This is a genomic window from Mesorhizobium sp. WSM4841 (assembly GCF_055811515.1).
The window spans coordinates 85,917-136,329 of record NZ_JBVVQC010000015.1; the positions used below are offsets into that span (position 1 = coordinate 85,917).

General features: G+C 61.4%; 55 protein-coding genes and 2 pseudogenes. 36 read left to right on the forward strand and 21 right to left on the reverse strand.

What is annotated here, in order from left to right; genetic code table 11:
- Positions 1-314: 314 nt before the first annotated feature.
- Complete coding sequence (locus AC0L14_RS19045; protein WP_006202521.1) at positions 315-527, forward strand: cold-shock protein; 213 nt, start codon at positions 315-317, stop codon at positions 525-527.
- Between the two features lie 215 nt (positions 528-742).
- On the forward strand, positions 743-1,159 hold the full coding sequence (locus AC0L14_RS19050; RefSeq protein ID WP_123148558.1) for a BA14K family protein: 417 nt from the start codon (positions 743-745) through the stop codon (positions 1,157-1,159).
- A 116-nt stretch (positions 1,160-1,275) separates the two neighbouring features.
- Here AC0L14_RS19050 and AC0L14_RS19055 read toward each other — a convergent pair whose 3' ends face one another.
- The 3 genes from AC0L14_RS19055 to AC0L14_RS19065 all read right to left on the reverse strand — a co-directional run bounded on the left by AC0L14_RS19055 (position 1,276) and on the right by AC0L14_RS19065 (position 3,395).
- Positions 1,276-1,917: an MBL fold metallo-hydrolase gene (locus AC0L14_RS19055; protein WP_473551508.1), complete on the reverse strand. Its 642-nt coding sequence runs from the start codon at positions 1,915-1,917 to the stop codon at positions 1,276-1,278.
- 121 nt (positions 1,918-2,038) lie between these two features.
- Entirely contained in the window at positions 2,039-2,356 is a 318-nt protein-coding gene (locus tag AC0L14_RS19060; RefSeq protein ID WP_473750385.1) for a hypothetical protein, read from the reverse strand.
- Positions 2,357-2,501: 145 nt separating this feature from the next.
- The gene (locus AC0L14_RS19065) at positions 2,502-3,395 is read right to left on the reverse strand and encodes a branched-chain amino acid aminotransferase (RefSeq protein WP_029349987.1); all 894 of its coding nucleotides are present in this window, start codon (positions 3,393-3,395) and stop codon (positions 2,502-2,504) included.
- Between the two features lie 248 nt (positions 3,396-3,643).
- Between AC0L14_RS19065 and AC0L14_RS19070 the strand changes: the two genes are divergently transcribed.
- The 4 genes from AC0L14_RS19070 (at position 3,644) to AC0L14_RS19085 (ending at position 7,702) form a co-directional block, all read left to right on the forward strand.
- Positions 3,644-4,177, forward strand: a complete 534-nt coding sequence (locus AC0L14_RS19070) for a MarR family winged helix-turn-helix transcriptional regulator (RefSeq protein WP_031255243.1) — start codon at positions 3,644-3,646, stop codon at positions 4,175-4,177.
- Positions 4,164-4,883: a response regulator gene (locus tag AC0L14_RS19075; RefSeq protein WP_095491594.1), complete on the forward strand. Its 720-nt coding sequence runs from the start codon at positions 4,164-4,166 to the stop codon at positions 4,881-4,883. Before AC0L14_RS19070 ends, AC0L14_RS19075 begins: the two co-directional genes overlap by 14 nt.
- Before the next feature lie 51 nt (positions 4,884-4,934).
- On the forward strand, positions 4,935-6,347 hold the full coding sequence (locus AC0L14_RS19080) for an ATP-binding protein (protein ID WP_473750386.1): 1,413 nt from the start codon (positions 4,935-4,937) through the stop codon (positions 6,345-6,347).
- A 269-nt stretch (positions 6,348-6,616) separates the two neighbouring features.
- Positions 6,617-7,702 carry a glycosyltransferase family 4 protein gene (locus AC0L14_RS19085; RefSeq protein ID WP_473750388.1) on the forward strand — a complete coding sequence of 362 codons (1,086 nt, stop codon included), beginning with the start codon at positions 6,617-6,619 and terminating at the stop codon, positions 7,700-7,702.
- A 188-nt stretch (positions 7,703-7,890) separates the two neighbouring features.
- Here the strand turns inward: AC0L14_RS19085 and AC0L14_RS19090 are convergent, their stop codons facing one another.
- From AC0L14_RS19090 to AC0L14_RS19100, 3 genes are all read right to left on the reverse strand, one after another.
- Positions 7,891-8,250 (reverse strand): tRNA-binding protein, encoded by a 360-nt coding sequence (locus AC0L14_RS19090; RefSeq protein ID WP_473551500.1) that lies wholly within the window; start codon positions 8,248-8,250, stop codon positions 7,891-7,893.
- Between the two features lie 12 nt (positions 8,251-8,262).
- Positions 8,263-8,763, reverse strand: coding sequence for a type III secretion system chaperone family protein (locus AC0L14_RS19095; protein ID WP_006202532.1), 501 nt, complete (start codon positions 8,761-8,763; stop codon positions 8,263-8,265).
- 419 nt (positions 8,764-9,182) lie between these two features.
- Positions 9,183-9,485 carry an accessory factor UbiK family protein gene (locus tag AC0L14_RS19100; protein WP_287057281.1) on the reverse strand — a complete coding sequence of 101 codons (303 nt, stop codon included), beginning with the start codon at positions 9,483-9,485 and terminating at the stop codon, positions 9,183-9,185.
- Positions 9,486-9,616: 131 nt separating this feature from the next.
- Between AC0L14_RS19100 and lgt the strand changes: the two genes are divergently transcribed.
- The 6 genes from lgt (at position 9,617) to AC0L14_RS19130 (ending at position 15,506) form a co-directional block, all read left to right on the forward strand.
- On the forward strand, positions 9,617-10,492 hold the full coding sequence (gene lgt, locus AC0L14_RS19105) for a prolipoprotein diacylglyceryl transferase (RefSeq protein ID WP_473750389.1): 876 nt from the start codon (positions 9,617-9,619) through the stop codon (positions 10,490-10,492).
- A 72-nt stretch (positions 10,493-10,564) separates the two neighbouring features.
- A complete protein-coding gene (locus tag AC0L14_RS19110; RefSeq protein WP_473750390.1) occupies positions 10,565-11,653 on the forward strand; it encodes a class I SAM-dependent methyltransferase in 1,089 nt (362 codons plus the stop codon).
- A gap of 133 nt (positions 11,654-11,786) precedes the next feature.
- Positions 11,787-12,581 (forward strand): peptidoglycan editing factor PgeF, encoded by a 795-nt coding sequence (pgeF, locus tag AC0L14_RS19115; protein WP_473750391.1) that lies wholly within the window; start codon positions 11,787-11,789, stop codon positions 12,579-12,581.
- Positions 12,581-13,732 carry a M24 family metallopeptidase gene (locus AC0L14_RS19120; protein ID WP_473750392.1) on the forward strand — a complete coding sequence of 384 codons (1,152 nt, stop codon included), beginning with the start codon at positions 12,581-12,583 and terminating at the stop codon, positions 13,730-13,732. Before pgeF ends, AC0L14_RS19120 begins: the two co-directional genes overlap by 1 nt.
- 53 nt (positions 13,733-13,785) lie before the next feature.
- Positions 13,786-14,403, forward strand: coding sequence for a hypothetical protein (locus AC0L14_RS19125; protein ID WP_473750393.1), 618 nt, complete (start codon positions 13,786-13,788; stop codon positions 14,401-14,403).
- 167 nt (positions 14,404-14,570) lie between these two features.
- The gene (locus AC0L14_RS19130) at positions 14,571-15,506 is read left to right on the forward strand and encodes a ribose-phosphate pyrophosphokinase (protein WP_123148470.1); all 936 of its coding nucleotides are present in this window, start codon (positions 14,571-14,573) and stop codon (positions 15,504-15,506) included.
- A 41-nt stretch (positions 15,507-15,547) separates the two neighbouring features.
- Here the strand turns inward: AC0L14_RS19130 and AC0L14_RS19135 are convergent, their stop codons facing one another.
- Both AC0L14_RS19135 and AC0L14_RS19140 read right to left on the reverse strand, forming a co-directional pair.
- Positions 15,548-16,249, reverse strand: a complete 702-nt coding sequence (locus AC0L14_RS19135) for a COG3904 family protein (RefSeq protein ID WP_473750394.1) — start codon at positions 16,247-16,249, stop codon at positions 15,548-15,550.
- A 397-nt stretch (positions 16,250-16,646) separates the two neighbouring features.
- On the reverse strand, positions 16,647-17,537 hold the full coding sequence (locus AC0L14_RS19140; RefSeq protein WP_473750395.1) for an AraC family transcriptional regulator: 891 nt from the start codon (positions 17,535-17,537) through the stop codon (positions 16,647-16,649).
- A gap of 132 nt (positions 17,538-17,669) precedes the next feature.
- On the opposite strand from AC0L14_RS19140, the gene AC0L14_RS19145 reads away from it, so the two are divergent.
- The 8 genes from AC0L14_RS19145 to AC0L14_RS19180 all read left to right on the forward strand — a co-directional run bounded on the left by AC0L14_RS19145 (position 17,670) and on the right by AC0L14_RS19180 (position 25,150).
- Entirely contained in the window at positions 17,670-18,926 is a 1,257-nt protein-coding gene (locus AC0L14_RS19145; protein WP_473750396.1) for an MFS transporter, read from the forward strand.
- A gap of 599 nt (positions 18,927-19,525) precedes the next feature.
- Positions 19,526-20,167 carry a 50S ribosomal protein L25/general stress protein Ctc gene (locus AC0L14_RS19150; protein ID WP_473750397.1) on the forward strand — a complete coding sequence of 214 codons (642 nt, stop codon included), beginning with the start codon at positions 19,526-19,528 and terminating at the stop codon, positions 20,165-20,167.
- 23 nt (positions 20,168-20,190) lie between these two features.
- On the forward strand, positions 20,191-20,922 hold the full coding sequence (gene pth / locus AC0L14_RS19155; RefSeq protein ID WP_473750399.1) for an aminoacyl-tRNA hydrolase: 732 nt from the start codon (positions 20,191-20,193) through the stop codon (positions 20,920-20,922).
- A 3-nt stretch (positions 20,923-20,925) separates the two neighbouring features.
- Complete coding sequence (locus tag AC0L14_RS19160) at positions 20,926-21,489, forward strand: hypothetical protein (RefSeq protein WP_473750400.1); 564 nt, start codon at positions 20,926-20,928, stop codon at positions 21,487-21,489.
- A 77-nt stretch (positions 21,490-21,566) separates the two neighbouring features.
- Positions 21,567-22,670, forward strand: coding sequence for a redox-regulated ATPase YchF (gene ychF, locus AC0L14_RS19165; RefSeq protein ID WP_473750401.1), 1,104 nt, complete (start codon positions 21,567-21,569; stop codon positions 22,668-22,670).
- A 400-nt stretch (positions 22,671-23,070) separates the two neighbouring features.
- Positions 23,071-24,045, forward strand: a complete 975-nt coding sequence (gene corA, locus AC0L14_RS19170; protein ID WP_473750402.1) for a magnesium/cobalt transporter CorA — start codon at positions 23,071-23,073, stop codon at positions 24,043-24,045.
- A gap of 167 nt (positions 24,046-24,212) precedes the next feature.
- Positions 24,213-24,683: a MaoC family dehydratase gene (locus AC0L14_RS19175; protein WP_473641434.1), complete on the forward strand. Its 471-nt coding sequence runs from the start codon at positions 24,213-24,215 to the stop codon at positions 24,681-24,683.
- On the forward strand, positions 24,680-25,150 hold the full coding sequence (locus tag AC0L14_RS19180) for a MaoC family dehydratase (protein ID WP_473750403.1): 471 nt from the start codon (positions 24,680-24,682) through the stop codon (positions 25,148-25,150). The genes AC0L14_RS19175 and AC0L14_RS19180 overlap by 4 nt, the downstream gene beginning before the upstream one ends.
- Positions 25,151-25,192: 42 nt before the next feature.
- Here AC0L14_RS19180 and AC0L14_RS19185 read toward each other — a convergent pair whose 3' ends face one another.
- The 4 genes from AC0L14_RS19185 to petA all read right to left on the reverse strand — a co-directional run bounded on the left by AC0L14_RS19185 (position 25,193) and on the right by petA (position 28,792).
- Positions 25,193-25,738 (reverse strand): adenine phosphoribosyltransferase, encoded by a 546-nt coding sequence (locus tag AC0L14_RS19185; RefSeq protein ID WP_095491616.1) that lies wholly within the window; start codon positions 25,736-25,738, stop codon positions 25,193-25,195.
- A gap of 215 nt (positions 25,739-25,953) precedes the next feature.
- A complete protein-coding gene (locus AC0L14_RS19190) occupies positions 25,954-26,826 on the reverse strand; it encodes a cytochrome c1 (protein WP_473527706.1) in 873 nt (290 codons plus the stop codon).
- Between the two features lie 89 nt (positions 26,827-26,915).
- Positions 26,916-28,214, reverse strand: a complete 1,299-nt coding sequence (locus AC0L14_RS19195) for a cytochrome b (RefSeq protein WP_473490013.1) — start codon at positions 28,212-28,214, stop codon at positions 26,916-26,918.
- Positions 28,215-28,231: 17 nt separating this feature from the next.
- Positions 28,232-28,792, reverse strand: coding sequence for a ubiquinol-cytochrome c reductase iron-sulfur subunit (gene petA, locus AC0L14_RS19200; protein WP_473750404.1), 561 nt, complete (start codon positions 28,790-28,792; stop codon positions 28,232-28,234).
- A gap of 302 nt (positions 28,793-29,094) precedes the next feature.
- Here petA and AC0L14_RS19205 point away from each other — a divergent pair, with 302 nt between their 5' ends.
- A complete protein-coding gene (locus AC0L14_RS19205) occupies positions 29,095-29,451 on the forward strand; it encodes a cupin domain-containing protein (protein WP_473750420.1) in 357 nt (118 codons plus the stop codon).
- 640 nt (positions 29,452-30,091) lie between these two features.
- On the opposite strand, the gene AC0L14_RS19210 is transcribed toward AC0L14_RS19205, so the two are convergent.
- From AC0L14_RS19210 to AC0L14_RS19220, 3 genes and pseudogenes are all read right to left on the reverse strand, one after another.
- Positions 30,092-30,406 (reverse strand): DUF6665 family protein, encoded by a 315-nt coding sequence (locus AC0L14_RS19210; protein ID WP_473750405.1) that lies wholly within the window; start codon positions 30,404-30,406, stop codon positions 30,092-30,094.
- 32 nt (positions 30,407-30,438) lie between these two features.
- Positions 30,439-30,900 (reverse strand): annotated as a pseudogene (locus tag AC0L14_RS19215) (ATP-binding cassette domain-containing protein); the annotation flags it as partial.
- Positions 30,901-31,103: 203 nt separating this feature from the next.
- Positions 31,104-31,280, reverse strand: a pseudogene (locus AC0L14_RS19220) (IS5/IS1182 family transposase); the annotation flags it as partial.
- Between the two features lie 440 nt (positions 31,281-31,720).
- Between AC0L14_RS19220 and ccoN the strand changes: the two are divergent.
- The 10 genes from ccoN to AC0L14_RS19270 all read left to right on the forward strand — a co-directional run bounded on the left by ccoN (position 31,721) and on the right by AC0L14_RS19270 (position 40,797).
- Entirely contained in the window at positions 31,721-33,358 is a 1,638-nt protein-coding gene (ccoN, locus tag AC0L14_RS19225) for a cytochrome-c oxidase, cbb3-type subunit I (RefSeq protein WP_208867719.1), read from the forward strand.
- Between the two features lie 3 nt (positions 33,359-33,361).
- Entirely contained in the window at positions 33,362-34,114 is a 753-nt protein-coding gene (gene ccoO, locus AC0L14_RS19230; protein WP_287233156.1) for a cytochrome-c oxidase, cbb3-type subunit II, read from the forward strand.
- Between the two features lie 16 nt (positions 34,115-34,130).
- Positions 34,131-34,301 (forward strand): cbb3-type cytochrome c oxidase subunit 3, encoded by a 171-nt coding sequence (locus AC0L14_RS19235; RefSeq protein WP_123148490.1) that lies wholly within the window; start codon positions 34,131-34,133, stop codon positions 34,299-34,301.
- Positions 34,292-35,173 carry a cytochrome-c oxidase, cbb3-type subunit III gene (gene ccoP / locus AC0L14_RS19240; RefSeq protein ID WP_473750407.1) on the forward strand — a complete coding sequence of 294 codons (882 nt, stop codon included), beginning with the start codon at positions 34,292-34,294 and terminating at the stop codon, positions 35,171-35,173. Before AC0L14_RS19235 ends, ccoP begins: the two co-directional genes overlap by 10 nt.
- Complete coding sequence (locus AC0L14_RS19245) at positions 35,170-35,358, forward strand: hypothetical protein (RefSeq protein WP_123148492.1); 189 nt, start codon at positions 35,170-35,172, stop codon at positions 35,356-35,358. Before ccoP ends, AC0L14_RS19245 begins: the two co-directional genes overlap by 4 nt.
- Positions 35,359-35,369: 11 nt before the next feature.
- Complete coding sequence (locus AC0L14_RS19250; RefSeq protein ID WP_473750409.1) at positions 35,370-36,188, forward strand: DUF2189 domain-containing protein; 819 nt, start codon at positions 35,370-35,372, stop codon at positions 36,186-36,188.
- A 4-nt stretch (positions 36,189-36,192) separates the two neighbouring features.
- Entirely contained in the window at positions 36,193-38,439 is a 2,247-nt protein-coding gene (locus AC0L14_RS19255) for a heavy metal translocating P-type ATPase (RefSeq protein ID WP_473750411.1), read from the forward strand.
- Complete coding sequence (gene ccoS / locus AC0L14_RS19260; RefSeq protein ID WP_258117722.1) at positions 38,436-38,702, forward strand: cbb3-type cytochrome oxidase assembly protein CcoS; 267 nt, start codon at positions 38,436-38,438, stop codon at positions 38,700-38,702. Before AC0L14_RS19255 ends, ccoS begins: the two co-directional genes overlap by 4 nt.
- 308 nt (positions 38,703-39,010) lie before the next feature.
- Positions 39,011-39,565, forward strand: a complete 555-nt coding sequence (locus AC0L14_RS19265) for a hypothetical protein (protein WP_473527701.1) — start codon at positions 39,011-39,013, stop codon at positions 39,563-39,565.
- The gene (locus AC0L14_RS19270) at positions 39,562-40,797 is read left to right on the forward strand and encodes an HlyD family secretion protein (RefSeq protein WP_473527700.1); all 1,236 of its coding nucleotides are present in this window, start codon (positions 39,562-39,564) and stop codon (positions 40,795-40,797) included. The genes AC0L14_RS19265 and AC0L14_RS19270 overlap by 4 nt, the downstream gene beginning before the upstream one ends.
- Before the next feature lie 146 nt (positions 40,798-40,943).
- Here the strand turns inward: AC0L14_RS19270 and AC0L14_RS19275 are convergent, their stop codons facing one another.
- The 5 genes from AC0L14_RS19275 to AC0L14_RS19295 all read right to left on the reverse strand — a co-directional run bounded on the left by AC0L14_RS19275 (position 40,944) and on the right by AC0L14_RS19295 (position 45,238).
- Positions 40,944-41,282, reverse strand: a complete 339-nt coding sequence (locus tag AC0L14_RS19275; RefSeq protein WP_473527699.1) for a hypothetical protein — start codon at positions 41,280-41,282, stop codon at positions 40,944-40,946.
- A 103-nt stretch (positions 41,283-41,385) separates the two neighbouring features.
- A complete protein-coding gene (locus tag AC0L14_RS19280; RefSeq protein ID WP_473527698.1) occupies positions 41,386-42,222 on the reverse strand; it encodes a universal stress protein in 837 nt (278 codons plus the stop codon).
- 79 nt (positions 42,223-42,301) lie between these two features.
- On the reverse strand, positions 42,302-43,252 hold the full coding sequence (locus AC0L14_RS19285; protein WP_473750413.1) for a DUF2950 domain-containing protein: 951 nt from the start codon (positions 43,250-43,252) through the stop codon (positions 42,302-42,304).
- A 48-nt stretch (positions 43,253-43,300) separates the two neighbouring features.
- The gene (locus AC0L14_RS19290) at positions 43,301-44,698 is read right to left on the reverse strand and encodes a DUF3300 domain-containing protein (protein WP_473750414.1); all 1,398 of its coding nucleotides are present in this window, start codon (positions 44,696-44,698) and stop codon (positions 43,301-43,303) included.
- Positions 44,699-44,728: 30 nt separating this feature from the next.
- Entirely contained in the window at positions 44,729-45,238 is a 510-nt protein-coding gene (locus AC0L14_RS19295) for a hypothetical protein (protein WP_473527695.1), read from the reverse strand.
- A 616-nt stretch (positions 45,239-45,854) separates the two neighbouring features.
- On the opposite strand from AC0L14_RS19295, the gene AC0L14_RS19300 reads away from it, so the two are divergent.
- From AC0L14_RS19300 to ydiK, 4 genes are all read left to right on the forward strand, one after another.
- Positions 45,855-46,076, forward strand: a complete 222-nt coding sequence (locus tag AC0L14_RS19300; RefSeq protein ID WP_287064241.1) for an aspartate-alanine antiporter-like transporter — start codon at positions 45,855-45,857, stop codon at positions 46,074-46,076.
- Between the two features lie 64 nt (positions 46,077-46,140).
- The gene (locus AC0L14_RS19305) at positions 46,141-46,488 is read left to right on the forward strand and encodes a potassium channel family protein (RefSeq protein ID WP_473527694.1); all 348 of its coding nucleotides are present in this window, start codon (positions 46,141-46,143) and stop codon (positions 46,486-46,488) included.
- A complete protein-coding gene (cax, locus tag AC0L14_RS19310; RefSeq protein WP_473527693.1) occupies positions 46,460-47,548 on the forward strand; it encodes a calcium/proton exchanger in 1,089 nt (362 codons plus the stop codon). The genes AC0L14_RS19305 and cax overlap by 29 nt, the downstream gene beginning before the upstream one ends.
- A gap of 33 nt (positions 47,549-47,581) precedes the next feature.
- The gene (ydiK, locus tag AC0L14_RS19315) at positions 47,582-48,682 is read left to right on the forward strand and encodes an AI-2E family transporter YdiK (protein ID WP_473527692.1); all 1,101 of its coding nucleotides are present in this window, start codon (positions 47,582-47,584) and stop codon (positions 48,680-48,682) included.
- 90 nt (positions 48,683-48,772) lie between these two features.
- On the opposite strand, the gene AC0L14_RS19320 is transcribed toward ydiK, so the two are convergent.
- On the reverse strand, positions 48,773-49,426 hold the full coding sequence (locus AC0L14_RS19320; RefSeq protein ID WP_123149732.1) for a VIT1/CCC1 transporter family protein: 654 nt from the start codon (positions 49,424-49,426) through the stop codon (positions 48,773-48,775).
- Positions 49,427-49,851: 425 nt separating this feature from the next.
- Between AC0L14_RS19320 and AC0L14_RS19325 the strand changes: the two genes are divergently transcribed.
- Positions 49,852-50,413, forward strand: a 562-nt coding sequence (locus AC0L14_RS19325) for a transposase (RefSeq protein WP_473750416.1), incomplete at its 3' end; no start/stop codon positions are given.

The following is a 50,413-nucleotide window of genomic DNA, read 5'->3' on the forward strand; positions in this document are numbered from 1 at the left end:
CGCCGGCGCGCCCGACCGCTGGGGCACGGCACCTATGGCGGTCAAGCGGCGCGCGGACTGAAGCGGCGGCGCGCACGTCCGCGCGGACGTGCCAGGAATGTGCCCGAGGCCCTTCAGAGGCCTTGAACCGGCTTTCAGGGCCGGACCCGAGTTTTCGAAGGCGCGGCGGTTTTCGTCGCGCCTTTTTCGTGGCGTGGCGGCAAGCCAGGGCTCGCAAAACTTTCTCTTGCCGATGACGCTAAAATAAACGACAAATTTCCACTCGGGCATTTGCCGGCCCGAGACTGGACTTGATGGGATCAAAGGAGCTTCCCATGCCGCAGACCGGCACCGTCAAATTCTTCAATCATGCCAAAGGCTTCGGCTTCATCACGCCGGATGATGGGGCGAAGGATGTCTTCGTCCATATTTCGGCCGTGCAGGCGTCGGGCCTTCCCGGTCTTGAGGATGGGCAGAAGGTAACATTCGACACCGAGCCGGACAAGCGCGGCAAGGGTCCGAAAGCCGTCAACCTGTCGATCGGCTGAGCCGAGTTCGAGACAGCGTCGGACGGTCCCGTGGCGCAGGTCCACTCCTTGTTGAGCGTACGATATCTGTGCCTTGCGCCATGCCGTCGATGAATATCGGCTGGCCCCAGCCCGTCAATTTCGTTCAGCCCCCGTTCAGCCACGGTCGCCTAATTGCTTCGGTAAAGCCGGACCGCATCCCCCAAATTACCCGGGCCGGCATGAAGGAGACCGACATGAACCGAATTTTCAAGACCGCCGTCCTGTCCGCCGCGATTGCTGCGACCATGCTCGCGACCTTGCCAGCGGCCAGCGCTGGTGACTGGCGCCACCGGCACCATCATCGTGGCAATGGCGATGCGATCGCGGCAGGCGTCCTTGGCCTCGCGGCCGGCGCCCTGATCGTTGGTGCGCTCAACAACCCGCAGCCCAGCTATTACGACCCCGGCTACGACGATTATGGTCGTTATCCACGCCCCGCCCCGGTGCGCCGCTACTACGCGGAACCGCGGGTCGTCTACAATGACGGCTACGCAGAGCCATGGACCCGTGGCTGGTATGAATATTGTTCGGATCGCTATCGCTCTTTCAACGCCCGCACCGGCACGTTCATCGGCTATGACGGCGAACAGCATTTCTGCACCGCGAACTGAGGCTTTCCTGCCCCCAAAAAAAGCGCTGTCCGCAAGGCCAGCGCTTTTTTTGTTGTCCGTATGCAAAGGGAAGAGATTGAAGCGCGTCGCTTGAGGCACCCCAGACGCGACGCGCTTTAAATCAGGAATGGATTGCTCCGGCGCTCCTCGCCGAAGCGGCCGCCGGGACCATGGCCGCAGATGAAGCCGATGTCGTCGCCGAGCGGCAAAAGCTTGTCCTTGATCGAGGCGATCAGCGCGGCATGGTCGCCGCCCGGCAGGTCGGTGCGCCCGACCGAGCCGCGGAACAACACGTCGCCGACATGGGCGAACTTCGCAGCACGATTGTAGTATACGACATGGCCGGGCGCGTGGCCCGGGCAATGAAAGACCTCGAACGCGTGCTGGCCGAACGAGACGGTATCGCCTTCGCTGAGAAAGCGGTCGGGCACGCAGTTGCGCACCGGATCGGCGATGCCGTAGTGTTTCGCCTGGTTCTCGAGATTGGCAAGCAACGGACGGTCGGCCTCATGCGGGCCGATGATCTCGATGCCGAGCGCCTCCTTCAGTTCCATGGCGCCGCCGGCATGGTCGATATGACCATGCGTGATCCAGATCGCGCCCGCGTTGATCGCATTATCCTTGAGCACTGCCAGCACCTTGTCGATGTCGCCGCCCGGATCGACGACAACGCCTTGTCTGTCGTCCATATCGAAGAGGATGGTGCAGTTTTGCTGGAACGCCGTGACCGGCACGATACCGGCATTGAGCTGACCCATGATCGTCCTTTCGCTGTGTCGGCCCCTGATGTAGAGACACATGTAAACGGCGTCCACCGCTGCCACGACACAAAAATGGGCGGCCGAAGCCGCCCATGCGAAAAGCCCGAAACCGCCAGGCTTACTTCTTCATCGCATTCATGACCGCGCCGATGATGGCCGTCAGAATGGCGCCACCACCGGCACCGCCGACGATGTTCTGCACATTCAGCGCGCTGCCCAATCCGCTCGTTGCGCCTGCGGCTGCAGCCGGATCGATCGTACCACCGCCGAGCAGGCTGCCGAGGATGGCCGCACCGCCGACGCCGCCAAGCGCGCCGCCCAGGATTTTGGTAAGCTGCCCCATTGCCGCTGTCTTGAGCGCCGCGCCCACCGCCTGGCCACCGATGATACCCGTAATCACCTGAACAATGATCGGAAGAAGCGTGTTCATGTCCATATTACCAGTCCCTCCATAGCTGCCAGCCTCCCGGGCCGACAGCATCATGAGACGCCGAATTGGACGAAAGTCAAATGCAGAAGTGCTTAAATAAAAAGGGCGGCCCGAAAACCGCCCCTACTTATTAAAAAAGCTGTGACTTTCGTTATTCTGCGGCGATCGCATGCTTGGGTTGAACGGCCGCAGAATAGTCGTTCATCAGAGTCTTGGCGATTTCACCCACCTCGAATCGGTATGGACCGATCTCTGAAACGGGCGTCACCTCGGCCGCCGTTCCGGTGAGGAAGCACTGCTGGAAGCCTTCGAGCTCTTCCGGCATGATGGTGCGCTCGATCACCTCGAAGCCGCGATCCTTGGCAAGGCCGATCACCGTACGGCGGGTGATCCCGTCGAGGAAGCAATCGGGGGTGGGTGTGTGGATCTTGCCATCCTTGACGAAGAAGATATTGGCGCCGGTCGCTTCCGCAACCTGGCCGCGCCAGTCGAGCATCATGGCGTCGGCATAGCCTTTGGCTTCGGCGGCATGCTTGGACATGGTGCAGATCATGTAGAGGCCGGCAGCCTTCGATTTCGACGGCGCGGTGCGCGGATCGGGGCGGCGCCATTCGGCCAGATCGAGACGGATGCCCTTCAGCTTCTGTGCCGGATCGAAATAGCTCGGCCACTGCCAGATGGCGATGGCGCAGTTGATCCTGCTGTTTTGCGCCGAAACGCCCATTTGTTCGCTGCCGCGCCAGGCGATCGGCCGGACATAGGCATCCTGGAAACCCTGCTTTTTCAACAGCGTGCGGCAGGCGTCGTCGATCTCGGCAACCGAATAGGGAATCTTGAAGCCGAGGAGGCGTGCCGATTCGTGCAGGCGCTCGCTGTGGTCAGTCAGCTTGAAAATCTCGCCGCCATAGGCGCGCTCGCCCTCGAACACCGCGCTGGCGTAGTGCAGGCCATGGGTCAGCACGTGGATCTTGGCGTCGGCCCATTTGACGAACTCGCCGTTCATCCAGATAAAGCCGTCCATTTGGTCAAAGGGAACGGATGCCATGGTAACCTCCCGCGGGCGGCCGCCCGCACATTATTGTGTCGTTGCGTGTTTCATGTCAGCCGCACCGGGCGGCCGGTATCTCGAAGCGTAGGCGGATATATAAGGTCTGGCAAACACAGGAAGTTCCGGAAAAACGGCTTTCCCTTGCCTTTTCGTTCGCAATCCGCCGAAAAGCTTGTCAAAAATTACCATTGCCGGGAAATTACGTCAATAGTACTGACATAATTTCCCTTTCGCACGGAGAAAAGATGACGGATCGCAGCCACCCAGCCGGAAAACCGATCAGGACGGCGATCACCGACGAGGACGGCATCGACTTTGCCATCATCGAATTGTTCTTCTTCGCCTATCGCGATTTTACCTCCGATCCGGACCAGATCCTGTCCGACTACGGCTTCGGCCGCGCCCATCACCGGGTTCTGCATTTCGTCAATCGCAGGCCGGGCCTGACGGTCGCCGAACTCCTCGACGTGCTGAAGATCACCAAGCAGAGCCTGGCGCGCGTGCTCAAGCAACTGATCGACACCGACCACATCGTCCAGTTGCAGGGTCCGCGCGACCGCCGCCAGCGCGAGCTCTATCCGACAGCCAAGGGCCGCGCCCTGGCACTGGCGCTGGCACGGCCACAGTCACGCCGCATCCATGCTGCATTGGAAGATTCCGGAGCCACCGAACGCGCCTTGATCGAGCGCTTCCTGGAAGCGATGGTCAATCCGGAACTAAGGGCGCAGATCGACATTGTGCCCGCAAAAACGTCAGGGAAAAGCCATGGAGACCATTGAAAGGGTTGATCGACCGGCAGCACCGGACGACGACGCGCCGCATCTGCTGGTGATTGATGACGATACCCGTATCCGCAATCTTCTCAAACAATATCTGACCGAAAACGGCTTTCGCGTCACCGTTGCCGGAAATTCCGGCGAAGCGCGGCGCAAGCTCGCCGGCCTCGATTTCGACCTGCTCGTGCTCGATATCATGATGCCGGGCGAAACCGGCGTCGATCTCGCCAAGGCGCTGCGGGCAAGCAAGAACGTGCCGATCCTGATGCTTACCGCGCTCTCCGAGACCGACAGCCGGATTACCGGGCTCGAGGCCGGCGCCGACGACTATCTGCCGAAGCCTTTCGATCCCCGCGAATTGATTCTGCGCATCAACAACATCCTGCGCCGCGGCGGTCCGGCGACGACGCCCAAGGTCGAGCAACTGGTCTTCGGCCCCTACACGTTCCAGATCGCCAGGCGGGAGCTCAAGCGCGGCGGCGAGGCTCTGAAGCTGACCGACCGCGAGCAGGAGATCCTGGCGATCTTCGCGGCGCGGGCCGGCGAAACGATACCGCGCCATGAACTTGTCGGCGACGAGTCCGAAGTCGGCGAGCGCACCATCGACGTCCAGATCAACAGGCTGCGCCGCAAGATCGAGCGCGATCCGTCCAATCCGGTCTGGCTGCAGACCGTGCGCGGTATTGGGTATCGGCTCAGCGTGGAATAGACTGACGCCCACAGCCCGTGTTGAGTGGCTGAAGATGAGCAAAAAGGGCGAATGGCGACCACACAACTGGAACGGCCGGGAGATCGCGGCTTGAGCGCTCGCGCCACGCGGGCGCTCAAGGCGGTGCCGCTTGCCTGGAAACGGTTCTGGCGCCTCGTTTCGCTTTACATGCCGAAGCGGCTCTATGCCCGCTCGCTGATCATCGTCATCGCGCCGATGATCCTGCTGCAATCGGTCCTCGCCTTTGTCTTCATGGAACGCCACTGGCAGACCGTGACGCAGCGCCTGTCGCAGGCCACAGTCCGTGACATTGCCGCCATCGTCGACCTGGTCGAAACCTATCCGAACGACGCCGACTACGCCAACATCATCCGCATCGCACAGGACCGCATGCAGCTGAAGATCGACTTGCTTCCGCCCGATCCGCTGCCGGCGCCCGGTCCAAAGCCGTTCTTCTCGATCCTCGACGAAATTCTCTCGTCCGAGATCACCCATCAGATCAACCGTCCGTTCTGGATCGATACGGTCGGCAATTCCAATATCATCGAGGTCCGCGTCCAGCTCGAAGGCAAGGTGCTGCGCGCCTTCGTGCGCCGCAGCCAGGCCTATGCCTCGAACACGCATATTTTCCTGATCTGGATGGTCGGCACCTCGCTGGTGCTGCTGATGATCGCCATCCCGTTCCTGCGCAACCAGATCCGGCCGATCCTGACGCTGGCCGAGGCCGCCGAAAGTTTCGGAAAGGGCCGGCCGATGCCGCTCGATTTTCGTCCGCGCGGTGCCGAGGAGGTTCGCCGCGCCGGCTTTGCTTTCATCCAGATGCGCGAACGCATCGAACGCCAACTCGAACAGCGCACCGCCATGCTGAGCGGCGTCAGTCACGATTTGAGGACCATTCTCACCCGCTTCAAGCTGCAGCTTGCGCTGACCGGAACCAAGGCCGACACCGAGGCGCTTGGCCAGGACATCGATGACATGCAGTCCATGCTGGAAGGCTATCTTGCCTTTGCCCGCGGCGAGGCAACGGAAGACGCCGGCCGTTTCAATCTTGAAGCCTATTTCGACAAGCTCGGCGAGGAGGCCACGCTGCGCAAGCGCAAACTGTCGACCGCGCTCGCCGGTGATCCAAATGTGCATGTGCGGCCCCACGCTTTTGCCCGGCTGTTATCCAATGTCGTAGGCAACGCCTTCCGTTATGCCAAGACGGTTGAGATCATCGCCAACCACGGCCGCGGCTCGCTGCTCGTCACCATCGACGACGACGGTCCGGGCATTCCACCCGAAAAGCGCGAGGAGGTGTTCAAGCCTTTCGTGCGGCTTGACGAGGCCCGCAACCTCGACGCCAGCGGCACCGGCCTTGGCCTTGCCATCGCACGCGACATTGCCCGCAGCCATGGCGGCGACATCATGCTGGACAAGAGCCCGCTCGGCGGCTTGCGCGCCGTCATCAAGGTTCCGGCCTGATTAGAGCGACGTGCGTCCAATTGGACGCACAAAGTACGCTCTAAACACTCTAAACACTTTGAACCTACGCATCGTGCTTTCCGAAAATCGAATTCGATTTTCGGGCCGATGGGCTGCTTTCCGGTGGTTGTAGACGGCCATCGGCTATGCCTTCATCGGCCCGTCATGAAACCATGCTGAAGAGCGCGCATGAAGCGCGTGATCCTGATTGATTCGGCCTCGCGGCCTCGCATCAAGGAAACCGACGACCTTTCAAGCAAAGGGCTGCTATGCGCATCCTGATGGTCACCGACGCCTGGCGCCCGCAAGTCAACGGCGTCGTCCACACGCTGGAACGGCTTTCGGAAACCCTGAAATCCCTCGACGTCGAGACGGACTTCCTGACCCCGAACATCTTTCGCACCTTGCCCCTGCCGACCTATCCGGACATCCGGCTGGCGCTGACGACGCCAGGCCACATCGCGCGCCTGATCGAAGTGCGCAACGCCGATCATATCCATATCGTCACCGAAGGCCCGCTCGGCATCATGGCGCGGCGGTATTGCCGCAAGGCAGGCCGGCCGTTCACGACAAGCTATCACACGCGCTTTCCGGAATATCTGAGCGCGCGGCTGCCTATACCTGAAGCCTGGGCCTATCGCTGGCTTCGCGATTTCCACAATTCCGGACAAGGCACGCTGGTTGCCACCCAGTCGCTGGCGGACGATCTGTCGGCGCGCGGCTTCACCAAGCTGAGACCATGGACGCGCGGCGTCGACACCGACCATTTCCGGCCGGACAAGAAGAAGGATCTGGGACTCCAGCGACCGATCTTCCTCTGTGCCGGCCGCGTCGCGATCGAAAAGAACCTGGCCGCCTTCCTCGATCTGGATTTGCCCGGCAGCAAGGTGATCGTCGGCGAGGGGCCGGAGTTGGCCAGGCTCAAGGCCAGATACCCCGATGCCCATTTCCTTGGCCACCGCCCGAACGACGAACTGGCCGAAATCTACGCCTCGGCCGATGTCTTCGTCTTCCCCAGCCGCACCGACACGTTCGGCAATGTCATCATTGAGGCGCTGGCCAGCGGCACGCCGGTCGCAGCCTATCCGGTGACCGGACCGATCGACATTGTCGGCGACGGCGTTGGCGGAGCGGTGTCGAACGATTTGCGTGAGGCCGCGCTCGCCGCGCTCCAAGTCGATCGCGCCGAGGCGCGCCAACGGGCGATGCGCTATAGCTGGAAAGCCTGCGCGGAAATGTTTCTGGAAACGGTTGGAGAGGCGCTGGGCACCCAGCGAAAACTGACACCAACTTTCGTCATCCACGGGCGAAGCGGCGGCGAAGCCGACGCGCAGACCCGAGGATCCATTCCGTGACCTGCGAGCGGCCCCTTCGGTGAAGAACTTGTTGGGTTGAGGCGGCGGCGAGCCGCACTTGCTCCACAGGAGCGGCCAAGGAAAGAACAACGCGATTCTGGACCGTCCTATTCTTCGACCACTGCTACGGCATGGATCCTCGGGTCTGCGCGTCCGCTTCGCTCCCGCTCCGCCCGTGAATGACGAAGCTAGAACAACCTGCCGCCGTCAGGCACCTTGCGTTCGATGGCGCCGAGGACGACAGCACCCTCCTCGTCGGGAAAGCCAAGCGTCAGCACTTCCGACATAAAGGGTCCGATCTGCCGCGGCGGAAAATTGACCACCGCGAACACCTGCCGGCCGATCAGCGTTTCCGGCGCATAATATTTGGTGATCTGCGCCGATGATTTCTTCACCCCGATGTCAGGGCCGAAATCGATCTTCAGCTTGATCGACGGCTTGCGCGCCTCGGGAAACGGTTCGGCCTCGACGATGGTGCCGGCGCGGATATCGACACGGTCGAAATCGGCGAAGCTGATCTCGGGCTTGCGCTGGCTGCTCGAACTCATTGAGGATCTGGCTCAGGCGTTTCCGTAGGTCTCGAACAGGACGCCGGCCAGCGCATCCTTGGCCGAGGTTCCCGACCAGACGACGAACTGGAACGCCTGGAAATAGCATTCACAGGCTTCCAGCGCAGACGACAACAGCACCTCGACCTGCTGGCTCGACGGCTCGACCCCGCCGGCTAGCAGCAGCGACTGGCGGAACATGATCGCGCCCTCCTGCTCCCAGAGGTCGAAATGGCCGAACAGCATCTGCTCGTTGATCAGCGAAAGCAGCCGCATCACTTCGAGCGCGCGCGCCTCCGGCACCTTGATATCGAAAGCGCAGGCCAGATGCAGCGCCTCGAAATCCTCCATCCAGGAAAATGAGACGTGGTAGTCGGTCCAGCTTCCGGCAACCGAAATCGAAATCTCGTCGTCGCCGGCCCGTTCGAAGGACCAGTCGTTGTTGTGCGCCACTTGCTCGATAACATCCACCGGATGGATTTCGCGCGAGAATTCGAGTTCGAGAAGTTCCATGGAATGCTTCCTGTCGTTCCTTCGCATCGGCCCGAAAATCCGTTCGATTTTCGGAAAGCACGATGCGAACGTTCAAAGTTCTAGAGCGTACTTTGTGCGTCCAAGTGGACGCACGTCGCTCTAGTGAGCGCCACACGCGCCGCGGGGCACACACAACGAACAATCGTGTCTAGAACTCGGACGGCCGGGACTTCGTCAACGCAAAGACCCCAGACCGGACCCCACCGCCCGGCGCATGACCCTGCTCCGAATCATGCAACAAATTCAGTCTATTGATCGGGAGTCGCGTGACCAGCCCAATTTTTCGCACTGCGTCATTCGCATGTGGAAAGCCGCTGTCACAAAGATTCACGCAATGCCGGTAAGCGATTCACGACAAAGCGCTTTTTGCGATTGTGCTTTGTGGAAAAGTTTAACGATTATTTTTTTGGTCTCGGCTTTGCCGCAGCGGCAGGTGCGGCCTGTCCGGTCAATTCGGCGAGCTTTGCCTCAAGCGTCTCGATGCGGGCAGCAAGACGGGTGTTTTCTTCCCTGGCCTTGACAGCCATATCGCGGGCGGCTTCGAATTCTTCGCGCTGCACCAGGTCCATCGAGTTGAGAACGCGCTCGGCCTGCCCCTTGAAGGCGGTTTCCACCTCGCGGCGCACGCCTTGCGCGGCACCCGCAGCATCGGTCATCAGCTTGGCGAATTCATCGAGAATGCGGTTCGGTCCGGTCGACATGGCAAATCCTCGCTTGCTCGATTTGACGTAGTGGCGCGCGACGCGGAATGCAAGCATCCAGGTCGCCTTGACCCCGTCAAAACCCTGCCGCATGGTCCGCGCCCGAACGTGATCGCAACCGGGAGATCCTGTTGAGCGAGTATCTTATGCTGCCGCTGGCCGCCCTGCCCTTCCCTAACATCGACCCGGTCATCGTCCAGATCGGGCCGCTGGCGGTGCACTGGTATGGCGTCGGCTACATCGTCGGCATTCTCTTTGCCTGGTGGTATGCCAAGCGGCTCGTCACCAACGCGAGGCTCTGGCCCGACGGCACCGTGCCAATGAAGCCCGAGGGTCTCGACGACTTCATCGTCTGGGCGGCCATCGGTGTGGTGCTTGGCGGGCGCACCGGCTACGTGCTGTTCTACGACCTGCCGCGCTACATCGCCCATCCGCTCGATATCCTTGCCGTCTGGCAGGGCGGCATGTCGTTCCATGGCGGGCTGCTCGGCGTCATTCTCGCCATGACGCTGTTTTCCTGGTCGCGCGGCATCCGCACATGGTCGCTGTTCGATGTGGTGGCGGCCGGCGTGCCGGTCGGCCTTGGCCTCGTCCGCATGGCGAATTTCATCAACTCCGAACTCTGGGGCAGGCCGACCGACGTGCCATGGGCGGTCGAATTCCCCAATGGCGGGCCCTTTGCGCGCCATCCGAGCCAGATCTACGAGGCGCTGCTCGAAGGCCTGGTGCTGTTCCTGGTCCTGCGCTTCCTCACCCATTCCAGGCTCAAGCTGAAGACGCCGCGCTTCGTCGGCGGCGCCTTCATCGCCGGCTACGGTCTCTCGCGCATCTTTGTCGAATTCTTCCGCGAGCCCGATCAGCAGCTCGGCTACCTCCTCGGCACCGGCTGGCTGACGATGGGCATGGTGCTGTCACTGCCGATGCTGCTGGCCGGCATCTGGGCGATGGCGACGGCCACCAAATCGGTCCAAAAACCGGCATCGATTTTGGGAAAGCACGATGCGTAGAATCAAAACGCCAGGGCGTACTTTCCAGATGGACGCACGTCGCTCTAGACCAGTGACGCAATCGCAGCCGGTATGACACGGCTGAAAACCCGCATCGTCGAGCTGATCGGTGCGGCGGGGCCGATTCCCGTCAACCACTATATGGCGCTTTGCCTGTTCGATCCGCGGGACGGCTACTATACGACGCGCGAGCCGTTCGGGGCTGCCGGCGACTTCGTCACCGCACCGGAGATCAGCCAGATGTTCGGCGAGCTGATCGCCGTCTGGCTCTACGAAGCCTGGCTGGCGACCGGCCGGCCGATGCCGGTTACCATCGCCGAGATCGGCCCTGGCCGCGGCACGCTGATGAAGGACATGCTGCGCACGCTTTCGCGGCTCGATCCGGCGCTGACCGCCGGGGCGTCATTCGCCATGATCGAGACCAGCCCGCGACTGGCCGATGTCCAGAAGCAAACGCTTGCCGCCACGCCGGCCACAATCGGCTGGCACGAAAGCATCGACACCTTGCCGCAGACTCCGCTTTTCGTCGTCGGCAACGAATTGTTCGACGCGGTGCCGATCCGCCAGTTCGTCCGCGCCGGAACAGGCTGGCGCGAACGGATGATCGGCCTCGATAGCGCCGACGAATTGCGCTTCTTCGCCGGCGCCAGCTCGGTCGATCCAACGTTGTTGCCGAACGATGCCGAAAACGCCCCACAGGGCGCGATCGTCGAGGTCGCGCCGGCCCGAGCCGCGCTGATGGCGACCATCGCCGAGCGATTGGCCGGGCTCGGTGGCGCCGGCCTGTTCCTCGACTATGGCTATCTCCGACCAGGGATCGGCGACACGTTGCAGGCCTTGCGCAAGCACCATCACGAAGATGTGCTGGCCAATCCGGGCGAAGCCGATCTCACTGCCCATGTCGATTTCGCCGCCCTTGCCGCAATTGTGCGGGCACACGGCCTCGATGCCCATCTCTCCACGCAAGGCGAATTCCTGGTGGAAATGGGCCTTCTCGAACGCGCCGGCCAGCTCGGCGCCAATGCCGATGAGGCGGCTCGTGAAAGGATTGCAGGCGAGGTCGAACGCCTCGCCGGCCCGCAAGCCATGGGCGACCTCTTCAAGGTGCTTGCCGTCCTGCCTGCCGGCATCGCCGTTCCACCCTTTGCAACAGCGGATTGACTTTTCGCTGCCGCCTCTCCCACTCTCCCAATTTCAGACCGTCGCCGATCTTTGGACTGTAGCCCATCTTGGACTGTCGCCGAATTTTGGACTGTCGCTTGACGAAATCGCCCACACGGACAACAACGCCGCCATGCTGAATCAGACCAAACCGGATCCCGTTCGGTCGCCCTTGCTGGAAAAGGCGCGGGCGCAAGGCATTCGCCACGGCTATTTCACCCGAGTCGGCGGCGTCTCCAGCGGCATCTATCGGGGCCTCAACATCGGCACCGGCTCAAGCGACGACCAGACGCAGGTAGCCGAGAACCGCCGCCGCGTCGCCGATTGGATGGGCGTGCCGTCAAGCCATCTCTTGACCGCCCATCAAATCCATTCGCCCGACGTCGTCATCGCCAGGGAGCCTTTTCCCGGCGAGCGGCCGAAGGCCGACGCCGTCGTCACCGACCGGCCGGGCATCGCCGTCGGCGCCTCGACCGCCGATTGCGGACCGGTGCTGTTCGCCGATGCCGAGGCGCGTATCATCGGCGCAGCCCATGCCGGTTGGAAGGGCGCCTTGTCAGGCGTGCTGGAAAACACCATTGCGGCGATGGAAGGCCTCGGCGCCCGGCGCGAGCGCATCGTTGCGGTTCTCGGTCCTTCCATCGGCCCAGAAAACTACGAAGTAGGACCGGAATTCGTCGCCCGCTTCGTCGAGGCCGACGCCGGCAACATCCGCTATTTCGCGCCTTCCGCGAAAACAGGGCACGCGATGTTCGACCTCAACCTCTATACGGTCGATCGGCTGACCCGGGCCGGCGTGATCGCCGACGGACTCGGCCGCTGCACCTACGCCGAGGAGGATCTGTTCTATTCCTACCGGCGCACCACGCATCGCAAGGAGCCGGATTACGGGCGGCAGATTTCGGCAATCGTTTTGGAGACAGAATAATGGCGCTGCATTTCGAACGGTCGGAATTTGACGCGCGGCGCGATCGGCTGATGATCGAGATCGCCGAGAAGAAGCTCGATGCCGTCCTGCTGTTTGCGCAGGAGAGCATGTACTGGCTGACCGGCTACGATACGTTCGGCTTCTGCTTCTTCCAGTGCCTGGTGGTGAAGGCAGACGGTTCGATGATCCTGGTCACCCGCTCGGCCGATCTGCGCCAGGCGCGCCACACCTCGATCATCGACAACATCGTGCTGTGGACCGATCGCGACGGCGCCAATCCGGCGATCGACCTGCGCAATTTGCTCAACGACCTCGACCTGCTCGGCGCCCGCATCGGCGTCGAATACGACACCCACGGCCTGACCGCCTACAATGGCCGGCGCCTGGACGAGCAATTGCAGACCTTTGGCCAGATCGCCGATGCTTCCGGCATCATCAACCGGCTGCGCCTGTTCAAGAGCCCGGCCGAAATCGCCAAGGCGGAAAAGGCCGCTGCCCTCGCCGACGACGCGCTGGACGCGGCCCTGCCGCTGATCAAGCAGGGTGGCGACGAAGCCTTGATCCTTGCCGCCATGCAGGGCGCGATCTTTGCCGGCGGCGGCGATTATCCGGCCAACGAGTTCATCATCGGCTCTGGCGTGGACGCGCTGCTTTGCCGTTACAAGGCCGGCCGTCGCAAGCTGAGCAAGAACGACCAGCTGACGCTCGAATGGGCCGGCGTCTTCCACCACTACCATGCGGCGATGATGCGCACGGTGCTGACCGGCAAGGTGTCGAAACGTCACCAGGAACTGTTCGATGCAGCGCGCGCCGCACTTCTGGCGGTTGAAAAGGCGATGACGCCCGGAAATACCTTCGGCGATGTGTTCGACGCGCATGCCCGCACGCTCGAAGCGCACAACTTGACCAAACACCGGCTCAACGCCTGCGGCTATTCGCTCGGCGCCCGCTTCACCCCATCATGGATGGACATGCCGATGTTCTATCAGGGCAATCCGGAACCCATTGCGCCAAACATGACGCTGTTCGCCCACATGATCATCATGGACTCCGAAACCGAGACGGCAATGACGCTCGGCCGCACCTATCTGACGACTGAATCGCAGCCGAAACCGCTGTCCCGCCATGATCTCGACTTGATTGTGCAATGAATCCATAATGGTACGGATGCAAAGGGCGTTCTTCGCCAGGGAGTTTTGAGGGAATGAGGCGATCGCACGTGACGACCGTGTCATTGCTCGCGGCGCTGACGCTGGCCGCCTGCACTAACGCGAAGGACGTTCTCGAACCCTCGGCCATCGCCCCGCAGTCGCCAACGGCCGGAACCGGCACGGCTGCAACGCCCACCACACCTGCAACGACCGCGCAGTCTTCCGCAGCAACAGAGTATTCCGCCCCTGCGCAGCCTGCAACCACGACCGCGCCGCCCGCAAAGAGCGCCGCCGTCATCGCACGAGCCCGACTGCAGGTAGCGCCGATCGTCGGCGCCTCGGTGGAAGCCGCGACACCGCTGACCGCGGCGCTTCAAACGCGAGCCAAGCAGCGCGGCATCACCTTGGCAGGCAGCGCCGGCCAGACCCCGACGCATGTGCTGAAAGGCTATTTCTCAACGATGTCGGAAGGCAAGGATACCACCGTCATCTATGTCTGGGACGTCTATGACCCTGCAGGCAACCGGCTGCATCGCATCAACGGTCAGCAGAAGGCGCCCTCGGTCAATGATGGCGAAGGCTGGGCTGCTGTCGCGCCGGAGACCATGCAGGCAATCGCCGACCAGACGATCGACCAGTTCGCCACATGGCTTGGCGGCCAAGCGGGCTGATAGGCGGGCTGACATATTGCCGGCTTCCCTCGTCGTCGACGTTTATTGAGACTAGCCGGCGGATTCCCGATCACGACGCTTGCAATACCGGCACAGGCCGCTAAAAGCCCCGACTAAGGGGCTCAAGAGAGTCTGCCAGAGTCTCCATCCTTCACCAGGAACGGTGCATGAAGCTTTTCGCGGGCAATTCCAACAGGGTGCTGGCCGAAGCGGTCGCCCGCTATCTCAACATCCCGCTGGGCAAAGCCAGCGTCAGGCGCTTCGCCGATCAGGAAATCTTCGTCGAGATCCAGGAGAATGTGCGCGGCGAGGATGTCTTCGTCCTGCAGTCCACCTCGTTCCCGACCAACGATCACCTGATGGAACTGCTCATCATGATCGATGCCTTCATGCGCTCGTCGGCCAAGCGCATCACCGCGGTCATTCCCTATTTCGGCTATGCCAGGCAGGACCGCCGCGCCTCGGGCCGCACGCCGATCTCGGCCAAGCTGGTCGCCAACATGATCACGCGCGCGGGCGTCGATCGTGTCTTGACGCTGGATCTCCATGCCGGCCAGATCCAGGGCTTTTTCGACATCCCGACCGACAATCTCTTCTCGGTGCCGGTCATGGCCCGCGACGTGAAGGCGAAATACAAGAAGCTTGCCAATGTCATGGTCGTGTCGCCGGATGTCGGGGGCGTGGTCCGCGCGCGCGCGCTCGCCAAGCGCATCGATGCCCAGCTTGCCATCGTCGACAAGCGTCGCGAGCGCCCCGGTGAATCGGAAGTCATGAACGTCATCGGCGACGTGCGCGGCAAGGATTGCCTGCTGATCGACGACATCATCGATTCGGGCGGTACCTTGTGCAATGCGGCCGATGCGCTGCTTGCCGCCGGCGCCACCAGCGTCACCGCCTACACCACCCATGGCGTTTTGTCGGGCGGCGCCATTGCCCGCATCGGCGCCTCGAAACTGCAGGAACTGGTCATCACCGATTCCATCCAGCCGACCCAGGCGGTGCTCGACGCCAGCAACATCCGCGTCATCTCCATCGCCGACCTGATGGGTGAGGCGATCTCGCGCACGGCGACCGAAGAATCGGTGTCGAGCCTGTTCGACTAGCTGGCAGGCCGACGGTTTATGGCGAAGCGAGCCATCCTACTTTACTTTAAGACGCAGTTCTCGGGGAGCGGCTGGCTTTTGCAGTATTGAGGCTGGGTGAAATCCAGATCTTCCACTGAGCCCGTTATCAGACCCCAAGCACGCTGCTTGTCGATAGGGACCTCATAAAAATCGTCGCCGCTGTGCTTGAAAGCCTCGTCCTCCAAAGCCACGGCGACACCCATCTCTTTGAGATATCGCTTCTTTTCCTGGTGAGCATTGGCCATAACCTCAGCGGTTCTCTTGGCAGACTTTATCTCGGTAAAGCTCTTGTCGCCGTTTGTGTACAAGACGGCTTGCCCTTTGTGGACGGCAACGAAGTTGCGGTCGCTGTTAAGCCTTACGACACCACCGGCAAGGAACAAGGGGCAGGCGGAGAGGCAGTTGGCATCTCTGAATCGAGCTGTGCCGTCAAACTTTCGCATCTTGCGACACACCGAGGGCTTGTGTTTGCAAACGATAGGTGAAGTGCCAATGATGATCGTTAGCTTGTTCTTTCTGGCGATCCGACCGAGCTCCTGAGCAGACTGCCGGTCGCCGCCATTCGATGTCAGAACAATCGGCAGGTGAATTGCACCGAGGCTCTTGAGCACCTTGCGCAGAGCCGGCGGCGACGAGGTTTCGATCGAGCCTGTAGCGTAGATCCACGCCGGGCAGGTTGGTTCGCATGCCGGGTCCGAGTTTCGAATGATTTGAAAGGTCATGACAGTGTCCGGGGCCCAAGCCAGAGCTGTAGACACCGTTGCGGCCGAAACCATTAGCCAGAGATGGAAAAACACAAACGCAGCGCGCCGAAGACGCCCAAGTCCAAGCAAGTTACAGCCCCCAAGATTTAGTACTTCTGTAAAATAGCTCGCCCGTTTTAACTGACTTGTCAATAGTTCGCGATTACATTGAAAGCAAGTTAACTAATCCCGTATTCGCCGATTTTTAGAGCCGTTCCCGGTCCACAATAAGATTGAGCTGGCGGTTATCGCTCGCTGTTCATTGAGGGAGGCAAATTTGCGTCCACGATGCGGGTAAATGGGCCGAAAGCGATCAATCAAAGGGCTGTTGTGCGGCCTTCGAATTTGATCAGCATTAGCTAAACCCTGACGGCAGCTATCTGGTTCGCGTTTTGGACGCTGTCCGCCGCACTCCTTCGCCGTCATCCCGCCCGCCGCGCATATAATCGCGCGGCGATGCCCCCAGCATGCGCTTGAACATGGTGATAAAGGCCGGCACGCTGTCATAGCCGAGGTCGAGCGCCACCCTTGTGATCGGCTCGCCGTCGGCCAGCCTCGGCAAGGCCGCGAACAGGCAGGCCTGCTGGCGCCATGTCGACAACGACAATCCGGTCTGGCGATGAAAGGCGCGGGTGAAGGAACGGCGGCTCATGCCGACGATATCGGCCCATTCGTCGATCGTCGCATGCGGCGAGGGTGCTGCGACGAAGCGCCGGCAGAGTGCCGCAAGCCTTGGATCTGAAGGAAAAGGCAGGCCGAGCGGCCGTTCCGGCAGGTTCGGGATTTCATACAGCAGGAGGCTCATGATCAGCCCGCCGCGCCCCTCCAACTCGGCGCCCTGCGGCAGCTTTTCCGATTCCACGATCAGGCTGTGCATCAGATCTGTGATGCCGACGACGCGCAGCCCTTCAGGCAGCCCCGCAATGGCGTCCGGCATCACATAGACCGAGCGCATGCTGACGTCGCCAAGCATCTCGACGGAATGCTCGGTGCCGGCGGGAATCCACATGGCATGATCGGGAGGCACCATCCAGCGCCCATGCCGCGTCGTCACCAGCACGACGCCGACAAGCGCATGCAGCAATTGACTGCGACTGTGACGGTGCTGCGGCACGTGGTAGCCGTCGGGATATTCGGTCGGCAGCGCCACCGCCGGCCCAACGGCCTGCTCCAGCCACTGCCAGCGGCGCTGATGCAACTGCCCGAGATCGGTGAACTGGCCGAGATCGGTGTCGCCCGGTTTGAAGATTTCGTTGTCATGCGGCATTGGGTATTGGCCCACTCGCGAAACTATTGGACCAAACCACGAAAGAAGTCGCCCGACAAGTGACTTATATAAAGCAATCGGGCTATGGGGCCGCCTGCTGCAGCGCCCGCCAAAAAGACCACGGAGCATGCCTTGACCGACACGACAGCCACCACCGTCGCTACGCCTGCGGCGGCCAGCCACACTTCGGCGCAAGCGACGGCCTTCACCGTCATTCTTGCGGTGAGCTTCTGCCATTGTGTCAACGACATCATGCAGTCGCTGCTGTCGGCAATTTATCCGCTGCTGAAGGACAATTACGGTCTCGATTTCTGGCAGATCGGCCTTTTGACCTTCACCTTCCAGGTGACGGCCTCTTTGCTGCAGCCGCTGATCGGCATGGTCACCGACAAGCGGCCGATGCCCTATTCGCTGCCCTACGGCATGGCGTCCTCGCTGATCGGCCTGATCGTGCTGGCCTATGCCGGACACTATTGGCTGCTGCTGATCGGCGCGTCGCTGATCGGCATCGGCTCGGCGATCTTCCACCCGGAATCCTCGCGCATCGCCCGCTTCGCCTCGGGCGGCAGGTTCGGCCTGGCGCAATCGTTGTTCCAGGTCGGCGGCAATTTCGGCCAGGCCATCGGGCCGCTGCTGGCTGCCTTCATCGTCGTACCCTTCGGCCAGACCAGCATAGCGTGGTTTGCCGTCGGCTCGCTGATCGGCATCATCGTGCTGTGGCGGGTCGGCGGCTGGTATAGCCGCCTGCGCGCCTCGCTCGCCAGCCGCAAGGCGGCAGGCTTCGTCTCGCCCTTCCCGCGCCGCAAGGTGATGGGCGCGCTGGCGGTGCTGACCTTGCTGGTGCTGACCAAGAACGCCTACATGGCCAGCCTCGCAAGCTACTACACCTTCTACGCCATCGATAAATTCGGCGTTTCGGTGCAGATGTCGCAAGTCATGCTGTTCCTGTTCCTCGGCGCCTCGGCGCTGGGCATCCTGCTCGGCGGCCCGTTCGGCGACCGCTACGGACAGAAGGCGATGATCTGGTTCTCAATCGTCGGCGTGCTGCCTTTTACGCTGGCCCTGCCCTACGCCAATTTCGAATGGACGATGATTCTGACCGTGCTGATCGGCCTGATCCTGTCCTCGGCCTTCTCGAACATCGTCGTCTTCGCCCAGGAGCTGGTGCCGGGCCGCGTCGGCATGATCGCCGGTATCTTCTTCGGCTTCGCCTTCGGCATGGGCGGCATCGCCGCCGCCGTGCTCGGCATCGTCGCCGACATGAAAGGCATCGACTTCGTCTTTCAGGTCTGTTCCTACCTGCCGTTGCTCGGGCTGCTGACGGTTTTCCTTCCCAACATGAGGCAAGCCAGGAAGATCGATGAAGAGACCACGATCGGTGAAGCTTGAGTTGGACTTCGGCCTCGCGCAGGTTCATCATATCGTCGGTCATCGATGGTTCCTTCGAATCAGGTTGGTGTCAGCAACGCGACCTTACCGGCGAACGTCGATGACCACCGCAAAGCCGCTCGCCCGCCACAGCGCTATCGAGGGCGCGCTTCGTGAGCGGCTTCGCTATCGCCGAGCTACACCACCTGTAGGGACGCGACCCTCGCCAGCTTCCATCATCGAAAGGTCACCGCCCTCCCAGCGGCGCAAAACACCAACAAACTTCTGCATTCTCCGGTCCTGTAGCCATGCTGTCCGTTTCATCCCCAGCCTCCATGCGCTGGCGATAAACCGGACAACTCACGTGCTACCTAATCCGGACAACTCATCTGCTTACGACACCCACCCGCCTTCCGCTTGCACCCCGCCTCACCTTCCGCTATAGAGCCGCCACCCGCGTAGACACCCTTGGAGGCAACGCGGCGGAAGGCTGTCCGGCCTCACGTGATCCCAAAAAAGATTTTGGACCAGATCATGTAAGGCCATGACGGCTTTCGACGTTTACGGCCCAGGCATCTCGCCGGCCGCGAACGCTCCAGAACAACGCGAAAGGAAATGCCATGAGCGATACTTACGAGCTCAAGGCCGAAGCGCGCGAACAGGTCGGTAAGGGGTCCGCCCGTGCAGTTCGCCGCAACGGTAAAGTGCCTGCAGTAATCTACGGTGACAAGCAGCCTCCCCTGGCGATTGCCCTCACCTACAAGGACATCTACTACAAGATCCATGGCGGCGGGTTCCTGACCACAATCGCCACGATCGATGTCGACGGCAAGAAGATCCAGGTCCTGCCCAAGGATTACCAGCTCGACCCGGTCAAGGACTTTCCGGTCCATGTCGACTTCCTGCGCATCGGCAAGGACACAGAAGTCAATGTCGACGTGCCGGTCCACTTCATCAACGAGGACAAGTCGCCCGGCATCAAGCGCGGCGGCGTGCTCAACATCGTGCGTCACGAAGTCGAGTTCCACTGCCCGGCCAATGCGATCCCGGAATTCATCACCGTCGATCTCACCGGCACCGATATCGGCGATTCGATCCACATCTCGGCGGTCAAGCTGCCTGCCGGCGTCAAGCCGGTGATCTCCGACCGCGACTTCACCGTCGCAACCATTGCCGGCTCCGCGGCGATGAAGCCGGAGGCGGAGGAAGAGGCGGTCGAAACGGCTGAGCCCGAAGTGGCTCCTGCCGCCGAAGAGAAGTAATCCCTTTCCGCCCGGAGGTGACGATGCTGCTGTTTGCAGGCCTCGGCAATCCGGGCGCGAAATACGCCAACAGCCGGCACAATGTCGGCTTCATGGCGGCGGACGCAATCGCCCGCCGCCATTCCTTTTCGCCCTGGTCGAAAAAGTTTCAGGGCCTGATCGCCGAAGGCACGCTTGCCGGCGAAAAAATCATCCTGATCAAGCCGCAGACCTTCATGAACAATTCCGGCCAGTCGATCGGCGAAGCGCTGCGCTTCTATAAGCTCGCCCCCTCGGCGCTCACCGTCTTCTACGACGAGATCGACCTCGCCGACGGTAAGGTCCGCGTCAAGACCGGCGGCGGCGCCGGCGGTCACAACGGCATCCGCTCGATCGACGGCCATGTCGGCAACGCCTACCGCCGCGTGCGCATCGGCGTCGGCCACCCCGGCGTCAAGGAATTCGTCCAGCATCATGTGCTTGGCGATTTCGCCAAGGCCGATCGCGAGTGGCTGGAGCCGCTGCTCGAAGCCATCGGTGCTCATGCCGACTTGATCGTGAGGGGTGATGAGCCCGGCTTCATGAACAAGGTCAGCGTTGCCGTTCAGCGCAAGACCGGTGCTGCGCCCGAGCCGGAAAAGCCCGGGCAAAAACAACAGGGTGCAAAACAGAAGAGCCACGTCCGTCAGGCGCGGCCGCAGCAGCCGGCGGCCAAACTGCCCGAAACCGGCCCGATGGCCGCCATGCTGAAGAAGCTGTTCGGCGGCAAGGATTAGGCCATGGACATGGACGACGTTCAGGAATTGATCCGCCGCGTCAGGCAGAAATATGTCGATCAGTTCGTCTCAGCTGTCGGCGAACTTGCTGCCAACAGCCAAGGATCGCATACGACCGAGGTCAAGTTCTCGAACGTCGATTCCTTCTATCGAAATTTCATAGCAGTCGACTTCGTTTCCAACGACGGACAGCCCAACCCGCAATTCATCAGTAGCGATACCTATCTGAAATTCTCTCCGGATATTCGCGCCGAGATCGGCGGAATGGACGCCTTAATATCGCCGTTCAAGTGGGACGAGGTCCATTTCAAGTTCGACACAAAGGACCTTGACGACGATCTCTTCGACGAATGGTTTCGCACCTGGTTCGATATCGATGGCGAGCGCGAGACGATGGAGATCGTCGGAAACATCATTCACAGCACGCAATTGCTCGATGGGCAGTTGACGGTTGATTTCGGAACCGCCGACGTCGACGCGTTCTGGCACCTCCTACAGATATTGAGCAGGTCCGGCGTTCGCTCGCTGGCCATAGGCACCGACGACATTGCGCAACCCCTGAACTGAATTGCGCCTTGACGATCGTCGGCGCTTTCGCCCATAGCCCTCACCAAATTTCGATTTCCCGATAGGACCGGATAAAAATGGGTTTCAAATGCGGCATCGTTGGCTTGCCCAACGTCGGCAAGTCGACGCTTTTCAACGCGCTAACCAGGACGGCGGCGGCGCAGGCCGCCAACTATCCGTTCTGCACCATCGAACCGAACACCGGCGAAGTGGCGGTGCCCGACCCGCGCCTGCAAAAGATCGCGGCGATCGGCAAGTCGAAGGAGATCATTCCGACCCGCATCTCGTTCGTCGACATTGCCGGCCTGGTGCGCGGCGCCTCGAAAGGCGAAGGTCTGGGCAACCAGTTCCTGGCCAACATCCGCGAGGTCGACGCCATCGTCCATGTACTGCGCTGCTTCGAGGATGACGACATTACTCATGTCGAGGGCCGCATCGATCCCGTCGCCGACGCCGAGACCGTCGAAACCGAGCTGATGCTCGCCGACCTCGACAGCCTCGAGCGCCGCATCGTGCAGTTCCGCAAGCGCGCTTCCGGCAAGGACAAGGAGGCGCTGACCGTGCTTCCGATGATGGAAGCAGCTCTTGAACTCCTGCAGGCCGGCAAGCCGGCTCGCATCCTGCTCAAAAATATCTCCGCGGAGGATCTGCGCATCCTGCAGGGGTTGAACCTGCTGACGTCGCACCCCGTGCTCTATGTCTGCAATGTCGCCGAGGCCGACGCCGCTACCGGCAACGCGCACACCAAAGCGGTCGAACAGATGGCTGCCGCACAAGGCGCCCGCACCGTGGTAATTTCCGCGGCGATCGAAGCAGAGGTCGCGCAGCTCAGCGACGAAGAGGAAATGGAATTTTTGGCAACGCTGGGCCTTGAGGAACCTGGCCTGAACAAGGTGATCCGCGCCGGCTACGAGTTGCTGCAGCTCATCACCTATTTCACCGTCGGGCCGAAGGAGACACGCGCCTGGACCGTGCACAAGGGCGCCAAAGCGCCGCAGGCGGCAGGCGTCATCCACACCGATTTCGAGCGCGGCTTCATCCGCGCCCAGACCATCGCCTACAACGACTTCATCACGCTGGGCGGCGAAGTGGCGGCCAAGGAAGCCGGCAAGGCGCGCGACGAAGGCAAGGAGTATGTCGTCCAGGACGGCGACATCATGCTGTTCAAGTTCAACACCTGAGCTGACCGACGGCGCCTTCTTCCTTCTCCCCTTGTGGGGCCCGAAGGGCGGGCGAGGCCGATGACTCGCCCCGGGCGGTGGATTGGCGCGTAATGCCAAGACGGTTGAGGGGTGTTGGCCGGAGCGCTGTTGGTGCCAAGCTGAAACACCCCCTCATCCGACCCGAGCGGAGCCTGTCCTCGGGCTTGCCGGAGGCAAGACCCGTGGGCTCGGCCACCTTCTCCCACAAGGGGAGAAGGAAGAGACTGCACAGGCCGTTTCCGCGCGGCTTGACTGCCCGCAATGCCCGGTCTAAGGGGCGTCTGCGCCCGGCCCCACGCTTTCGTCAAAGCGCCCGTCCGGTGCAATCCGAAACGACGCTCGAACCCATCCTTTTGGCCTCAGCAAGGGAGACCCGGCGATGATCAAGGCATTCGTCGTGGACAATGATCGCCTGCGCCTTGCCGACGATCTCTTGACAAGCAGGGACCAGGTCGTCTGGGCCGACCTCGTGAGCCCGACAAAGGAAGAGGAAGCCGCCATCGAGGCCTGGCTCGGTGTTGCCATTCCGACGCGCGAGGAGATGGAGGAGATCGAGATTTCGAGCCGCCTCTATGTCGAGGACGGCGCCTATTTCATGACCGCCATTCTGCCAGCACAGACCGAGGCCGACGATCCCTTGATGTCGCCGGTCACCTTCGTGCTGGCCGGCAACAGGCTGATCACCGTGCGTTACCACGAACCGAAGGCTTTCAAGACTTTTCCGCAGCGTGCCGAGAAAGTGGCGACCGGCTGCACCAGCGGCGACACCATCCTGATCGGCTTGCTGGAGGCGATCGTCGACCGCCTCGCCGACATTCTGGAGCGCGCCGGCCGCGACATCGAGGCGATCTCGCGCGACATCTTCCAGGCAAGCTCGACCAAGGCGTCCAAGCGCAACCGCGATTTTCAGGAATTGCTGAAGGCCATCGGCCGCAAGGAGGACATCGCCTCCTCGATCCGCGACAGCCTGATCTCGCTGCAGCGGCTCGCCGGCTTCCTCACCCACGCCTCGACCCAGACCAAGATGAGCAAGGACATTCGCGCCCGTATCAAGACCTTGTCGCGCGATGTGCTGTCGCTCGCCGACCACGCCACCTTCCTGTCGCAGAAGATCAACTTCCTGCTCGACGCGACGCTCGGCATGATCTCGATCGAGCAGAACGCCATCATCAAGATCTTCTCTGTCGCCGCGGTCATCTTCCTGCCGCCGACGCTGGTCGCCTCAATCTACGGCATGAATTTCAATGTCATGCCCGAACTGACCTGGAACTTCGGCTATCCTTTCGCCATTGGCTTGATGATCCTCTCGGCGATCCTGCCCTTCTGGTATTTCCGCCGCCGCGGCTGGTTGTAGAGGCTTCGGAGCTTCTATCGCGTTGGCTGTTGCGTTGGGCGCGATAGCCTGGCGCATCAGAAATGACTTGACCAAATCCCGCCCCGCCTGCATCCGGGAACCCTATCCGTGGCGATCGTACAAACTTGAACCGGATTCCAGACCATGACCGGAAAGAACTCCATACCATGACCGGAAAGACTTGGGCCTATGAGGATTTCGTCGAGGGCGCCTCGCTCGACCTCGGCACGAAGCTGGTGAGCGCGGCCGAGATCATCGAATTCGCGCAGGAGTTCGATGCGCAGCCGATGCATCTCGACGAGGCGGCGGGCAAGGCCAGCATCCTTGGCGGGCTGGCGGCCTCCGGCTGGCACACCTGCGCGATGTTCATGCGCATGCTGTGCGAGGCCTTCCTACTGGACTCGACCTCGCAAGGCGCCCCCGGCGTTGACCAGGTCCGGTGGAAGAGGCCGGTGCTGGCCGGCGACATCTTGAGCGGCAACACCACCGTCCTTGCCAAGCGCCTGTCCAGGTCCAAGCCCCAGCTCGGCCTCGTCACCATGCGCAGCGAGCTTTTCAACCAGCGTGGCGAAGGCGTCTTCGAACTCGAGAACACCGTCATGTTCCTCGCCCGTGATGCCGCACAGGGCCCCTCATGACATTGGACGAGTTCTTCTGCATCGGCATCACCGTCACACTCGGTTCGCATACATTCGAACCCGAGTCGATCAAGGCGTTCGCCAGGAAATACGATCCGCAGATATTCCATCTCGACGAAGAGGCGGCGAAAAACAGCGTGTTCGGCGGCCTGTGCGCGTCGGGCTGGCACACAGCAGCAACCTGGATGAAATTGAACCTTGAGACCGGCGTGGAGGCCGAGGGCGCCCGCTGGGTCGGCGCTGAGCCCGCGCCCGAATTCGGCCCCTCGCCCGGCTTCAAGAACCTCAAATGGCTGAAGCCCGTCTATGCCGGAGAAACCGTGACCTTCACCCGCACCGCGCTTGCCCACCGCCCCATCATGTCACGGCCAGGCTGGCGGCTGCTGACGCTGCGCTCGGAAGCCTTCGATTCGACCGGCGACAAGGTCATCGAGTTCGAAAGCGCCGTGCTGGTGAAGATGGGGTAGTTTCTTCCTTCTCCCACAACAAGGGGAGAAGGAAAAAGCGTATCAATGCCCTTCAAACCCGATCAGCGTCCTGACCGGCACGCCGAGCGCTTCGAGCTTGTCGCGGCCGCCGAGGTCCGGCAGGTCGATGACGAAGCAGGCGGCGAGAATGTCGGCGCCGATCTGCCGCAACAGCTGGACCGCCGCCGCCGCCGTGCCGCCGGTGGCGATCAGGTCGTCGACCAGGATCACCTTTTCACCCGGAGACACGCCATCCCTGTGCATCTCCATCTCGTCCAGCCCGTATTCGAGGCTGTAGGCGACGCGCACCGTCTCGTAAGGCAGCTTGCCCTTCTTGCGGATCGGCACGAAGCCGGCCGAGAGCTGGTGGGCGACGGCGCCGCCAAGGATGAAGCCGCGTGCCTCGATGCCGGCGATCTTGTCGACTTTCTGGCCGGCATAGGGATGCACCAGCTCGTCGATGGCGCGGCGGAAGGCGCGCGCATTGCTTAGCAGCGTGGTGATGTCGCGAAACAGGATGCCCGGCTTGGGATAATCCGGAATGGTGCGGATCGCGGCAAGCAGCGTGTCTTCGAGCGAAGGTTTCATGGGCGGCTCTCCGGGCATTCGTCCGATTCGACTTGAAGACGTGAAAAGGAACTCCGGCCGATCGTAACCCGGCGCGGCCGGCGACGGCTACCGCGATGTGGCGCCTGGAAGAAAATTATCCGGCAAAGGACCGAACCGGCGCTCTTCGGAGGCGGTCTTCCGAAATGCAAAAGGGCGCCTTTCAGCGCCCTTTCGATGTCGTGGCTTTGCGTAACTCAGTGCGCCACGCCGGCCCACACCTTGCGCTTTGTCAGATAGACCAACGCACCGAACAGCAACAGGAAGACCAGCACGCGAAAGCCGGTCTTCTTGCGGGCTTCCAGATGCGGCTCGGCTGCCCACATCAGGAAGGCCGACACGTCGCGGGAATACTGGTCGACCGTCTGCGGCGAGCCGTCATCATAGGTCACCTGATCGTCGGAGAGCGGGTTGGGCATCTTCAGCGACACGCCGGCTATGAAGTACGGATTGTAGTGCGTGCCTTCCGGTATCTCCATGCCCGCCGGCGGCTGCTCGTCATAGCCGGTCAGCAGCGAGTGGATATAGTCGGGACCGCCCTGGGCGTATTGCGTGAAGATGTCGAAGACGAAGCGCGGAAAACCGCGCGTGACGCCGCGCGCCTTGGCCAGCAGCGACATGTCGGGCGGGGCAGCCCCGCCATTGGCGGCCGCTGCTGCCTGATCGTTGGGGAACGGCGCCGGGAAATGGTCGGACGGTATGCCGGGACGATCGAACATGTCGCCGGCATCGTTGGGACCATCATTGATCGTGTACTCGGCGGCCAGCGCCTTGACCTGCGCTTCCGAATAGCCAAGGTCTTCCAGTGTGCGGAACGCCACCAATTTCATCGAATGGCAGGCCGCGCAGACTTCCTTGTAGACCTTCAGCCCGCGCTGCAACTGCGCCTTGTCGTAGGTGCCGAACGGCCCGGCGAAGCTCCAGTCCATCTCCTTCGGCTCGTGTATCGGGAAATGCGTCGGCTGGGCTTCGTTATGCGCCTCCTCCTGGGCGATCGCCCCGGTGGTCGCGGCCGCAGTGCCTGCCAACACAAGGCTGAGCAGCGCCAGCGAGGTGAGAATCTTCTTCATGCCAAATCCCCTTGAGATTCTCTGCCGCGCCGTCGTCGTCTCGAGCATGATCTTTTCCGAAAACCGGTCTCCACTTTTCGGGATCATGCTCAGCCCTTGGTTTCCGCTGCGGCTGTCGCGCGAGCCGGATGCCCGCCACCCTTGTTCTTCTCGAGCACCGCCTCGGTGATCGAATTCGGCAACCGCCGCGGGGTCTCGATCAGGCCAAGCACGGGCAGCGCGACCAGGAAGAAGGCGAAGTAGAACAATGTCGCCATCTGCGCCATGAAGACATAGCTGCCTTCGGCCGGCTGCGAACCCAGCCAGCCAAGCAGGACGGCATCGATCACGAACAGCCAGAAGAACAGCTTGTACCAAGGCCGGTAGACCGCCGAGCGCACCTTCGAGGTGTCGAGCCACGGCACCAGGAACAGCATGGCGATGGAGCCGAACATCGCGAGCACGCCACCGAGCTTGGAGTTGATCGGCCCGATATTGAAGGTGATGGCACGCAGGATCGCGTAGAACGGCAGGAAGTACCATTCCGGCACGATATGGGCAGGCGTCTTCAGCGGGTCGGCGACTGTGTAGTTGTCCGGGTGGCCGAGAAAGTTCGGCAGGTAGAAGACGAAGTAGGCGAAGATGAACAGGAAAACGAGCATCCCGAACGCGTCCTTGATGGTCGCGTAAGGGGTGAAGGCGACGGTGTCGGTCTTCGACTTGACCTCGATGCCGGTCGGGTTCGACTGGCCGACCACATGCAGCGCCCATATATGCAGGACGACGACGCCGGCGATCATGAACGGCAGAAGATAGTGCAATGAAAAGAATCGGTTAAGCGTCGGGTTGTCGACAGCGAAGCCGCCGAGCAGAAGCTGCTGGATCCATTCGCCGACCAGCGGAATGGCGCTGAAGAAGCCGGTGATGACGGTCGCGCCCCAGAACGACATCTGCCCCCAGGGCAGCACATAGCCCATGAAACCTGTCGCCATCATCAGGAGGTAGATGATGCAGCCGAGGATCCACAGAAGCTCGCGCGGCGCCTTGTAGGAACCGTAGTAGAGGCCGCGGAAGATGTGGATGTAGACGGCGACGAAGAAGAACGACGCGCCGTTCGAATGCAGGTAGCGCAACAGCCAGCCCGAATTCACGTCGCGCATGATCTTCTCGACCGAATCGAAGGCGAGAGTGCTGTCCGCCGCATAGTGCATGGCCAGCACGATGCCGGTCAGAATCTGCGCCGCCAGCATGGTCGCCAGGATGCCGCCGAAGGTCCACGCATAATTGAGGTTGCGCGGCACCGGATAGGCGACGAAGCTGTCATAGACCAGCCGCGGCAGCGGCATGCGGGCGTCGAACCAGCGTCCGATACCGGTCTTGGGCGTGTAGGTCGAGTGTCCCTCGCTCATCGAAATATCCCTTAGCCTCAGCCGATACGGATCTTGGTGTCGGAAATGAACTGGAACACCGGCACCGACATGTTCTCCGGCGCCGGCCCGCCGCGGACGCGGCCGGCGGTGTCGTATACCGAACCGTGGCACGGGCAGAACCAGCCGCCGAACTCGCCTTCCTGGCCGAGCGGTATGCAGCCGAGATGGGTGCAGACCTGGACCATCACCATCCAGGCCTCCTTGCCCGGCATGGTGCGGTTGGCGTCCGTCGCCGGCGCATCGGCCGGCAGATTGGCGTTGCGGGCGAGCGGATCCTTGAGTTCGGCCAGATTGACCCCCTCGCCGTCCTTCATCTCTTGTTCAGTGCGGTTGCGCACCACCACCGGCTTGCCGCGCCATTTCACGACAAGCGACATTCCCGGCGTCAGCGAGGAGACGTCGACCTCGACCGAGGCCAGCGCCAGCGTCGAGGCGTCCGGGCGCATCTGGTCGATGAACGGCCAGGCGACGGCACCCGCGCCGACCACCGCGGCCATGCCCGTGGCGACATAGAGAAAATCACGACGGTTGGGATCCTGGATGTCGGTTGCGCTCACGGGTGCCTGATCCTTTCGCCTCTTCCGTGCCGGTGGCCGAGGCTTGTTCCCCGCTCTTTCACGCCAACCCGACAGCGCATGGCGAACAGGCTAGCGAATTCCTCCGGCAATTGGCCTTCGGTTTATGCGTGAAGCCCGTTTTTGTCCAGACGGGTGAAGGCACAAGGGCAGATTGTCGCGGGGACGCAATTCGGCGTCGGGCGGCATGGCGACGAAGACGGCGAAACCACAGGAAAACAATGGCAAAACCGGCGCCGGTGTTTGCCTCGACAGGAGACCCAGCCTCGGTCTATCCTCGGCTCATGGCGCATGTCATCGACCGCGACAAATGGGCCAGGATGCCCGACCGCTGCCCCGACCATTGGCAGGGCGAACTGCAGTGCGGCGCCTACGGCTCCAGAAGCTGCCTGATCTTCAACTATCTGCCGGAGATCGGCGGCGGCCCGCGGCTGCACATGCATCCCTATTGCGAGATTTTCATCATCCGCACTGGCACCGGCCTGTTCACCGTCGGCGATCGGCAGATCGAGGCGTCGGCTGGCCAGATCCTGATCGTGCCGCCGAACACGCCGCACAAATTCACCAATCTCGGCCCAGGTCCGCTGGAGACCACCGACATCCACGAAAACGGCAGCTTCATCACCGAATGGCTGGAGTAGGCCATGATCCCGAACAGAAGGTCCGCGTCAGCGAAAAGTGGAACCGGTTTTCGGAATAGATCTTGGTCAAACTGGTGGTGAAATCTGACGCTTGGTACCCGAGGTTAGACAACCGCTTTGGGTGGAAAGCGGTCAGCCGATTGCAGGCAATGCGGTTCAGCCGACGCTCCTTATCGGCTGAACTTGGCAGCCAAGGCCACCAGAAAAACGAGGGTCAAGACGGCAAGTGCCGCTCCCCCGCTTAATTCGCTGATACCGAACATATGCCGCATAAGTCCGGCAGCGACAGCAAAAAGGCTAAGTATACACAAAGTAACTGCAAATGCGGTCACGCCAACTAGGCGTCGGAAAGTCACAACATCTGAGCTTCGGAGAACGAGTCCAGTTTTTGACTGAATAGAGCCCGCTCTCCACGCAGACAAGAGTTCGCGCATGCAGTAGAAAGTGGCCGAGGCGAGAAAAACAAAAGCGATACTGCTAGCCACCGTGGCGCTTAGGATTGGGGTGTCTGATATCACTGGCATGATGCGAACTGCTTGGCGCTAGAATTTCGTGGAATATAACTACTGTCTGCTGGGATGTCTGCAAGGGTCGAAATCGGTATTTCGTCTTCGGTACCAAGCGTCGGATTCAATACCCTCTATTTCGCGCCGAGCCTGGCCAGCACGGCCTTGGGGATGTTGTATTCCCGGATGACCGCGTCGTGCTTGCGCAAGCCGCACAATTCGCGCTGGATGAAATAGCCGTGGACCGCCTCCGCCGCGTCCTTGAGCAGCCGGGCACGTTGTTCGCCATCGTCGCCATGTTCACGCAACTTCGCCAGCGTTTCATCCACGCGCCGGCCGGCGCGGCCGAGCGCCGCCGCCTTTTCGCCGAGGATTTCATGGCCGAGCAGGTCGAGCGCGCTCTCCCGCGCTCCCGACCGTCCGAAATTCGATGGCATTCTCACCGACATGGTCCACTCCGGTTTTTTGCTGAAATCTGGCCCTACTCCGCCGGCCGCGTCTCCTCCAGCACGCTCTCCTCGTTGTATAGGAAGCCGCCGGACTGCCGCTTCCACAGCCGCGCATAGAGCCCGTCGAGCGCCACCAGTTCGTCATGCGTGCCTTGTTCGACGATCCGGCCGCCGTCGAGCACCACCAGGCGATTGAGTGCCGCGATGGTCGACAGCCGGTGCGCGATGGCGATGACCGTCTTGTTCTCCATCAGCCTCGCCAGGTTTTCCTGGATGGCTGCCTCGATGTCGGAATCGAGCGCCGACGTCGCCTCGTCGAGTATCAGGATCGGCGCGTCCTTGAGGAAGACGCGGGCGATCGCCACGCGCTGGCGCTGGCCGCCAGACAATTTCACGCCGCGCTCGCCGACAAAGGCCTCGTAGCCCTGGCGATCGCGATTGTCGCGCAGGTCGAGTATAAAATCGTGCGCCTCGGCCTTCTTCGCTTTTTCGATCGAGAGCGCGATGGCGCGTTCAACCTTATTCATGGCCAGGCTGTGCCCCTTGACCGCACCACCGGGCTTCAAGGCTAAAAAAACCAGGAGAGGACATTCCTCGAGCAACTCTCGATTGCCGCTAGCCGCCAAAAATGACTGGCCGTGGGCGCCTTTCTTCTTCCAAGCATGGCGTCGACCTGCTCCATCCGCTTGCGGACTTAGGCCACGGTGAAGTTCTTGTCGCGGTTGTTCACCGCTTTGAACTTGCTGCCGTCGATCGCTACAATGGCACGCGTGAAGAGCTTCAACCGGCGGCACAGTTCGACGAACTGCCCGCACACCGCTCTGATCGCGGCTCCGTTGTCACGCCGGAAGTTAGCGATCGTCTCAAAGTCCGGCTCTCCTCCAACCGACCTAAACCTATCATAAAAAAGCGTTTTACACAGCCTGGACCCAGAGCGGCCCTCATCAGCCGGTCGATTGAAAACCGCCAATTGAGCATCGAAAGCACCCTTGAGCCATGATCACTGGCGGATAACTGCGCGATGACTTTCCCAATCGTAGCCCAAAACGACAAAGCGCGAGCAAGAACCGAAGACGTGAAACGCGGTGGCAAGGCAAAAGAAGACAAATTTCTGTTGCACGCTGAACGATGAGCACACATCAAGTTCCCCGCGGCCACAAGCGAAAGATTTGGCAAGAAGCGCTAAAGGCATTTCCATCTTCGTTGAACGGCTGTACCTTAGCCGATGCCGTAGGGCCGTACTCATGAAACTGCTCCCCATATGCAGTTTTGGTCCGTGATGGTCCTGTGCGTGAAGGCAGAGGAGCGGACATGATCCGGCAGCTTACGTCCTCGGAACGCCAGCGCGGCGCAGCTATCGCGCTCGCCGTGGTGATCACTGGAGCGGCGATGGCAGCCCTGGGACGTTCGGACACGCTTGGTGTCCAGGGCGTTATCGTAATGCTGTTCGCAGGCGGATTGCTCTACGGAGTGCTGTCCTCGTTCTACGAGCCGGAGCCGACGGAGGACCGGGAGGCGTCGTATTACGACGATCCGATCAAAGTCGGCATTGTGCTTTCGATGGCCTGGGCTGTATTCGGCATGTTCATGGGCGTTTGGGTGGCCGCACAGCTCGCGTGGCCCGACCTTGCCTTCGATGCGGCGTGGTCCAGCTTCGGGCGGCTGAGGCCTGCGCACACCTCCGGCGTCATCTTCGGGTTCGGCGGAAATGCCTTAATCGCGACCTCGTTCCACGTCGTCCAGCGCACGTCTCGTGCACGGCTTGCTGGGCAGATCAGCCCGTGGTTCGTGCTTCTCGGCTTCAATCTGTTCTGCGTTCTGGCCATTTCCGGCTATCTGCTAGGCGTCACCCAGTCGAAGGAATACGCGGAAGCCGAGTGGTATGCCGACTTGTGGCTGGTGATCGTGTGGGTGACCTACTTCATCCTCTACATCGCTACGATCGCGCGACGGAAGGAGCCGCACATCTACGTCGCCAACTGGTACTTCATGGCGTTCATCCTGGTCGTCGCGATCCTCCACATTGTGAACAACCTCGCCGTTCCCGTCTCATGGGGGCACGCCAAGAGCTACACGATCTGGCCGGGCGTCCAGGATGCGATGGTCCAGTGGTGGTATGGCCACAACGCGGTCGCCTTCTTCCTGACTGCGGGCTTCCTCGGCATGCTCTACTACTACCTGCCCGTCAGGGCGCAGCGACCGATCTTCTCCTATCGCCTGTCGATCCTGAGCTTCTGGGGCATCACCTTCTTCTACATGTGGGCGGGTTCGCACCACCTGCACTACACCGCGCTTCCGCACTGGGTGCAGACGCTCGGCATGACGTTCTCGGTGATGCTGCTCGTGCCGTCCTGGGCTTCAGCAGGCAACGCGCTTCTGACCCTCAATGGCGCATGGCACAAGGTGCGCGACGACGCTACGCTGCGCTTCATGATGGCCGCCGTGGTATTCTATGGCCTTTCGACCTTCGAAGGCTCGTTCCTCGCCATCCGGCCGGTGAACTCGCTGTCTCACTATACCGACTGGACCGTCGGGCACGTTCACGCAGGCGCCCTTGGCTGGGTCGCGCTGATCACCTTCGGCTCGCTTTATACGCTCGTGCCCAGCCTCTGGAAGCGCGAGCGCATGTACTCGGCGACCCTCGTCGAGGTGCACTTCTGGCTGGCGATTGCCGGAACGCTGATTTACGCCTTCGCGATGTGGAATTCAGGCATCATCCAGGGGCTGATGTGGCGGACCTACACGGAAGACGGCGCGCTCGCCTATTCCTTCGTCGACTCGCTGGTGGCGATGTACCCCTATTACATCGCCCGCGCCTTCGGTGGGCTGCTCTTCCTGCTGGGCGCGGTAGTGGGCTGCTATAATATGTGGATGACGGTCCAATCCGCGCCGCTCGCTGCGCCGCGCGAAGCAGACGTGCCCGTAGTCCCGGCGACCATTCCGGGGGAATGACGGATGCCTGAACTCTTCCACCGCAAGCTCGAGCGTTCTGCCATCTGGTTCGTTATCGCAATCATCGCGGCGGCGAGTGTCGGCGGCATCGTCGAGATCGCGCCCCTGTTCACCATCGATGAGACGGTGGAACAAGCTCCGGACATGCGGATGTACACCCCGCTGGAGCTCGCCGGGCGCAACATCTATATCCGCGAGGGCTGCTACGCCTGCCATAGCCAGATGATCCGGACACTCCGGGACGAGGTGGAGCGCTATGGGCCCTACTCGCTCGCCGTAGAGTCCCGGTATGACCGCCCGATGCTCTGGGGGTCCAAGCGGACGGGACCGGATCTCGCCCGTGTCGGCGGCAAGTATTCCGACTTCTGGCACGTCGCGCACCTGACGAACCCTCGTGACGTGGTCCCGGAGTCGAACATGCCCGCCTACCGCTGGTTGGCCCGTACGTCTCTGAAGATTGAAGACCTGCCCTTGCACCTGGCGGCGCAGCGGGCGCTCGGCGTACCCTACACGGACGAGATGCTGGAGAACGCGGCGCGCGACGCCTATGGCCAGGCGACTCCGGACACGGACTTCGCCGCAGGCGTCACTGAGCGTTACGGCGAGGAGACCCAGGTAAGCGCGTTCGACGGAGTGACGACCGACGTCACCGAGATGGACGCACTGGTGGCCTATCTCCAGGTCCTGGGGCGACTGACGGCAGCAGCGTACGGGAATACCGCGGCCCCTGAAGAAGAGCCGGACCCGGAAGGCTAATGGCGGAGGCTATCGGATGGACCTGGATTATAACGCCGTTGTCGCATTCTCGAAGAGCTGGGGCCTTTTTTACCTGATCGCGTTCGCACTCGGCGTGCTCGTCTATACCTTCTGGCCTTCGAACAGGAAGCGTTTCGACAGGGCCAAGCACAGCATCCTCGACGAGGACGACAAGCCATGGAAGTGAATGAACGCGACCCCGTCACCGGCCGCGAGACCACCGGTCACGAGTGGAACGGCATCAAGGAGTTGGATACGCCGGTCCCGCGCGGCGTGCTCATGTTCCTGATCGTAACCCACGTCTGGGCGATCGCCTGGTGGTTTCTCGTTCCATCCTGGCCGCTGGGAACGACCTATACGAGGGGCCTTCTCGGAATTGACCAAAGACAGACGGTCGAGGCGCGCCTCGTCGAGGCGCGGCGCGATCGGGTGAACTGGATGAATCGCATCGAGACGGAAGGCTACGATGTGATCCTCGCCGACGAGGCGCTGATGCAAACGGTTCGCAGCACCGGACGGCAGCTGTTCGGCGACAACTGCGCGGCATGCCACGGCAGGGACGGCAAAGGCGGAACGAACTATCCCGACCTTACGGACGACGATTGGCTGTGGGGCGGCGGCCCCGAACTCATCGAGCAGACGATGCGCGTGGGCATCAACACGCGGCACCCGGAAAGCCGGATCGGACAGATGCCGGCTTTCGGGCGCGATGAGATGCTCGACCGCGAACAGGTCCGGACCGTGGCCGCCTACGTCTATTCGCTGACGCACCCCGACTACTCTACCCATGAAAACATCAAGCAGATAGAAGCAGGGCGGGAGGTATTCGTCACGACCTGCGCGACCTGCCACGAGGAGAATGCCAAGGGGAAGCGGGATGTCGGCGCTCCAAATCTCACGGACTCGCACTGGATTTATGGTGAAGATCTGGACACGATCATCGCGTCCGTGCACGGCGGACGGCAGGGTCACATGCCGACCTGGGACGAGAGGCTGACGACGGCCGAGATCAAGACGCTCGCGCTCTATGTCCACGATCTTGGAACGCAGCAGCCATGACCACAAAGATATCCCACAGCAAAGCATGGATAGCCTGGGTGCTGGTTCCAGCCGGGTTGCTGATTTTTGCCGGGGCGAACGCGCACCTTGTCTATGTGGCGGTTCAGTCGCAACCGGACTGCGTGGAGCACTTGAAGGCCGGGGGCGAAGGCGAAGGCTACCGCGCGGCGAAGTCAGCGTGCTGAGGAGGAGTGAGATGAGCGAGACCGACAAGTCGTATTGGCTGCTCAGCGAGACCTCGGGCATTGGCGAAACGCGCGACCGGCGCCTCGACCGGGGACTGCCGCTTTTCGAGGGACTCCGCTGGCTCTCTGCGGGCTGGCGGGATTTCTGGATCCGGCCCGCGTCGAGCCTGGCCTATGGGATTGTCGTCTTTCTCCTGTCCGTCGCCTTCGTTTGGACGCTTGTCGGATTCGGTCGTGACTACATTCTGTTTCCGGCGCTTGCCGGGTTCATGATCGTGGCCCCCTTTTTGGCGCTAGGCCTGTATGAAAAGAGCCGGGCAATAGAGGAAGGACGCGCCATTGGCCTCGCCTCGATGCTCCTGGTGCGCCCCACCGGCGGCGCACAGATCTTCTTCACGGGCCTACTACTGTGTTTGCTCCTGCTTCTGTGGACGCGTGCGGCGGTGCTCCTCTGGGCGCTCTTCTTCGGCGTGACGCCCTTTCCCGGATTCGACCGCATAGTCGGAGTGCTCTTCGGCACCGCATATGGGTGGGCGATGATTGCGATCGGGACGGCGATAGGAGGCCTCTTCGCGGCCTTCGCTTTCGCCATCAGCGTCTTTGCAGTGCCGATGCTGCTCGACCGGCGCGTGGACGCGCTGACGGCTATGGCTGTCAGCGCGAAACTGGTGTGGAACAACCTTCCGCCGATGCTGGCCTGGGGCGCCTTGGTGCTCCTGCTCTTCGCAGTCTGCGTGGTCACAGGGCTTATCGGGATGATCGTCATCTTTCCTCTGCTGGGGCACGCAACCTGGCATGCGTACAGGGCGGTCGCACGTCCAGAGGGGTGAGACCATGAGTTGTTGCGCGCCGGGAGCCGAAGCCGCATTGCTGCTGGCGCCAAGGCGGGAGATTGCCGAGCGCGAAATCGTGCTCGCCAGCCGCGACATGGGGGATGGCGCTTTCCAGACCCAGTTTTCGGTACCGCAAGCGCATTGCGCTGCCTGCATAGCTGCGATCGAAGGCGCGCTGCAAAGTCTCGACGGAATCATCGCGGCACGAGTGAATCTCACGTCCCGACGTGTCGCCGTGAAGTGGAGGAATGAAGGTCGTGTCCCTCCGATGTTCGACGCCCTGAAGGCTGTCGGATACGATGCCTGCCTCGCGGAGACGGAAGACGGCGCATGCGATGCCGAGTTGTCGCGGCTGCTGCGGGCCACAGCCGTGGCGGGATTCGCCGCCATGAACATCATGTTGCTGTCGGTGTCCGTCTGGTCTGGCGCAGATCAGGGAACTCGAAATGCATTTCACTTGATCTCGGCGCTGCTGGCCGTCCCCACCGTCGCCTATTCCGGACGGATATTCTTCGTTTCGGCGTGGAATTTGGCGATGAAGCGCACCGCCAGCATGGACTTTCCCATCTCAGTCGGAATCCTGCTGGCTCTGGGCTTGAGCCTCTACGACACGTCTGTCGGAGGACCTCACGCCTATTTCGATGCGGTAACGTCGTTGATCTTCTTTCTGCTTGTCGGGCGCACGCTTGACCATGCGATGAGGCGGAAGGCGCGGAACGCCGTCATCGGTCTTGCCCGCTTGATGCCGAGGGGGGCGGCGGTGGTCGGGGCGGACGGAAGCCGCGAATTCCGCGACCTGACAGAAATCGAGCCGGGCGACATGATATTGGTAGCCCCCGGAGAACGCATTCCGGTGGACGGGACGGTTGTCATGGGCGCGGGCAGCCTCGACGTTTCGGTGGTGAGCGGTGAGTCCAAGCCCGAACGCGCGCAGCCGGGCAGCGCCGTTCTTTCGGGAGCGCTAAGTCTTGATGGCGCGCTCACTGTCCGTGCCGAGCGGCGTGCACGGGATTCCTTCCTCGCCGACGTGGTCAGGCTGATGGAGGCGGCTGAGCACGGCCGCGCCCGCTATCGCCGCATCGCCGACCGCGCGGCCGCGCTCTATTCCCCTGTCATCCATCTGCTGGCGCTTGCGACTTGCGCCGCCTGGATACTGCTTACAGGCGACTGGCATCGATCGGTTACGATTGCGATTTCCGTCCTCATCATCACCTGCCCGTGCGCGCTCGGCCTTGCCGTGCCGATGGTCCAGGTCGTGGCGGCGCGCCGGCTGTTCGATCTCGGCGTCACCCTCAAGGATGGCAGCGCGCTAGAGCGCCTTGCCGAGACCGACACCGTGGTCTTCGACAAGACGGGCACGCTCACGACGGGCGCCGCCCGCGTCGAACGGCACACGGTAGCTCCGCAAGATGTTGTGGCCGCCGCAGCACTCGCCTCCTTTTCCAGGCACCCGGTGGGGCGCGCGGTGGCCGCGATGACAGTCGCAAGAGTGGCTATCGAAGGGTTCCGCGAAGTTGCCGGGTACGGGATCGAAGGGCGCGTTGGCGAAGCGTTTTACAGGCTAGGAAGGAAGGATTGGGTCTCCGCAAGCGTGGCCAACGTCCCGAGTGAAGCCTCCACGTGGCTTTCGAAAGACGGAAAGCTTGCGGGTTCATTTGCGATTGCCGACGAAATCCGTCCTGGCGCGAGGCGTGCCATCCGAAAGCTAGCTGACCTCGGGTTGGCGACAGAGGTGCTGTCCGGCGATCGAGTGGAGGAGGCTTGCAGGGTGGCGGCTGCGTTGGGAATCCCGGAAATCCGCCACGGTGCGCTTCCCGAGGACAAGGTCGAGCGTCTGGAGGAGCTGGCGCGGTCCGGCCGCCGCATCCTTATGGTTGGAGACGGGCTGAACGATGCCCCCGCGCTCGCCACCGCGCATGTCTCAATGGCGCCCTCGTCGGCGGCAGACATCGGGCGGAATGCTGCCGACCTTGTCTTCCTGGGCACGAGCCTGGAGGCCGTACCACATGCCATAAGAGTCGCCCGGAACGCATCCCGGCTGGTGCGGCAGAACCTCGCCCTTGCCATCGCCTACAACGTTCTGGTCGTGCCCCTCGCTGTGATGGGCCATGTTACGCCCCTTATGGCCGCTGTCGCCATGTCGACGTCATCGATTCTCGTGGTCGGCAACGGATTGCGCCTTCCGGGCGAGCCTCCGCCCGCAGGATCTCCGGCTCTTCGCAGGCTCGACTTGGCGGAGGCGGCATGAACTATCTCGTCTGGCTTGTTCCAATTGCCTTGGGCATGGGCGTCGCGGGTCTCGCGGCGTTCCTGTGGTCGATGCGCAGCGGCCAATATGAAGATCTCGACGGAGCCGCCGAAAGGGTGCTGCTTTCAGACGCCGCGGACGTTCCCCTTCGTCAGTATGGGTGGAAAAGCGAGGCGGCCGCTCATGAGGCTCGCCCCAAGGGCGGGAAGGCGCCGACCGCCGACGGCGTTTTTTCAAGGAGCAGAACGGACGGAAGGGTTTGACAATGTCTCAAGCTGGTGACAGGCCGTACGACTGGGTGGCGGCGTTGGCTTTCTACTCGGGAGCCGCCGTGCTTGTCCCAAGCCTCGCCGCCTTGGTCGTTAGCCTTTTGGCGGTCGCCTTGGCATTGCTATAGCAACGAGATGGCTGTCCTGCGTAGGGCCGCGGCTCCGCGACTGCTGGCCTCTTCAACTGCTGGCCTCTTCAGTTGCATTCGGATGCGGACGGAGTATCCTTAAGTTTGGGCGCTGGACGTTGCTGCGCCTAGTGCTCGGGCGTCTCGCACGAGCGAAATTGGGGAGTGGCAGGCATGTCCGAGGCAATGCATCCGGCGGCGCCTCATTATCTTCCGCCCTTCATAACGGCCCCTGGCGAGACCGATGTGTTGCTCACAGGGACTGTCATCTTCCTTGTATTGGCCGTTATGGGGATCGGAAGTTTGTACTTCTGGCTCCATTCCTTGCCGGAGCGCATGTCCCACGGCGGCAGTCAGATCCAGTTCCAGCTGGTGGCGGTGCTGTCGCTGCTGGCGTTGTTCACCCACGTCCATGCGTTCTGGATTGCCGCGCTGTTTCTGGCGCTCGTCCCCGTGCCCGACTTCTGGACGCCCCTGGCCAGCATGGCCGACTCGCTCGCCAGGATGGCGACGGGGCGGTTTCGATCCCCCGCCGCGGAGGCGCCGTCTGAGCCGGCTCCCGAGGTGCTTGCCAACTATACGCCGGTCAAGGTGGAGGCCGTACCTCCTCCGACCCCCTTGGAGAAAGCCCGAAGCGACCCCCGCGACGAAATCGCCAAGACGCATGCGCCGGAGCCGTCCGACCGCCATCAGCGCCAGCCGGTGTCAGTGGGAGGTCATGAACGATGATCGAAGTTCTGCTTTGTTCGGTCCTGACCGTCCTGCCCGATTTTCTCGTCCGCCGCTTCGTACAGGGAAAGAGGATTGGTCACGAGATCACGCTCTATTCTGTATGGTATGAGCTGCGATACGGAATAACGGCGTGCATAGCTCTGACAGTGATTCTGCTGACGCTCATTCTCTACTATCATCCGTCGACGTCGAGTGCGATTTCGTTCTTTCGCACCATTCCCATCCTCCCCGAAGGCTCCGGCCGCGTCGAGGAAGTCTATGTGGGCATAAGGGACAAGGTCGAGGCTGGCCAGCGCATCTTCAGGCTTGACAGCTCGGAGCAGGAAGCGGCGCTCGAGACCGCGCGACGGCGCATATCGGAGATAGACGCTGGTTTCGAATTGGCCAAGACCGAACTGGTTGGGGCCGACGCCCGCATCCAGGAAGCGCAAAGCTCGTACAAGCAGGCCTTGGACGAACTTGAAACCAAGACCGAACTTCAACGGCGAAACGCCAGCACTGTCGCGCAGCGCGAGATCGAGAAACTCGCCAACATCGTGGAAGGGCGGCAGGCCGCCATTTCCGCCGTCATGGCAAGCAAGCAGTCAGTCGAATCACAGATTTCGTCCGTGCTGCCGGCGCAGAAAAAAAGCGCCGAGGCGTCGCTAGCCCAGGCCCAGGTCGAACTGGACAAGACCGTCGTCTATGCCGGGGTCTCCGGCACGCTGGAGCAATTCACCCTGCGCAAGGGAGACATCGTCAATCCCTTTATGCGGCCCGCCGGCGTTCTCATACCGGCGGAAGCCGGACGGAAGGCTCTTATAGGGGGCTTCAGCCAGCTCGAAGCCCAGGTGATGAAGGTCGGCATGGTTGCCGAAGCGACTTGTATTTCGATGCCTCTGACGATCATTCCGATGGTGGTCACCGAGGTTCAGGATCTCATCGCGACCGGTCAGGTTAGGGCGTCGGATCAGTTGATCGACGCCCAGCAGGTGGTCCGGCCCGGAACGATCACCGTCTATCTGGAGCCGCTGTTCGCGGGAGGGTTCGATGGCGTGCCTCCAGGCAGCAGCTGCATCGCCAACGCCTACACGAACAATCACGACCGACTTGCCGAGGAAGATTTGGGCACAGCGCACTGGCTGTTCCTGCACGTCATAGATACGGTCGGGCTGGTGCATGCGATCGTATTGAGATTCCAGGCGCTCCTTCTTCCGGTGCAAACACTCGTCTTTTCGGGCGGGCATTGAGGAACCGACGCGCCGTCGAACATGCGGCCAAAGGAAATACCGTCATGTGCACCAAAGTGCGATCTAAGCTCGCTATGGCCGTTCGTGCTTAAATGGAACGGGATTTGAACCGACATAACGCGGAGCAACAACGACGTCTCAAGGGATCAATGCGGCAAGTCATACGCTTGGCCTGCCGACCTTAGTTGCTCAAGTGTTTTTCCGGCGCAACTTCCCGACCAATCTCCGCCAACTGGCTCGGCCTTGCCTCGCATGGTGATTGTGCCGGCCTGATTGTCGGGGGTTATATAAACGGCAACCCCGTCTGGACCAATTTTGGACAAGTAGTAAGCACGAACGATGCCGCTTAAATCACAACGCACCAAGAAAGGAAAGTCCTCGAACGATCCCTCTTGGGCATGTGCTTCAGGGCTATACATGCAGGCAAGCGACGATTGCGCAATGACAGCGAAAACTGTTCCTGTAAATAGCCAACGAGCCTTCATGCGAATATCCTTCCTAGGCCAAATATACACCATTGATTGCCGTTCCTTGACCATCCGGTTCCGAATAAGCTCGATGGCGCTTCGCCACTCGTCACCGACACGATCAATGCGAAAGCATTATCGGCAGCCGGACGTCCGACAGGATGCCTTTCGTAGCCCCACCGAGCACGAAATCCCTCAGTCTGGTGTGACCGAACGCTCCCATGATCATCAGATCGGCGCCGATTTCGATCGCTCGCTCCTGAAGCGACACCTCGACCGGGCAATCCTCGGATACGAATGGCATGGCCTCGGCTGACAGCCCGCGTAGGTTCAGCCCTTGAGCCAAGCGTTGGGCGGCGTCCGTCTCCTGCAGGGACTTCTCGCCCGTCACGGTGAGCACCGTAATCTTGGAAGCGCGGCGCAACACCTGATGTGCATCCGCCACGGCGCGAGCCGCAACACGGCTGCCGTCCCAGGCAATAGCAACGCTGTGCAGCTTCGTGACAGGCTCGACCTCTGGCAGAAGGATCGTCGGCCTTCCCGACCCGAAGATAATGGCCTGCGCGGTCGTCCTGCTCGTGGGGTTGTTCGCCTCCCAGGCGCAGAGAACGAGATCATAGTAACGCGCTTGAATTGCAGCGGTGTCATTCAGCAAGGGAGCGTTCGACGCGACCGCGTCTGTGGTTGAGTCCACGCCTGCCCGTTTCGCTTCCAGCACAACCTTTGCTAGAAACGCTTCGCCGCGATCCCGGCACAGCGCTTCGGCCTCCCGCGTCATTTTGGGGACGTCGACCAGCCTCCACGACAGCGCATTCGAGATGTTTCGGATCTCTACGTTGATGGCCAACGCATGCAGTTGCGCGCCGAGGGCCGCCGCCATCGCGACCGCCCTGGGCACTACCATTTCAGGGTTGGGTTCGGGATAGGTGATAACAGGAAGCAGGGCTATCGTTTTCACTAGGTGCCTCCTTCTGAATGCAGGGTACGCGACAGCCATCTAGTCCCAAGGCACTCATCCGGGATGTGCATGGGTCCGCTCACTCGCCCGGATCGTTGACCACGGCCCAACCGTCATCGGGATCGAACGCCGTGATCTTTTCGGCGAGCGCCGCCGTATCGGGCCCGAGATCCTTTTCGTAGACTGTGCCGTACTGGTTTACGACGAAGGTCATGATGCCTGTGCGGTCGTATTCGGCAGGCATCGCGATCAGCCCAAAGCCGGCGATCATGTTGCCGTTGATGACGTAGTCGTACTGGCCGCCGGCGACGTTAGCGCCTTGACCGTTCAATATGCGGTAGCGGTATCCGAAATAGCCGTCCTCGGCGGCCGTCGCCAACTCGGCCTGGCTGATCAGCGAACCGAACGGGCTTTCCGGCACGCCGTCGCCGGGTTCCCAATAGAGCCCGTCATATTTCCCGGGCGTGCTGATCAGCTTCTGAGCATATTCGCCGACGCCATCCTCGTCCCAGTCGGTTTCCTTGTAATCCTCCTGGGCGTCGACGTAGGCGCGCAGGTTGGCGACGGTGGTCAGCTCGTTCTCGCCGATCCTGCGGTTGATGACTTCTTCCAGCCCGGCGATGGTATCGAACGCCCATTTGCCCTCTGTCTGCACGACAGGGAATGGAAACGGCCATACCTGGTTACCAAGAAGAAGCGAGCGGCGGTCGGATGCCAGTTTCTTGACGGCGATGGCCTTCGCCGCCTCTTCGCGGATTTCCGGAAAGCTCGCCTCCACTTCCTTCGACTTCAGCACTTCGCTGGGCGACAGTCCGAGAAGCGAGGCGACGGCCTCCTTGTCATCTTCCTCCAGCGCTTTGCGGAACGCCTCGACGAGTTCGTCGACTGTTGCGAACGGCGTGGGCGTCTCGCCGATGAAGGCATCGAAATCCTGCGTGGTGCTGGTCTGTGCTTCCTGGGCGCCGCCGGCCGAAAGTGCGGGAACGCCGAGCGAAAGTGCGAGAGTTGCGGTAATGAGGTATCGGATCATGATCATGTTCCTGAAATAAACCGGATGTCGCACACGATACGGCAGTTGCTACCGGCGTCCTCCGCCTCGTCCGCCTCCGCCTCGTCCGCCTCCGCCCCCTCCTCTTCCACCTCTGCTCTGCACCTGGCGATGGCCGCCACCCCGGCTATAGGCGCCGCGGTTCGAATGGTTGGTCGCAACCCTGCCGGGCCGCGGATTTCCCATCGCCGAAGGCTTGCGCGGACGATTGTCGGCGCGCGCAGCCGGCTTTTTCCTGGAGGACTTTTTCTGAGCGACTTTCTTCGCCGCAGGTTTGTTGGCCGCCGGTTTCGCCTTCCTGTGCTGGTCCGAGACGCGTTTTGCATCGGGCCGCTTCGTCCCCGACTTCGGCAGCTTGGCCTGCGGCCGGTCCTTCAAACCCTCGGCGACGTTCTTGCGGACATCCTTGCCCTTGAGGTCATGCGCCCGCGCCTGCTTGCCCTTGCCCGACTCCCGGCGGTCCTTGGCCTTGCTGGCAATGTTGTTGAAGTCCTTGCTCTTCAGGTTCTGCTTGAGCTTGTCGCGGTCGATGTTCGCGTTCTTGAGATTGATCTTGTCGCGGTCGATGTTCTTGAGATCGAGGTCCTTCAGTCTGTCGATGTCGATATTGTCGATGTCGATATTGTCGAAATCGATATCGATGTTGTCGCCGATATCGACGTCGAGATCCACGTCGCCGCCCCAGGTTCCCCAGTCGTCCCAGTCGACCACAGCGGCCCACATCGCACCGGTGGCAAGCGCGGCCCAGTAGGGCGCCGTCGGATAGTAGTAGGAGGGGTACGGGTCGTAGGCGATCGGGTCGCCCGCTATGACGTAGTCGGGCTCGTACAGCATTTCGGGGGGATAGGTCGGGATATAGACGGTCTGCGGATCAGCAGACCTGATCACGACATTGTCGCCTTCGTTGACGACCTGCACCTGTTCCGTCGTCTTCAAGTAGTTCTTGGCCACGGCCTCGTCGCGCAACTGCTGGATGGCGACGAGCAGATCCTTCTGCTGGTTGGCGGCCGCGGCCCCCAACTGCTCGGTCCACTCGAGATCGTCGTTCATCATCTTCACGATCTCGGGATAATTGAGCAGCGAGATCACGCTGCCATCCCATTTGTCGCTCGGCTCGAGGTCGGGAGACTTCGCCTTTTCGTCGAGAAAGCGGGCCGCCTGCACGATCTGCAACGGATAGAGCGACGCCGCGATGGTGAGCGCGACGAGATCGTCAGGATAAAGCGCGATCGGCGCGGTCAGAACCTTCAATTCGTCGAGCGTGAGAGGAGCAGGCTCCTCGGTGGCGGCGGCCGGTTCGCTGTCGACCGCCGGTCGGGAAGTGGGCGTGGGCGTTTGTGCGTAGGCTGGCGCACCCACCGCCGGCGAAAGCATCAGGAGGGCCGCAAGGCCGACTGAAACGAGGCCGAACCTGGAACAATGGGTCATCTGGCTGCTCCTACGGTAGCGATCGCCGAGCTATTTCTTTTGCACGGCGTCGAAAGTGTCGACGTAGCTCCGCTGCCCAACCGCGCGGACGGCTCGGCCTATATCGTCACAGCCAACGTCCTGGAGATTGGCGAAGGAGACACGCACGCTCCAGTTGGGAGCATCGAAACCCCCGCCATTGAGCAGCACGATCGAGTGGTCCTCCACCAGGCGATAGACCAGGTCCAGTGGATGAACGTTCTTCTTCAGCCACGTAACCATTTCCTCGCCTTGGTATTTGCGCAGCCAGAACTCGAAATCGAGGGTTCCGCAGTACGCCGCAGAATTCGCGTTGGGCTGAACATCCAGAGGCGGTCCTTGCGCGTCCGATCTGCATCGGTCGGGCATTCCGGCCGCGCCACCGCTGTCGGAGCCTTCGCGAATATGGCTTGCACTGGAAACCGTTTGCGCGGCATCGGTATGGTTTAACCGGTCACACGGGGTGAGCCGTCGCTTCAAGCTCGGAACAGAGCCAAACTCACTGGAAAATTGATGCGCCACAGGAACACCCCTTCAATGGCCCTCAACTCTCTATTGTCAAACTACTTTCTCGCGCAGTTTTTAGACACACCATAGTTAAAATAAGCTTTGAATTATCGTCCCTCCGCGCTCGCTCACGTCTGCTGTTAAAATGTAACCATAGTAGTAGTCTACGTCAAAAAAAATCGAGACTTCAATAACATAGCGATGCAGTTGTTCCATGATAACACCTTGAAATAAGGCACGCAAGGGTGTATTGTACGACTTCAAATTAACTGGCATTACAATCAGCGGTTTCATTAGACAATTTTCATACAATTTACGTTAGCGGCGGAAAGCAATCGGAGAACTTCTGGCCGCTTGTTCTAGTATTGAACCTGCAACAGGAGGGTATCGTGGTAGAATGGGTTCGTGAGCACGCTTCGCAGCTGTCCTGAAATCTTGACCTTCATGTCTCTAGCCATTTGCTATTATTTCTGCCCCTTTATGTATGAAGATCTCGGCTTAGGAGCGGTGACAGCGACCCCCATTGCAGCCGTCATCGTTAGGCAGCTTGGGATCACGATTTTTCCGTCGCTGAGGGCGCTGCTGGCGGGACTGGTTGTCGGGCATCTGCGTATGCGCTTCCCTCTCTTCGGTGGGGCCGGGACTGTACCTCGGGCACTACCTGCTCCGTATGAACCCCATACTGCTCCTGGGAGGACTGGCTGGGGCGCAGACCATGACCGCCGGCATGGCGGCGGTGCAGGACCGCTCGGGTAGTCCGGTTGCCGTCCTTGGCTATACGCCGGCGGTTCCGATCGGCCACATCCTGCTCACAACTTGGGGGACGGTGATCGTGGGCGTGATGGCGAACTGAAATCCGACCTGAGAAAGGGACTTCGGTGGCAGTAGGATTACCCGGCAAGCCCCGATCGCGGCAGTTGAGACGCAGCTTCTTTTATGCGCTCGTGCAGCAGCTTCGCGTGGTCTGGCCGATCTTCTCCGGCATCCTTCTCGCCATGGCGGGATGCGGGCTGATCATCGGGCGTATTGAAAATTGGCGCGTCGACGAAGCTCTGTACTTCACCTTCGTGACGGGTCTTACGATCGGCTACGGCGATTTCTCGCCGCAGCACCTTCTGACGCGGTCACTGGCGATAGCAATCGGTTTTGCCGGCATAGTGATGACAGGCCTCGTTGCGGCGGTCGCCGTGCAGGCGCTGAGGGCGGCTGAGCGCAATCTCCTGAATGAGGCTGGAAATGGGCCCCTTGATCAAAGAGATCCGTAGCAACGTCGTTCTCTGGCTTTTGGCGTTTGTTCCGGTGGTATTCGTCGTCCGGCAATTGGAGCCGGAAGCGCACACGCTGCTCTTTGTGCTCTCTGTGCTGGCGATTGTACCGCTGGCCACCTTGCTGAGCGCGGCTACCGAGTCGGTCGCGTCCAAGACGGGCGATACGGTCGGCGGGCTGCTGAATGCCACGTTGGGAAACCTGACGGAACTGGTCATTGCGCTGGCTGCGCTGCAAGCCGGCCAGTACACGTTGGTGAAGGCTTCTATCGCCGGAGCAATCGTCGCCAATACTCTGTTCATGTTGGGCGCTTCGTTCCTGCTAGGCGGTATCAAGTATCATGTGCAGGAGTACAACAGAGTCAGCGCCAGGCTGCAAACCAGCCTGCTGTTCCTCGCTACGATCGCGATGGTGACCCCGTCCATGGTGGCGCAAGTCGATTCCGTTGCCACGTCCGCGTTTACCCAGCAGTTGAGCGTTGGATTGTCGGTGCTGCTCATCGGCGCCTACGCGATGGGCCTGGTCTTCTCGCTGAAGACCCATCGAGAACTTTTCAGCGGAACAGCCCATGCGGAAGAAGGCGAAGCGTGGCCGATGGGCCTGGCTCTCGGAACGTTGGCAGCGGTGACATTGCTTGTTGCTCTGGTAAGCGAAGTGTTCGTCGAGTCGGTGCAGGAGGCTGCGGTCGCGTTCGGCATGACCCCCGCCTTCGTGGGTTTCATCGTCGTTGCGTTGGTGGGCGGTTCCGCCGAGATGGCGGCAGCGTTTGCCGGCGCGCGAAGGAACCGGCTGGACCTGAGCGTGGGCATCGCGCTTGGGGCCGCATCACAGATCGCGCTTTTCGTTGCCCCGATGATGGTGCTCCTCAGCTATGTCATCGGCCCTGCTCCGATGGACCTGCTGTTCTGGCCGGGCGCGGTCGTCATGGTGCTTATCGCGACGATAACGGCATTTCTGATGACCAATAACGGACGTTCCGCATGGTTCGTCGGAGTGCTGCTGCTGATGGTCTATCTGATCTTCGCCATGACGATCTACCTTCTACCGCCGCAAATCTAGGAAGCTAGGCTGGAGCTCGTTGGAAGGTTGGTAATGGACTCAGACGTTTCGCCTCCTCTCGTCCATCCTCGTCAGGATCTCACCCGCGTGACGCTGGCGGTGCTGTTCATCGGCAGTCTTCTCATCGCCAGCGTCTGGGTGATGCAGCCGTTTCTGCCGGCGATCGTATGGGCCACGACGTTGGTGCTTGCCACCTGGCCGCTCATGCTCTGGTTGCAGCGCCATACCGGCAATCGCCGCGGCCTTGCCGTCCTGATCATGACACTGACCTTGCTGCTGCTTGTGATCGTGCCCTTTTGGCTGGCGCTCAGCACGGTCATCGCGAACATCGACAAGGTTGGCGACCTGGTCCGGACTATCCTGTCGATGCGACTGCCACCGCCACCCAGCTGGCTGGAGGGAGTGCCCCTGGTTGGAGCACGCGCTGCCGAAGGATGGCAGAAACTGAACTCGGCGGGCGCTCAGGAACTGGTCCAAAGACTGACCCCTTATGCCGGAACGCTGACCTACTGGTTCGCGTCAGCCACCGGAAATTTGGGTGGCATGTTCATACATTTCCTGCTGACGACCGCGATTGCCGCGATCATGTATTCGGGCGGTGAACGGGCCGCCGCCACCGCAATTCTCTTCGGTCGCCGGCTGGGCGGCGTTCGTGGAGAGACCGCGGTAAAGCTAGCCGGCCAGGCGATCCGAAGTGTGGCCTTAGGCGTGGTGGTTACCGCCGTTGCGCAAAGCGCTGTAGCGGGTATCGGGCTGGCCGTGGCCGGCGTGCCCTATGCCGCCGTGCTCATGGCATTGATCTTCATTTTGTGTCTGATCCAGCTCGGTCCGGTCCTGGTAATGGCTCCGGCAGTGATCTGGATGTATTATTCGGGCGACACGCTTTGGGCGACGGTGTTGCTGGCCTTTACCATCGTCGCCGCGACAATGGATCAATTTATTCGCCCTGTTCTCATCCGCAGAGGCGCCGACTTGCCTATGCTGCTTATCCTGGCCGGGGTCATCGGCGGCCTGGTAGCGTTTGGCATATTGGGCATTTTCATTGGCCCTACGGTGCTCGCGGTCGCCTACACGCTGCTCAATGCGTGGATGGCGGATGGCGATGATAGAGAACCTCCTGGGGAAACGCGATGAAGCCGGCACGCGTTGCTGCTTTTAAGCTAGGCGGCAGCGCCGCGAGCCAAATCGGCTAGTAGGGTGGACTCAATGCGCACGCCCGGCAGTTCACCCTCCAAGCGCTATAGTCGTAACTACCAAGACGCTACCGATTGCCGCCATGGCCAGAGCCATCGGCCAAGGGCTTCTGCCCATATATTTGCCGAGCCGTGCGCCGATCAAAAACAGCATGGCGACGGCTACCGCGTTCGACGCGCGCATCGCCGTCGGCAGATCGTCGATGAACAGGAACGGCATGCTGGGTGGAAGCGTCGATAGGATGACCAGCAAGCAGATTGAAACTGCAGCTCTGACATCCCGAATGTTCACAATGCGCCGATTGTCGGATGCTGGAAGAGATCTGATGCGCGTGACGATACTTTCGGCGTCGGCCTCGGATGTGACCAGGCGGACGTCCTTCGGCAACTCGGAGAGGAAGACGCGCCGCGCCTCTGCCAGGGGCATCACGCGGATGGCCTCAAAGAAATTTAGGCGCTTCACCCGCTCCACAGCTGTCGTCAAGGCAAACATGACGCCGTCGACAATTCCCCAAGCGAGGTTGCAGCCCAGGGCAGCCATCAGCACGGCCCCCACCTTGTCGCCTTCGCCAACCGCGACGCTCATGGTGCCTGTGAAGGAAAGCGCCATCAATAGTCCGAAAATTACCTCCGACAGACGGTCGATGGGGTCGAGCACGGGTCTAACGGGATCGGGACCGTTCATGGCAGGACAACCGGCACATGACAACACTTGAGCAATCGCACCTTACAGCAAGCGATTTCCGTTTGGAGTCTAATTCCGCTTGCCGAGTTCCCGTGCTTTTGGCAGAGGCGAACGAGTGGCTCCGCTTCAGCATGATGGCGCGGCGGTGTAGAACCTGTCCCATAGCGCATCCTTTGATTCGGATGGCAATGATGCCCATTAAAGTCCGGGATCAAACACCTAGCTACTACCTCGTCGCGACGGACGACCGCATGATCCCGTCGTCCGTGAAGAACTCGGAACACATTGAATCAGTGTGATATTCCGCCTTCATTTTGTGTTTGATTTTGCCGGAAATCGTGGCTTTGAGCTGCGATTTCCGGCAAAATGATTGGTGCCTGCGTTGCGTGATTCGAGGCGATGACAAGCAACGCAAGGAGCGAAGGATGCGTCCAAAGGAACGGCGCGATAGCGGCCAGGCGGACCTGTTGCAATCGCGGCTCGATCAGATCGTCAACATGGATCACGCGCTGGTGAAGCTGGCCAAGACGATCGACTGGCGCTTCCTGGAAGAGCGGCTCGGCGAGGTCTACGACGACGACCCCGGCCGGCCGCCACTGCCGACACGGTTGATGGCGGGACTGGCCATTCTCAAGTCGATGCACAACCTGTCGGACGAGGGCCTGTGTGAGCGCTGGCTGGAGAACCCCTATTACCAGCTGTTCTGCGGCGAGGAGTTCTTCCAGCACCGCTTGCCCTTCGACCGCACGTCGCTGACGCGCTGGCGCCTGCGCATGGGCGAAGAGCGGCTCATGGCGCTGCTCCAGGAGAGCCTGGCGGCGGCGACGCGGCTGGGGGCGGCCAAGCCAGCGGACTTCCGCGCGGTGATCGTCGACACCACCGTGCAGGAGAAGGCGATCACCTTTCCGAGCGACGCCAAGCTGATGCATCGCGCCCGCGAGCGGCTGGTCAAGCTGGCCGGGAAGCACGGCATCCGCCTGCGCCAGT

Bases quoted from the DNA above. Each gene is read 5' to 3' on its own strand.
- AC0L14_RS19045 (WP_006202521.1), top strand. From the start codon at position 315: ATGCCGCAGACCGGCACCGTCAAATTCTTCAATCATGCCAAAGGCTTC.
- AC0L14_RS19050 (WP_123148558.1), top strand. From the start codon at position 743: ATGAACCGAATTTTCAAGACCGCCGTCCTGTCCGCCGCGATTGCTGCG.
- AC0L14_RS19055 (WP_473551508.1), bottom strand. From the start codon at position 1,917: ATGGGTCAGCTCAATGCCGGTATCGTGCCGGTCACGGCGTTCCAGCAA.
- AC0L14_RS19060 (WP_473750385.1), bottom strand. From the start codon at position 2,356: ATGGACATGAACACGCTTCTTCCGATCATTGTTCAGGTGATTACGGGT.
- AC0L14_RS19065 (WP_029349987.1), bottom strand. From the start codon at position 3,395: ATGGCATCCGTTCCCTTTGACCAAATGGACGGCTTTATCTGGATGAAC.
- AC0L14_RS19070 (WP_031255243.1), top strand. From the start codon at position 3,644: ATGACGGATCGCAGCCACCCAGCCGGAAAACCGATCAGGACGGCGATC.
- AC0L14_RS19075 (WP_095491594.1), top strand. From the start codon at position 4,164: ATGGAGACCATTGAAAGGGTTGATCGACCGGCAGCACCGGACGACGAC.
- AC0L14_RS19080 (WP_473750386.1), top strand. From the start codon at position 4,935: ATGGCGACCACACAACTGGAACGGCCGGGAGATCGCGGCTTGAGCGCT.
- AC0L14_RS19085 (WP_473750388.1), top strand. From the start codon at position 6,617: ATGCGCATCCTGATGGTCACCGACGCCTGGCGCCCGCAAGTCAACGGC.
- AC0L14_RS19090 (WP_473551500.1), bottom strand. From the start codon at position 8,250: ATGAGTTCGAGCAGCCAGCGCAAGCCCGAGATCAGCTTCGCCGATTTC.
- AC0L14_RS19095 (WP_006202532.1), bottom strand. From the start codon at position 8,763: ATGGAACTTCTCGAACTCGAATTCTCGCGCGAAATCCATCCGGTGGAT.
- AC0L14_RS19100 (WP_287057281.1), bottom strand. From the start codon at position 9,485: ATGTCGACCGGACCGAACCGCATTCTCGATGAATTCGCCAAGCTGATG.
- AC0L14_RS19110 (WP_473750390.1), top strand. From the start codon at position 10,565: ATGACACGGCTGAAAACCCGCATCGTCGAGCTGATCGGTGCGGCGGGG.
- pgeF (WP_473750391.1), top strand. From the start codon at position 11,787: ATGCTGAATCAGACCAAACCGGATCCCGTTCGGTCGCCCTTGCTGGAA.
- AC0L14_RS19120 (WP_473750392.1), top strand. From the start codon at position 12,581: ATGGCGCTGCATTTCGAACGGTCGGAATTTGACGCGCGGCGCGATCGG.
- AC0L14_RS19125 (WP_473750393.1), top strand. From the start codon at position 13,786: ATGAGGCGATCGCACGTGACGACCGTGTCATTGCTCGCGGCGCTGACG.
- AC0L14_RS19130 (WP_123148470.1), top strand. From the start codon at position 14,571: ATGAAGCTTTTCGCGGGCAATTCCAACAGGGTGCTGGCCGAAGCGGTC.
- AC0L14_RS19135 (WP_473750394.1), bottom strand. From the start codon at position 16,249: ATGACCTTTCAAATCATTCGAAACTCGGACCCGGCATGCGAACCAACC.
- AC0L14_RS19140 (WP_473750395.1), bottom strand. From the start codon at position 17,537: ATGCCGCATGACAACGAAATCTTCAAACCGGGCGACACCGATCTCGGC.
- AC0L14_RS19150 (WP_473750397.1), top strand. From the start codon at position 19,526: ATGAGCGATACTTACGAGCTCAAGGCCGAAGCGCGCGAACAGGTCGGT.
- pth (WP_473750399.1), top strand. From the start codon at position 20,191: ATGCTGCTGTTTGCAGGCCTCGGCAATCCGGGCGCGAAATACGCCAAC.
- AC0L14_RS19160 (WP_473750400.1), top strand. From the start codon at position 20,926: ATGGACATGGACGACGTTCAGGAATTGATCCGCCGCGTCAGGCAGAAA.
- ychF (WP_473750401.1), top strand. From the start codon at position 21,567: ATGGGTTTCAAATGCGGCATCGTTGGCTTGCCCAACGTCGGCAAGTCG.
- corA (WP_473750402.1), top strand. From the start codon at position 23,071: ATGATCAAGGCATTCGTCGTGGACAATGATCGCCTGCGCCTTGCCGAC.
- AC0L14_RS19175 (WP_473641434.1), top strand. From the start codon at position 24,213: ATGACCGGAAAGACTTGGGCCTATGAGGATTTCGTCGAGGGCGCCTCG.
- AC0L14_RS19180 (WP_473750403.1), top strand. From the start codon at position 24,680: ATGACATTGGACGAGTTCTTCTGCATCGGCATCACCGTCACACTCGGT.
- AC0L14_RS19185 (WP_095491616.1), bottom strand. From the start codon at position 25,738: ATGAAACCTTCGCTCGAAGACACGCTGCTTGCCGCGATCCGCACCATT.
- AC0L14_RS19190 (WP_473527706.1), bottom strand. From the start codon at position 26,826: ATGAAGAAGATTCTCACCTCGCTGGCGCTGCTCAGCCTTGTGTTGGCA.
- AC0L14_RS19195 (WP_473490013.1), bottom strand. From the start codon at position 28,214: ATGAGCGAGGGACACTCGACCTACACGCCCAAGACCGGTATCGGACGC.
- AC0L14_RS19205 (WP_473750420.1), top strand. From the start codon at position 29,095: ATGGCGCATGTCATCGACCGCGACAAATGGGCCAGGATGCCCGACCGC.
- AC0L14_RS19210 (WP_473750405.1), bottom strand. From the start codon at position 30,406: ATGTCGGTGAGAATGCCATCGAATTTCGGACGGTCGGGAGCGCGGGAG.
- ccoO (WP_287233156.1), top strand. From the start codon at position 33,362: ATGCCTGAACTCTTCCACCGCAAGCTCGAGCGTTCTGCCATCTGGTTC.
- AC0L14_RS19235 (WP_123148490.1), top strand. From the start codon at position 34,131: ATGGACCTGGATTATAACGCCGTTGTCGCATTCTCGAAGAGCTGGGGC.
- ccoP (WP_473750407.1), top strand. From the start codon at position 34,292: ATGGAAGTGAATGAACGCGACCCCGTCACCGGCCGCGAGACCACCGGT.
- AC0L14_RS19245 (WP_123148492.1), top strand. From the start codon at position 35,170: ATGACCACAAAGATATCCCACAGCAAAGCATGGATAGCCTGGGTGCTG.
- AC0L14_RS19250 (WP_473750409.1), top strand. From the start codon at position 35,370: ATGAGCGAGACCGACAAGTCGTATTGGCTGCTCAGCGAGACCTCGGGC.
- AC0L14_RS19255 (WP_473750411.1), top strand. From the start codon at position 36,193: ATGAGTTGTTGCGCGCCGGGAGCCGAAGCCGCATTGCTGCTGGCGCCA.
- ccoS (WP_258117722.1), top strand. From the start codon at position 38,436: ATGAACTATCTCGTCTGGCTTGTTCCAATTGCCTTGGGCATGGGCGTC.
- AC0L14_RS19265 (WP_473527701.1), top strand. From the start codon at position 39,011: ATGTCCGAGGCAATGCATCCGGCGGCGCCTCATTATCTTCCGCCCTTC.
- AC0L14_RS19270 (WP_473527700.1), top strand. From the start codon at position 39,562: ATGATCGAAGTTCTGCTTTGTTCGGTCCTGACCGTCCTGCCCGATTTT.
- AC0L14_RS19275 (WP_473527699.1), bottom strand. From the start codon at position 41,282: ATGAAGGCTCGTTGGCTATTTACAGGAACAGTTTTCGCTGTCATTGCG.
- AC0L14_RS19285 (WP_473750413.1), bottom strand. From the start codon at position 43,252: ATGATCCGATACCTCATTACCGCAACTCTCGCACTTTCGCTCGGCGTT.
- AC0L14_RS19290 (WP_473750414.1), bottom strand. From the start codon at position 44,698: ATGACCCATTGTTCCAGGTTCGGCCTCGTTTCAGTCGGCCTTGCGGCC.
- cax (WP_473527693.1), top strand. From the start codon at position 46,460: ATGGGCCCCTTGATCAAAGAGATCCGTAGCAACGTCGTTCTCTGGCTT.
- ydiK (WP_473527692.1), top strand. From the start codon at position 47,582: ATGGACTCAGACGTTTCGCCTCCTCTCGTCCATCCTCGTCAGGATCTC.
- AC0L14_RS19320 (WP_123149732.1), bottom strand. From the start codon at position 49,426: ATGAACGGTCCCGATCCCGTTAGACCCGTGCTCGACCCCATCGACCGT.